Source organism: Kitasatospora sp. NPDC056138 (assembly GCF_042264695.1).
Classification (GTDB): domain Bacteria; phylum Actinomycetota; class Actinomycetes; order Streptomycetales; family Streptomycetaceae; genus Kitasatospora.
This window is the reverse complement of sequence record NZ_JBHJVK010000027.1, coordinates 46,615-102,955: the sequence shown is the minus strand read 5'-3', so window position 1 is coordinate 102,955 and position 56,341 is coordinate 46,615. Positions and strand designations below refer to the sequence as shown.

At 72.2% G+C, this 56,341-nt stretch carries 45 protein-coding genes, 1 tRNA gene and 1 other RNA gene; 25 read left to right on the top strand and 22 right to left on the bottom strand.

Features of this window, described 5'->3' with window-relative positions; genetic code table 11:
* Positions 1-49: 49 nt before the first annotated feature.
* Entirely contained in the window at positions 50-1,129 is a 1,080-nt protein-coding gene (locus ACFC1R_RS18845) for an alpha/beta fold hydrolase (protein WP_375939893.1), read from the bottom strand.
* Positions 1,130-1,237: 108 nt separating this feature from the next.
* Here ACFC1R_RS18845 and ACFC1R_RS18840 point away from each other — a divergent pair, with 108 nt between their 5' ends.
* Positions 1,238-1,957 carry a TetR/AcrR family transcriptional regulator gene (locus tag ACFC1R_RS18840; protein WP_375939891.1) on the top strand — a complete coding sequence of 240 codons (720 nt, stop codon included), beginning with the start codon at positions 1,238-1,240 and terminating at the stop codon, positions 1,955-1,957.
* 126 nt (positions 1,958-2,083) lie between these two features.
* On the opposite strand, the gene ACFC1R_RS18835 is transcribed toward ACFC1R_RS18840, so the two are convergent.
* Positions 2,084-2,695 (bottom strand): LysE/ArgO family amino acid transporter, encoded by a 612-nt coding sequence (locus tag ACFC1R_RS18835; RefSeq protein ID WP_375939889.1) that lies wholly within the window; start codon positions 2,693-2,695, stop codon positions 2,084-2,086.
* Positions 2,696-2,762: 67 nt separating this feature from the next.
* On the opposite strand from ACFC1R_RS18835, the gene ACFC1R_RS18830 reads away from it, so the two are divergent.
* The 3 genes from ACFC1R_RS18830 (at position 2,763) to ACFC1R_RS18820 (ending at position 5,343) form a co-directional block, all read left to right on the top strand.
* Positions 2,763-3,677 carry a LysR family transcriptional regulator ArgP gene (locus tag ACFC1R_RS18830; protein ID WP_375939887.1) on the top strand — a complete coding sequence of 305 codons (915 nt, stop codon included), beginning with the start codon at positions 2,763-2,765 and terminating at the stop codon, positions 3,675-3,677.
* 437 nt (positions 3,678-4,114) lie between these two features.
* Complete coding sequence (locus tag ACFC1R_RS18825) at positions 4,115-4,702, top strand: RNA polymerase sigma factor (RefSeq protein WP_375939885.1); 588 nt, start codon at positions 4,115-4,117, stop codon at positions 4,700-4,702.
* Complete coding sequence (locus tag ACFC1R_RS18820) at positions 4,699-5,343, top strand: hypothetical protein (RefSeq protein ID WP_375939883.1); 645 nt, start codon at positions 4,699-4,701, stop codon at positions 5,341-5,343. The genes ACFC1R_RS18825 and ACFC1R_RS18820 overlap by 4 nt, the downstream gene beginning before the upstream one ends.
* A 608-nt stretch (positions 5,344-5,951) precedes the next feature.
* Here ACFC1R_RS18820 and ACFC1R_RS18815 read toward each other — a convergent pair.
* Entirely contained in the window at positions 5,952-8,846 is a 2,895-nt protein-coding gene (locus tag ACFC1R_RS18815) for a BTAD domain-containing putative transcriptional regulator (protein WP_375939881.1), read from the bottom strand.
* 25 nt (positions 8,847-8,871) lie between these two features.
* Entirely contained in the window at positions 8,872-9,642 is a 771-nt protein-coding gene (locus ACFC1R_RS18810; protein ID WP_375939879.1) for an SDR family oxidoreductase, read from the bottom strand.
* Positions 9,643-10,058: 416 nt separating this feature from the next.
* Here ACFC1R_RS18810 and ACFC1R_RS18805 point away from each other — a divergent pair, with 416 nt between their 5' ends.
* The gene (locus tag ACFC1R_RS18805) at positions 10,059-10,343 is read left to right on the top strand and encodes a hypothetical protein (RefSeq protein WP_375939877.1); all 285 of its coding nucleotides are present in this window, start codon (positions 10,059-10,061) and stop codon (positions 10,341-10,343) included.
* Positions 10,325-10,738, top strand: a complete 414-nt coding sequence (locus ACFC1R_RS18800) for a DNA-binding protein (protein WP_375939875.1) — start codon at positions 10,325-10,327, stop codon at positions 10,736-10,738. Before ACFC1R_RS18805 ends, ACFC1R_RS18800 begins: the two co-directional genes overlap by 19 nt.
* Positions 10,739-11,808: 1,070 nt before the next feature.
* Here ACFC1R_RS18800 and ACFC1R_RS18795 read toward each other — a convergent pair.
* The 3 genes from ACFC1R_RS18795 to ACFC1R_RS18785 all read right to left on the bottom strand — a co-directional run bounded on the left by ACFC1R_RS18795 (position 11,809) and on the right by ACFC1R_RS18785 (position 13,669).
* Positions 11,809-12,642 carry an SDR family NAD(P)-dependent oxidoreductase gene (locus ACFC1R_RS18795; RefSeq protein WP_375939873.1) on the bottom strand — a complete coding sequence of 278 codons (834 nt, stop codon included), beginning with the start codon at positions 12,640-12,642 and terminating at the stop codon, positions 11,809-11,811.
* A 334-nt stretch (positions 12,643-12,976) separates the two neighbouring features.
* Positions 12,977-13,174 carry an SDR family NAD(P)-dependent oxidoreductase gene (locus ACFC1R_RS18790; RefSeq protein WP_375939871.1) on the bottom strand — a complete coding sequence of 66 codons (198 nt, stop codon included), beginning with the start codon at positions 13,172-13,174 and terminating at the stop codon, positions 12,977-12,979.
* Between the two features lie 69 nt (positions 13,175-13,243).
* On the bottom strand, positions 13,244-13,669 hold the full coding sequence (locus tag ACFC1R_RS18785; protein WP_375939869.1) for a carboxymuconolactone decarboxylase family protein: 426 nt from the start codon (positions 13,667-13,669) through the stop codon (positions 13,244-13,246).
* Between the two features lie 114 nt (positions 13,670-13,783).
* Between ACFC1R_RS18785 and ACFC1R_RS18780 the strand changes: the two genes are divergently transcribed.
* A complete protein-coding gene (locus ACFC1R_RS18780; RefSeq protein ID WP_375939867.1) occupies positions 13,784-14,680 on the top strand; it encodes a LysR family transcriptional regulator in 897 nt (298 codons plus the stop codon).
* Positions 14,681-15,031: 351 nt separating this feature from the next.
* Here the strand turns inward: ACFC1R_RS18780 and ACFC1R_RS18775 are convergent.
* Positions 15,032-15,116 (bottom strand) — tRNA-Ser (locus ACFC1R_RS18775).
* A 132-nt stretch (positions 15,117-15,248) separates the two neighbouring features.
* Here ACFC1R_RS18775 and ffs point away from each other — a divergent pair.
* The 10 genes from ffs to ACFC1R_RS18725 all read left to right on the top strand — a co-directional run bounded on the left by ffs (position 15,249) and on the right by ACFC1R_RS18725 (position 25,502).
* Positions 15,249-15,339: signal recognition particle sRNA small type (gene ffs / locus ACFC1R_RS18770), an RNA gene on the top strand.
* 102 nt (positions 15,340-15,441) lie between these two features.
* The gene (locus ACFC1R_RS18765) at positions 15,442-17,643 is read left to right on the top strand and encodes a DNA polymerase III subunit gamma and tau (RefSeq protein ID WP_375939865.1); all 2,202 of its coding nucleotides are present in this window, start codon (positions 15,442-15,444) and stop codon (positions 17,641-17,643) included.
* 74 nt (positions 17,644-17,717) lie between these two features.
* A complete protein-coding gene (locus ACFC1R_RS18760) occupies positions 17,718-18,059 on the top strand; it encodes a YbaB/EbfC family nucleoid-associated protein (protein ID WP_375939863.1) in 342 nt (113 codons plus the stop codon).
* Between the two features lie 171 nt (positions 18,060-18,230).
* Positions 18,231-18,830, top strand: a complete 600-nt coding sequence (recR, locus tag ACFC1R_RS18755; RefSeq protein ID WP_045303709.1) for a recombination mediator RecR — start codon at positions 18,231-18,233, stop codon at positions 18,828-18,830.
* Positions 18,823-19,479, top strand: coding sequence for a DUF5063 domain-containing protein (locus tag ACFC1R_RS18750; protein ID WP_045303708.1), 657 nt, complete (start codon positions 18,823-18,825; stop codon positions 19,477-19,479). The genes recR and ACFC1R_RS18750 overlap by 8 nt, the downstream gene beginning before the upstream one ends.
* Before the next feature lie 364 nt (positions 19,480-19,843).
* Positions 19,844-21,124 (top strand): aspartate kinase, encoded by a 1,281-nt coding sequence (locus ACFC1R_RS18745; RefSeq protein WP_045303707.1) that lies wholly within the window; start codon positions 19,844-19,846, stop codon positions 21,122-21,124.
* Positions 21,121-22,173: an aspartate-semialdehyde dehydrogenase gene (locus ACFC1R_RS18740; protein WP_375939860.1), complete on the top strand. Its 1,053-nt coding sequence runs from the start codon at positions 21,121-21,123 to the stop codon at positions 22,171-22,173. Before ACFC1R_RS18745 ends, ACFC1R_RS18740 begins: the two co-directional genes overlap by 4 nt.
* A gap of 394 nt (positions 22,174-22,567) precedes the next feature.
* Positions 22,568-23,089, top strand: a complete 522-nt coding sequence (locus tag ACFC1R_RS18735; RefSeq protein WP_375939858.1) for a SigE family RNA polymerase sigma factor — start codon at positions 22,568-22,570, stop codon at positions 23,087-23,089.
* Positions 23,090-23,444: 355 nt separating this feature from the next.
* The gene (locus ACFC1R_RS18730; protein WP_375939856.1) at positions 23,445-24,494 is read left to right on the top strand and encodes a hypothetical protein; all 1,050 of its coding nucleotides are present in this window, start codon (positions 23,445-23,447) and stop codon (positions 24,492-24,494) included.
* 192 nt (positions 24,495-24,686) lie between these two features.
* Complete coding sequence (locus ACFC1R_RS18725) at positions 24,687-25,502, top strand: SURF1 family protein (protein WP_375939854.1); 816 nt, start codon at positions 24,687-24,689, stop codon at positions 25,500-25,502.
* A gap of 148 nt (positions 25,503-25,650) precedes the next feature.
* On the opposite strand, the gene ACFC1R_RS18720 is transcribed toward ACFC1R_RS18725, so the two are convergent.
* Positions 25,651-27,585, bottom strand: a complete 1,935-nt coding sequence (locus tag ACFC1R_RS18720; RefSeq protein WP_375939852.1) for a S9 family peptidase — start codon at positions 27,583-27,585, stop codon at positions 25,651-25,653.
* Positions 27,586-27,808: 223 nt separating this feature from the next.
* The gene (locus ACFC1R_RS18715) at positions 27,809-28,171 is read right to left on the bottom strand and encodes a nuclear transport factor 2 family protein (RefSeq protein ID WP_375939850.1); all 363 of its coding nucleotides are present in this window, start codon (positions 28,169-28,171) and stop codon (positions 27,809-27,811) included.
* Positions 28,172-28,357: 186 nt separating this feature from the next.
* On the opposite strand from ACFC1R_RS18715, the gene ACFC1R_RS18710 reads away from it, so the two are divergent.
* On the top strand, positions 28,358-31,321 hold the full coding sequence (locus ACFC1R_RS18710; protein ID WP_375939848.1) for a LuxR C-terminal-related transcriptional regulator: 2,964 nt from the start codon (positions 28,358-28,360) through the stop codon (positions 31,319-31,321).
* A 169-nt stretch (positions 31,322-31,490) separates the two neighbouring features.
* Here the strand turns inward: ACFC1R_RS18710 and ACFC1R_RS18705 are convergent, their stop codons facing one another.
* Positions 31,491-32,333, bottom strand: coding sequence for a CPBP family intramembrane glutamic endopeptidase (locus ACFC1R_RS18705; RefSeq protein WP_375939846.1), 843 nt, complete (start codon positions 32,331-32,333; stop codon positions 31,491-31,493).
* Positions 32,334-32,498: 165 nt separating this feature from the next.
* On the opposite strand from ACFC1R_RS18705, the gene ACFC1R_RS18700 reads away from it, so the two are divergent.
* Together ACFC1R_RS18700 and ACFC1R_RS18695 are read left to right on the top strand one after the other, a co-directional pair.
* Entirely contained in the window at positions 32,499-33,785 is a 1,287-nt protein-coding gene (locus ACFC1R_RS18700; RefSeq protein WP_375939844.1) for a sensor histidine kinase, read from the top strand.
* Positions 33,782-34,519, top strand: coding sequence for a response regulator (locus ACFC1R_RS18695; protein ID WP_375939841.1), 738 nt, complete (start codon positions 33,782-33,784; stop codon positions 34,517-34,519). Before ACFC1R_RS18700 ends, ACFC1R_RS18695 begins: the two co-directional genes overlap by 4 nt.
* Positions 34,520-34,629: 110 nt before the next feature.
* On the opposite strand, the gene ACFC1R_RS18690 is transcribed toward ACFC1R_RS18695, so the two are convergent.
* Positions 34,630-36,168 carry a peptide ligase PGM1-related protein gene (locus tag ACFC1R_RS18690; RefSeq protein WP_375939839.1) on the bottom strand — a complete coding sequence of 513 codons (1,539 nt, stop codon included), beginning with the start codon at positions 36,166-36,168 and terminating at the stop codon, positions 34,630-34,632.
* A 120-nt stretch (positions 36,169-36,288) separates the two neighbouring features.
* Between ACFC1R_RS18690 and ACFC1R_RS18685 the strand changes: the two genes are divergently transcribed.
* The 4 genes from ACFC1R_RS18685 to ACFC1R_RS18670 all read left to right on the top strand — a co-directional run bounded on the left by ACFC1R_RS18685 (position 36,289) and on the right by ACFC1R_RS18670 (position 42,826).
* The gene (locus ACFC1R_RS18685) at positions 36,289-37,545 is read left to right on the top strand and encodes a tryptophan 2,3-dioxygenase family protein (protein WP_375939837.1); all 1,257 of its coding nucleotides are present in this window, start codon (positions 36,289-36,291) and stop codon (positions 37,543-37,545) included.
* 141 nt (positions 37,546-37,686) lie between these two features.
* On the top strand, positions 37,687-37,983 hold the full coding sequence (locus ACFC1R_RS18680; protein WP_375939835.1) for a hypothetical protein: 297 nt from the start codon (positions 37,687-37,689) through the stop codon (positions 37,981-37,983).
* Between the two features lie 171 nt (positions 37,984-38,154).
* The gene (locus tag ACFC1R_RS18675) at positions 38,155-39,231 is read left to right on the top strand and encodes a class I SAM-dependent methyltransferase (RefSeq protein ID WP_375939833.1); all 1,077 of its coding nucleotides are present in this window, start codon (positions 38,155-38,157) and stop codon (positions 39,229-39,231) included.
* Positions 39,232-39,586: 355 nt separating this feature from the next.
* Positions 39,587-42,826: a BTAD domain-containing putative transcriptional regulator gene (locus ACFC1R_RS18670; protein ID WP_375939831.1), complete on the top strand. Its 3,240-nt coding sequence runs from the start codon at positions 39,587-39,589 to the stop codon at positions 42,824-42,826.
* 20 nt (positions 42,827-42,846) lie between these two features.
* On the opposite strand, the gene ACFC1R_RS18665 is transcribed toward ACFC1R_RS18670, so the two are convergent.
* The 6 genes from ACFC1R_RS18665 to ACFC1R_RS18640 form a co-directional block, all read right to left on the bottom strand.
* On the bottom strand, positions 42,847-44,091 hold the full coding sequence (locus ACFC1R_RS18665; protein ID WP_375939829.1) for a cytochrome P450: 1,245 nt from the start codon (positions 44,089-44,091) through the stop codon (positions 42,847-42,849).
* 87 nt (positions 44,092-44,178) lie between these two features.
* Positions 44,179-44,967 carry an ABC transporter permease gene (locus ACFC1R_RS18660; RefSeq protein ID WP_375939826.1) on the bottom strand — a complete coding sequence of 263 codons (789 nt, stop codon included), beginning with the start codon at positions 44,965-44,967 and terminating at the stop codon, positions 44,179-44,181.
* Positions 44,964-45,935: an ATP-binding cassette domain-containing protein gene (locus ACFC1R_RS18655; protein WP_375939824.1), complete on the bottom strand. Its 972-nt coding sequence runs from the start codon at positions 45,933-45,935 to the stop codon at positions 44,964-44,966. The genes ACFC1R_RS18660 and ACFC1R_RS18655 overlap by 4 nt, the downstream gene beginning before the upstream one ends.
* Before the next feature lie 224 nt (positions 45,936-46,159).
* The gene (locus ACFC1R_RS18650) at positions 46,160-47,500 is read right to left on the bottom strand and encodes an MFS transporter (RefSeq protein ID WP_375939822.1); all 1,341 of its coding nucleotides are present in this window, start codon (positions 47,498-47,500) and stop codon (positions 46,160-46,162) included.
* A gap of 9 nt (positions 47,501-47,509) precedes the next feature.
* On the bottom strand, positions 47,510-48,739 hold the full coding sequence (locus ACFC1R_RS18645; RefSeq protein WP_375939820.1) for an acetyl-CoA carboxylase biotin carboxylase subunit family protein: 1,230 nt from the start codon (positions 48,737-48,739) through the stop codon (positions 47,510-47,512).
* 607 nt (positions 48,740-49,346) lie between these two features.
* Complete coding sequence (locus tag ACFC1R_RS18640) at positions 49,347-49,655, bottom strand: hypothetical protein (RefSeq protein ID WP_375939818.1); 309 nt, start codon at positions 49,653-49,655, stop codon at positions 49,347-49,349.
* A 94-nt stretch (positions 49,656-49,749) separates the two neighbouring features.
* Between ACFC1R_RS18640 and ACFC1R_RS18635 the strand changes: the two genes are divergently transcribed.
* Positions 49,750-50,772 carry a LuxR C-terminal-related transcriptional regulator gene (locus ACFC1R_RS18635; protein WP_375939816.1) on the top strand — a complete coding sequence of 341 codons (1,023 nt, stop codon included), beginning with the start codon at positions 49,750-49,752 and terminating at the stop codon, positions 50,770-50,772.
* 116 nt (positions 50,773-50,888) lie between these two features.
* Here ACFC1R_RS18635 and ACFC1R_RS18630 read toward each other — a convergent pair whose 3' ends face one another.
* The 4 genes from ACFC1R_RS18630 to ACFC1R_RS18615 are packed head-to-tail and all read right to left on the bottom strand — an operon-like array spanning position 50,889 to position 56,276.
* Positions 50,889-51,647, bottom strand: a complete 759-nt coding sequence (locus tag ACFC1R_RS18630; RefSeq protein ID WP_375939814.1) for a YbaK/EbsC family protein — start codon at positions 51,645-51,647, stop codon at positions 50,889-50,891.
* The gene (alaS, locus tag ACFC1R_RS18625) at positions 51,644-54,307 is read right to left on the bottom strand and encodes an alanine--tRNA ligase (RefSeq protein WP_375939812.1); all 2,664 of its coding nucleotides are present in this window, start codon (positions 54,305-54,307) and stop codon (positions 51,644-51,646) included. Before alaS ends, ACFC1R_RS18630 begins: the two co-directional genes overlap by 4 nt.
* A 56-nt stretch (positions 54,308-54,363) precedes the next feature.
* Positions 54,364-55,608, bottom strand: coding sequence for a cytochrome P450 (locus ACFC1R_RS18620; protein ID WP_375939810.1), 1,245 nt, complete (start codon positions 55,606-55,608; stop codon positions 54,364-54,366).
* Positions 55,605-56,276 (bottom strand): hypothetical protein, encoded by a 672-nt coding sequence (locus ACFC1R_RS18615; protein WP_375939808.1) that lies wholly within the window; start codon positions 56,274-56,276, stop codon positions 55,605-55,607. The genes ACFC1R_RS18620 and ACFC1R_RS18615 overlap by 4 nt, the downstream gene beginning before the upstream one ends.
* Positions 56,277-56,341 lie beyond the last annotated feature (65 nt).

The following is a 56,341-nucleotide window of genomic DNA, read 5'->3' as shown; positions in this document are numbered from 1 at the left end:
GCACGGTCCTGGCTGCCGAGGCCCGCGTACGAGCGCGGCGCGCGGCACGTCAGCCGGCGACCGGTACACCGGTGATCGCCGGGCGGACCTTGGTGAGCATCAGGTCGAGGAACTGGTCGGGGTGCCGGAAGGACGCGAAGTGGCTGGTGTTCCGGATGAGTGCGAAGTCCTTGACCGGGGCGGTCACGTCGTCGAACAGCCGCTTGGCCGGAGCGGGCGGGTTGAGGACGTCGCCGTCGCCCTGGAAGACGAAGAACGGGAGGTCGAACGCGGTGCCCTCGGCCCACTCGTCGATGGCGAAGGCCTCGAGGGCGAGCGGCTCGGAGAAAGTCATGGCCTTCAGGTAGGAGCGCAGGCCGCGCAGGGTGTGCAGCGGCGAGAACCACAGGGAGCGGATCACCACGGTCTTCATGGTGTCGTAGGACAGTGGGTCGGTGGTGAGGACGAGCTTGTTGAACTCCGAGAACTGCTCGACGGTCCACTGCGACCTGTCGGCGCCCATCGCGGTGACGGCGGCCAGCTCCTTCTGCTTGCCCGCCCGGTGGAGCCGGGCCACCAGGGCGTCGTGGGCGGAGCGCTCGTGCCCGCCGGCGATGACGATCTGGTCGGTGCCGACGTAGGCCGAGAACAGCTCGGGGTGGCTTCGGGCCAGGCGCAGGCCCAGGGCGGTGCCGATGGAGTTGGCGACCAGCAGGAGCTTTTCGACGCCGAGCCGGGCGCGGACGTGCTCGGTGATTTCCAGGGCGTCGCGGTGGAGCCGGTCGAGGCTCAACTCTCCCTGTCCGGCCGGGCCGCCGTGGCCGAAGGTCTTGCCGGTGCCGCGCATGTCCCAGCGCACGATGGTGAAGTGCCGCTCCCAGGCCCGGGTGCGGGGGACGAAGACCAGGTTGGACGCGCCGGGGCCGCCGTGGATCTCCAGGACCACCGGGTTGCGCAGGTCCTCGCCGCGGATGGAGACCCACTGGTCGATGCCGCCGATGCGGACGGATCCGGACTCGTCGATGCCGTTCGGGGTGCTGATGCGCAGCCGCTCGGCGTTGACGGCGCGCTTGGCCCCGCGGTAGCCGAGCAGGCCGACGGCGGGCGCGGCGAGGGCGGCGGCGGAGGCGGTGAGGATGGTGGCGAGCATGGCGGTTTCCCCCAACTGTTTATGACATCAGCAGTTGCGTTTAAGGTATATACAGTTCTTTGGCGGCGTCAACTGTCACCGCCGACCGCCGCCGAGAGGGAGGGCCGCATGGCCAAGGAGAAGGCACGTGACCTGCGCGCGGGCATCGCGTTGCTGTGGGGGGAGCAGGAACAGCCGACCCGGGGTCCCAAGCCGAGCCTGACTCCCCGGCGCATCGCCGAGGCCGCCGTGGCCATCGCCGACGCCGAGGACCTGGCGGCCGTCTCCATGAGCAAGGTCGCCGCGGAGTTCGGGGTGTCGGCGATGGCGCTGTACCGCTATGTGCCCGGCAAGGCCGAGCTGGTCGAGTTGATGGTCGAGTCCGTCCTCACCGAAGTGCCCGACCTGTCAGCGGCGGCCAGTGGCTGGCGGCCGCGGATCGTCGAGTGGGCCCGCCAGTCCGAGCGCATCCACCGCGCCCACCCCTGGCTGCTGGCGGCCACCTCGATGCGCCGCCAGGTCATGGGGCCGAACCAGCTCGGCTGGCTGGACGCGGCGCTCGCGGCCCTGGAGCCCACCGGCCTCACGGCCGGCCAGCAGCACCGGGTCTTCGTTCTCGTTGCCGGCTTCGTGCGCACCCGGGTCCAGCAGCTGCTCGACTTCGACGAGGAGCACAGCCAGGAGTGGAACCGCCTCACCGGCGAACTGCTCGACCGGCACGCCGACCGCTTCCCCGCCCTGACCCGCGCCATCGCCGCCGGCGCCTTCGCCCCCGACCCCGTCGACCCCCTGGAGTTCGGCCTGGACCGCATCCTCGACGGCGTGCAGACCCTCATCGACCTCTCCTGAGGAGGCCGCCTCCCCGGGAGCCCGCCCGGACGAGGGTGAACGAGACCGGAACTGGGGCCAGCCGACTGGTGTGACCAGAGCCGGGCGGGTCCTGCGTGGGCGTGGTGACGCGCAGCAGAGGTCCAGTCAGGCCCCTGCGGCCAGGGACAGGCCGGTGAACAGCATCGTCGTTGCGACCAGGGCGTCCAGGACGCGCCAGGAGGAGGCGCGGCGGAAGAAGCCGGTGAGCAGGCGGGCGCCGAAGCCCAGGGCGGCGAACCAGCACAGGCTGGCCAGTGCGGCGCCGAGCGCGAACTGCCAGCGCAGCGTGCCGTGGGTGGCCGCGACGGCGCCGAGCAGGAGCACCGTGTCGAGGTAGACGTGCGGGTTGAGCCAGGTCATCGCGAGACAGCTGAGTACCGCGCGCCGGCCGGAGCGGACGGCTGGTCCGCTGCCCTCCAGGCGGGAGGCTCGGAAGGCGCGCCGAGCTGCGATCACGGCGTAGCAGAGGAGGAAGGCCGCGCCGACCGCGCGCACCGCCGTCAGTGCCGCCGGCCACGCCGTGATCAGCGCGCCGAGCCCGCCCACGCCGCAGGCGATCAGTGCCGCGTCGGAGGCCGCGCAGATCGCGACCACCGGCAGGACCGCCTCTCGGCGGACGCCTTGGCGCAGGACGAAGGCGTTCTGCGCCCCGATGGCGACGATGAGCGACAGGCCGGTCCCGAATCCGGCCACTGCGGCGGTGAGCGTGCTTCCCATGAGTGCCACCGTAGGCAGCCGGCGCGACACAAGGCCAGCTAAAGATTTTTACGTATCATTAGCAGCCATGAAGGCTGAGCTGCCCCACGACCTGGTCCGGACTCTGCTCGCGGTGGTCGACGAGGGCACCTTCGACGCGGCGGCGGCGGCCTTGCACGTGACGCCCTCGGCGGTGAGCCAGCGGATCAAGGCGCTGGAGCAGCGGACCGGGCGGGTACTGCTGACGCGTTCCCGGCCGGTGAGGCCGACCGAGTCGGGCCAGGTCGTGGTGCGCTTCGCCCGTCAGCTCGCCCGCTTGGAGGACGATGCGCGTGACGCGCTGGGGATGCCCGAGGGCGGGGAGGGCGCCGGGCCGTCGGGCCCCTCCTGGCTGCCGATCGCGGTCAATGCGGACTCGCTGGCGACCTGGTTCGTGCCTGCGCTGGCCTCGCTCGCGCGGGACGCGCGGGTCCACGTCGACCTGCGGCGGGAGGACGAGGCGCACACGACCACGCTGCTGCGCGCCGGTGAGGTGATGGCGGCGGTCACCTCATCGCCCCATCCGGTGGCGGGCTGCTCGGTGCGCCGGCTGGGCGCGATGGTCTACCTCCCGGTGGCCACGCCGCAGTTCGCCGCCCGTTGGCTCGACGGCGACCCGGCCCTGCTGCTTCCGGAGGCGCCGGTGGTCTGCTTCGACCGCCGTGACGAGCTGCAGGACGCCTTCGTCGGTGAACTGGCCGGTGGTCGGGGAGCGAGCCTCCGGCGGCGGCACTACGTCCCCTCCAGTGAAGGCTTCGCCGATGCCGTGACTGCCGGTCTCGGCTGGGGCCTCGTCCCGCGTAGCCAGGCCGAGCCCCGGCTGCACAGCGACGTGCTGGTCCAGTTCCTCCCGGGCAGCACGGTCGAGGTTCCCCTCTACTGGCAGCAGTGGCGCCTCGACTCGCCCGCGCTGGCAGCTGTCGCAACGGCGGTGGCGGCGGAAGCCGAGCGGGCCCTGCGGTAGGTGCGCCAGTCGCAACCCGAACTGCAACCACGAGACGACGAAGGCCCGGACCGCTGATGCTCGGGTTCTGGCGGTCGGGGCCTTCGGCCGGCGGAGGATACGAGATTCGAACTCGTGAGGGGTTGCCCCCGACACGCTTTCCAGTTCTGCCGAACGCCGTACGCCAGGGTTGGCGCCTGTTCCGACCCGCGGTGGAGCGAAGCGCTGGGCAGCGGCTGAACCCGGCCGGACGGGGGCGAACGAGAGCAGGACCGAGACCAGGCGACCAGCTACGGCACCTCGTGGTGGCCGACGGGCCTACGTCGGCCTCGGGGGCCCGTGGAGCAGCCGTCAGCGTCAAGCCGTGGCAGGCCGTCGGAAGAACCGCGTGTAACGCTTCGGAGCGCTGGAGCCAAGTAGGGAGGTAAGGCAGTGCTCGTCGTCCCAAGGAGTCATCCGTGTCAGCGGAGCACCCGATAGCACCACCCTCGCGTGACCCGGCGGCGTTCGCCGTGTTCTACCGGCAGCAGTTCGACACGGTGCTCGGATTTGTCACCCGGCGCACCGACAGCGTTCACCTGGCAGCCGACCTGACGGCCGACATCTTCCTGACGGCGCTGGAGCAGGCCGACAGTTACGATGCCCGCCGCGGCGCGCCCGTCGCCTGGCTCTACGGCATCTCCCGCAACGTCCTGGCCGCGCACTTCCGCGGCAGTGTCCGCGAGCTCAACGCGGTGGCCAGGATCGCCGGTCAGCGGATGCTGGACGATCAGGATGTGTCCGCGATCGAGGAACGCATCGACGCGGCCCGCGAGGCCCGCGGGCTGGCTGTTCAGCACGCCGCCCTGTCCGAGCCGCTGCGCGCGGTGCTGGATCTGGTGGCCGTCGACGGCCTGGCCGTCCGTGAGGCAGCCAAGGCACTGGGCATCAGCGCGGCCACCGCCCGGGTGCGGCTGCACCGGGCCCGCAAGGCGATGCGAGACATCGTCCCGCAGACCAGCACCACCAGCACGTCCGTGAACGCTCTCCTGGAGGCCGCCTCGTGACCACGCCCCTGCACTTCCAGCAGCAGCTCGGCGCCGAACTCGCCGCCCGTGCCGCGAACCTGCCCGCCGCAGGCACCACGGTCCGGGTCCGGCCGCGCCACACCCGCAGGCTGGTGGCGACCGGCTTCGGGCTGGCCGCCGCGGCCACCGCGGTCGTCCTGATGCCGCACACCGGCGCCACCGGCGTGGCCCCCGCGCCGCAGGCCGGCTCCAACGCCTCCCCGGCGGCCGGGGGCGGCTCGGCTGCGGTGCAGCTCAGCACCGCCTCCTACACGGTGACCCCCAACAAGGACGGCACCGTCTCCTTCCAGCTGATCGGCGCTGAGTGGTCCGGGCTGCAGAGCGCCCTGCGCTCGGTGGGCGTGCCCGCGCTGGTCATGACGCCCTCGGCCTCCTGCCACACCCCGGTGGCCACCGACAGCAGCCGGCTGGAGTCGGTGATGTCGCTGGATCCCAAGAACGGCCGCATCGCGATCCTGCACCCCGCCGCCATCCCGCCCGGCGAAAGCCTGCTGCTGCTCGACGTCGCCCCCAAGGGCACGCTCCACCCGAGCACCGTGGGGAGCCTGGAGATCTCGCTGACCAAGCAGACTCCCAACTGCTTCCCCCTCTCCCAGACCAACGGGGTCGGCGAGGGCTGAACCGGCCGGTCGAGGACTCCACGGGCGTCAACGGCACGGGCAGGTGCGCACAGCGGGGCGACCTGAGGGCGCCTGACCTCGGTAGGTGCCGCCGGGCGGACCACGTATCGACATGGGTGCTCGCTACGGCCAGGAGCAACCCGACAGTGAGCCGCTGGGCGGAAGTTGACGGGCATTGACACTCGGGGCTCAGGGACCGCACGACCAGGCCCTCCGTTGGGGCGATGCCGGCCGATCCGCACTGGCAGAGCCACGGCAACTGCAGCCAACCCTGCAACCAAGGAACGACGAAGGCCCCGACCGCAGTGCGGTCGGGGCCTCACGTTTGCCCAGGCGGGCGGAGGCGGAGGATACGAGATTCGAACTCGTGAGGGGGTCTCCCCAACACGCTGTCCGCTTCTTCCGAACGGCGTCCGCTTCTTCCGAACGGCGTCCGCCGGGGTTCGCACCCGTTCTGACCTGGAGCGGAGCGAACCGCCGAGCGACGGCTGCACTTGGCTGGACAGTGGTGGACGAGACCAGGACGGAGACCAGGGCGAGGGTGTCGTGCCCGGCCGCAAGACCGGTGCGTCGAGGCTCGCCATGACGAGGGGACCGCGCGGGCGGGCTTACCGGTGGCTCACCGCCTCGACGACGGTCTCCGGGAGACCCAGCAGGCGAAGCACGGCTGGTGCGGCGGGGCCCATCCTGAGCGCCGCCTCGGCGGCCTCACGGTAGCGGGTCCGGGCTTCGGCGGTGTCGCCGCGGGCCTCGGCGAGCCGGCCGAGGCCCGCGAGTGCGCGAACCCGGGTGCCGAGGCTCTTGACCCAGTGCGGGTCGATCCGTTCCAGGGCCTCCCCGTACAGCCGTCCGGCTTCGGCCGGGTCCGCGTTGAGCAGGGCGATGTCACCGAGCCCCCGCAGGGCCGCCGCCAGACCGGTGGAGCTACCGATGCGGCGGGCGAGCGTGGCGGCCCGGTCGTAGTCGGCACGGGCCGTTGCCGCGTCCTGGCCGATGCGGTGATCGCCCCGGTTGACCAGCAGGTCGGCGCTGTCCTCCAGGGCACCGAGCTGCTCGGTGTGCGTGAGGGCCTCGTCGGTCAGCGCGACGGCCTCCGCGTGGTTGCCGCGCCCGCCCGCGATACCGGCGAGGGCGTCCAGGGCGAGGGCGGTGCCCCAGCGGTCGCCGAGCGCGCGAAACCCTTCGGCGGCCGTGCGGAACGTTCGGGCGGCCAGTGCGGTGTCCTCCTGCCCGAGGGGGCCGAATCCCGAGACGTACTGGGCGGCCGCTCGCGCCCACGGCTCGGAGCAGTCGCGCTGGGAGGAGACGAGGGCGAACGCGTCCTGCGCATCGGCTCCGCCCGCGTTCCGCATCATCCACAGGAGCAGGCTGACGGGGTGGCGGCCCGGCTGCTCGCCCGACCAGGCGGCCGCCAGTGCCTTCCCGGCGGTCGCGCGGTGCCGTTCCCACACCGGTCGCCCGGCCACGCCGGCCGCCGCCAGCAGCACGCACGCCGCGTACTCCTCGCCGAGGTCGGCCGGTGGTGCACCACCCATGGCTTCGACGGCTTCGAGGAGCGCGGCCGCCTGTGGCGCGACCGAGGCGGACACACCCCGGATCCACACGTAGGTCGAGGCCGAGGCGAGCAGCCGGAGTCCCGTCGCCACCTCCGGTTCTTCGACCGCCCGGCGCAGGGCCGCTGAGAAGTTGCTGTGCTCGACCTCGAGGAGCGGCATCCACTCCAGCTGTTCGGACCGCCGCAGATGGGGATCGGCAGTCTGCAGCAGCTCCAGGACCCACCGGGTGTGGGCGTTCTGCACCGACTCGCGCTCGCCCGCCGCGTCGAGCTGTTCGGCGGCGTAGGCGCCGATCGTCCCCAGCATCCGGTAGCGACCGTCCGCGAACTCCAGGAGCGATTTGTCGACCAGCGACTCCAGTGCTGCGACGTCGGTTCCGCATACCTGCCGCGCGGACTCGGCCGTCGCGCCACCGGCGAAGACCGTGAATCGCCGTGCGGCCTGCTGCTCGGCGTCGGAGAGCAGGGCCCAGCTCCACGCGACCACCGAGCGCAGGGTCCGGTGCCGTTCGGCGGCCGCGCGGCTGCCACGGGCCGCGACCTCGAGCACGTCGTCCAGCCGTTTCGCGAGGTCGTCGACGTCCAGGGCCCGGACCCGTGCCGCCACGAGCTCGATGGCCAGCGGCAGGTTGTCGACGGCCGCGCAGATCCGACCGACCACCCGGGGATCGGCGGTGAAGCCGCGTCGCACGGCGCCGGCTCGGTCGGTGAAGAGCCGCACGGCCGAGTCGCCGTCGAGTGGCCGCACCGGCCAGAGGTGCTCGCCGGTGATCCCGAGCGGCTCCCGGCTCGTTGCCAGGACTCGCAGCCGCGGGCAGCGGGCCAGTAGCCGCGCTGCCAGCGCTGCGACGTCGTCGATGACGTGCTCGCAGTTGTCGAGGACGAGCAGCAGCCGCTGGTCCGACAGCGCCGCGGCCAGGCGATCGACCGGCGCCGGCCCGCTGTTCCCCAGGGTGAGGCCGTTCTCACGCAGGCCGAACGCACCCAGCAGTGCCTGCGGCAGTCCGGCGCCGTCGTGCAGCGGCGCCAGTTCCACGAAGCGGACGCCGTCGGCCGCGACAGCCGCGACCTCGACGGCCAGCCGGGTCTTGCCGACACCCCCGGGACCGACCAGGGTGACCAGCCGGGCCGCTCGCAGCAGACCGGCAACCTCAGCCACTTCGTCGGCGCGGCCGACGAACGCCGTCAGCTGGGCGGGCGGCGCGGCTGGCGCGGCCGACGGGTCCGCGCCCAGCAATTCCCGGTGCAGTGCCACGAGTTCGGCGGACGGATCAGCGCCCAGCTGGTCGGCCAGGTGCCGGCGGGTCTCCTCGAACACCGCCAAGGCGGCAGCCTGCGCGCCCTCGGCGGACAGCGCCCGCATCAGGAGCCCCGCCAGTCGTTCCCGGAGCGGATGGCGGCCGACCAGCTCGCGCAGCTCGGGCACGACGGAGCGGGGGGCGCCGGTTCGGCAGTCGCCCTCGATCCGGTCTTCGAGCGCCCCGAGCCGTTGCTCCTCCAGTCGTACGGCGGCGGGCCGGGCGGTCTCGGCCTCGGTGAGGCTCGCCAGTGCCGACCCCCGCCACAGTCCCAGCGCCTCACGCAGTCGTACGACCGCCCGTTCGGCGTCGCCCGCCCGCAGGGCGGCCCGCCCTTCCCCGGCGAGCCTCTCGAACCGGCAGGCGTCCACGTCGTCCGGCGCAACCATGATCCGGTAGCCCGCTCCGGCCTGTTCGATCGCGGCTTTGGAGCCGAGTGCCTTGCGCAGCCTGGACACCTGGGACTGCAGCGCGTGCGCCGACAGCGACCCGGCCGGATCGATGGCGTCGGACAGCCGGTCCGCCGACACCACCTCGCCCGGGCACACCAGTAGTTGGGTCAGCAGCGCCCGCCGGGCTGGTCCGCCCAGCGGGACCTCGACACCGTCCTCGTGCCAGACCCGGGTCTCGCCCAGGATTCCGAACAGCATGCCGGCGATTATCCACCGGCGTCGATCATGCGTGGGCGATCGGGCCGAGAAACGTCCCGCCCGAGACGTCGATGGTCTGGCCGGTCACCCACCGGCCCTGCGGACCCGCCAAGAAGCCGATGACGTCAGCGACGTCCTCGGGCTCACCGAGCCGCCCCAGTGCGGTGATCGCTTCGAGACCGGCGACCACCTCGGGGATCGCGGTGTAGCCGGCGGTCATGTCGGTCCGCACCGCACCGGGTGCGACGGTGTTCACCGTGATGCCGCGCCGGCCGAGCTCGTTGGCCAGCGACGGGGCCATCGACTCCAACGCCGCCTTGCTGACGGTGTAGCCGATCTGGGTGGAGACGGCGAACCGGCTGGCCGTCGAGCCCACGTTGATGATCCGGCCGCCGTCATTGAGCAGCGGCAGCGCGCGCTGGACGACGAAGAACGGCGTGCTGACGTTGATGGAGAGCAGCCGATTGAACTCCTCCACGGTCACCTGCGCGATCGGATTGCCCGAGCTGATGCCCGCGTTGTTGACGAGCACGTCCAGCCCGTGTCCCGCCAGCCCTGCGACCAGGCCCTCGAACAGCCGGTCCACGGCGCCGTCCTCGCCGAACCGGGCCTGTACGGCGAATGCCCGTCCGCCCGCCTCCCCGATCTTCGCGACGGTCTCCTCGGCCGCGGCACCGTTGCCGCCGTAGTGGACGGCGACCAGCGCACCCTCGGCGGCGAGCCGCAGCGCGACCGCCCGGCCGATCCCGCGCGATCCGCCCGTCACCAGCGCCGTCTTGCCGTTCAGCGTGCCCATGCTCTGCTCCTCGCCCACTGGGCCGGCCCTCTGCGGGTCCGGCGATGGAGCAACAGTGGCGCCGCCGCCTCACCGCACGCTCACCGCGCGCTCACCGCCTGCCCGGGCCCTTGAAACGCCGAAGGCCCCGACCGCCAGCTCGGGTTCTAGCGGTCGGGGCCTTTCAGGTCGCCCTTGCGGGCGGAAGGCGGAGGATACGAGATCCGAACTCGTGAGGGGTTGCCCCCAACACGCTTTCCAACTGTTCGTCTGGGCGTCCGGGGACGGCCGTAGGCGTTCTGACCTGCGGCGGAGCGGCCCGCTCGCCATGCTCCGAACGGCGCTGAACGGGGATGAATGCAGCCAGAACCGCAATCGGGGCAAGTGCCCGTCGAGATCAGGGCCCGCTATTCCTACTTCTTTGATAATCTCGGTCCATGACTGAGATCCCTTACAGCATCGGCGAGGGGCCGGCCACGAGGGTCAGCCTCTCCCTGCCTGAAGGTACGGCCGACGCGATCCGCCAACGAGTAGGCAAGCGCGAGTTCTCGGCGTTCATTGCCGCGGCCGTCGAGCGGGAGCTGCGTGGTCAGATCCTGGATGAGTACCTGGCTGACTATGAGCGGCGGAAAGGGCCGATCTCGTCGGCTGAGCAGGATCGGGCTCGTCAGGTCTTCGACGAGGTGTTCGCCGAGGAGGGCGGATGGCCCGTCGCAAGCTGAGCCACGAGGGCACCTTGGTGCTCGACTCCGAGGGTCTCTCCAAGCTGCTCAACGACCACGAGCCCGCCGTCGCGCTGGTCGCGGAGGCCCGGAAACGAGGCATGGAGGTAGTGATCAGCGCCATGACCATCATCGAAGCCGTGCACAGCCGCACCGACCAGGCCCGTCTCCGATGGATTCTGTCCGGGTTGCGGATCGTGCAGGTGGGTGATGAGGAGGCCCGAGCGGCGTCTGCGATGCTGATCGCAGCAGGTCTCCACGGCCACAAGTACGCGATCGACGCGGCAGTGGCTGAGGTGGCTCTGCGGCAGCAGCGGCCGGTCGTCCTGCTGACCTCGGACATCGACGACATGGCCAAACTCTGCGGTGATCGCGCGCGGCTCGTGGCTGTCTGACTACATCGACCTTGGGCCCTCTGGCCGACTTCGTGAGTGCGGGCTGGGGGTGCTGGTCGAGCTGTCGGTGAATCACGACGGGTAGGTCTTCGAACTTCGGTTCGGGCAAATGAGACATCCGTGGTACAGACTTCGGCTGTGCAAGGCCGGAGGATGTTGACGTGGAAGCAGTGTCAGTCCCTGCTGAGGCCAGCCAGGTGGAGACTTATTGCTAACTGGAGTGCCATGGCTCTCTGGGCCATTGCATTCCTGGGTCTCCTGCTGGGGCGAGTGCGCGCGCTTTTGGAGAGGGCCGCTGATGTGGTGCGCGCCTGGCGTGAGCTTCGCCGGGCTCTGCGATCACGGACGCGAAGTATGGTCTCACCAGCGCATCCCCAACTGGGCCGAGCCCTGTGGCTGCTGGCTCATGTGAGCCTGAGGCGGCAGGCCATCTGCCGGCGGAGGATACGAGATTCGAACTCGTGAGGGGTTGCCCACAACACGCTTTCCAACTGTTCGTCCGACTGTCCGGGGATGTCCGTAGGGGTCCTGACCAGCGGCGGAGCGGCACATCGGCCAGGCTCTGAACGGCACTGGACGGGGTGAATGCAACCAAAACTGCAACCAGAGCGTGCCGAGTTCTGCCCGTTCAGGAGCCGCCCATGACGCCGCCGGGCCTCCAGGCAGCTGGAGGCACTGATGACCGGCAGCGAGTTGGAGGCGCCGACGCAGTGCGAGTGACGCTGCACGACGTCGGCAAGAAGATCGGTGGCCTGCTCTGGGGACAGCGGCCTGTTGACGATCCGGAGGATCCTGGCGAGTTGCCAGCGGCCCGCGTCAGTCAGCACTGAACTGGCTCGGCAGGGGGAGAGTATCGGGTCGCAGCTTCTCTTGCGGCCAGGGCCGCGCTTCCCCGCTCTTCCCGAACATGCCTGCCGGGGCCTGCCCGGCTACGGCAACCGGCCGTCGGCTGACGCCGGGTGGGCGTCTCGGCGACGGGGCACGATGACGCCCAATGGGTGATGCTTGCGAAGTCCTGGGGGTCCCGTCATGCTCGGGGCCCCGGTACCACCGGGAGGCCGAGTGGTGTGTCAGGTGATGTCGGCGTGGTCGATGAGCTTCAGGCTGCGCTGCCAGAGTTCGTCTCGGGCGTGGGTGTCGTACGCCTGGGCGTGGGCCTGGGCCTCGCGGCTTCGGTCGAAGAACCGGCCGGTGGTGGTGGCGAGGGCGGGATCGGTGACAAGCCGGTAAGTGGCGGCGACGCCTTCCTCGATGCTGTCGATCTGGTAGCCGACCTCCTGCAGGACCATCTTGGTCGGCATGTAGGTCGCGGGGTGGAGGCTGTTGACCGTGATCTCAGTGGCGGGGACGCGGCCGGCCAGTTCGAAGCCAGAGGCGATCTGGGCGAGTTTGCTCTGGCAGTAGGCGCGCGTGCCGCTGTAGTCGCGTTCGAGCATGAGGTCGTCGAAGTCGATGGGCTCCTGCCCGATGGAGGCGACGTTGACGATGCGGGCCGGGGCGGATGCGCGCAGCAACGGCAAGAGTTCGAGGGTGAGCAGGAATCCGGCGAGGTAGTTGACGGCGAACCTGAGTTCGTGGCCGTCGGCGCTGGTGCGTCGGGTACGGCCGTCAGGTTCGCCGCCGCCGATGCCAGCGTTGCTGACCAGCACGTCCAGATGGTCGGTGGCGGCGTGGACATCGGCTGCCAGGGCGCGGACCTGCGCGAGCTCGGCCAGATCGGCCAGGAGAGTGCGTGGCCGGTCCACGCCGTGGATGTCACGGATCTCGGCAGCGGTCCGGTCGAGTTTCGCCTGATCGCGGCCGTGCAGGATCAATGTGGCGCCGTCGGCGGCGAGCCGGTGCGCGAGGGCGCGGCCGAGGCCGTCGGTGGCACCGGTGATGAAGATTATTGGTGGGCGGGTCACGTGGGCTCCTTGTGGTCTGGCACGGGTAGGGCTGAGTCGGGCCGCAGTTTGGCGAGCGTGGTGACAAGCTCCTCGACGAGTTGGTCGTCGAGGGGTTTGAGGCGGCGAGCAGGCGGCACCAGACGGTGACGAACACGATGTCGGTGATGGTGGCGGGTGCGGGCCCCGCGGAAGGTCTCCGCCTGATCGCCCGTCCGGGCGACGGCCGGGGACTGCGTGACGGTCGCGCGACCGCGCCCTGGGCGGCCCCCGATGGCACTGGACGACACCTGGCCATGGGCCTGGAGCCGAGCCTGGCTGTCCAGTGCGGTCGAGAGGCCGTTTGCAGGCTCGCTCAGCCCAGGGACACGAGGCGTGCCCCGCCGTCAGCGCAGTGACCGATCAGTGCCGGGTCGGTGGCGGCGACGGCGTCCAGGCGCTCCTTGCCGCGGCCGACGATATGGACGGTCGCGCCGAGGGCGTGCAGCCGGCGCGCGGTGGCCAGTCCGATGCCGGACGTTCCGCCGACGACCAGCGCAGTCTTCTCACTCAATTTCGGGCTCCTCATTCGTGTGGATGGAGACGCCGAGGGGATGTCTCGAGACTCGGAACTGGCGCTGCGTCAGGCGATGTTGGAGACGGGGAGCAGGCCGCGCTCCCCGAACACCTTCTTCGCCACCAGCGTCGCGTTGATCGCGCGCGGCATTCCGCAGTACACCGCCGAGTGCAACAGCGCCTCCGAGATCTCCACCGGCGTCAGGCCCACGTTCAACGCGGCGTTGATGTGCACCTCCAGCTCGATCTCGCATCCGCCCAGCGCCGTCAGCACGCCCAGGGTCACCAGCTGACGCTCGCGCGCCACGAGTTCGGGGCGCGCGTACATGTCGCCGAACGCCCAGGCCACCACCTGGTGCCCCAGTTCCGGCGAGACGTCTGCCAGCGTGTCGACGATCCGCTGACCGGCCTCGCGGTCGATCCGACGCAGGACCTCCATGCCGTCGGTGTAGCGGTCGGCGCGGTGGTGGGTGGTCGCGTGCGCGGTGATCATCTCGGGCTCCCCCGGGTGGTTGGGTTCGGCTGATGCACCAAGGTTCTCCCGGCGGGCGCACAGTGGTGCCCGATAGGCTTTGAAAGGTATCGGTCTCATGCCTGGGAGGCATTGATGGTGGATCTCCGGCTTCTCGGCTACGTCGTCGCCGTCGCCGAGGAGGGCAGCGTCAGCGGTGCCGCGCGCCGCCTCGGCCTCACCCAGCCCACCCTCAGCCGCCAGCTGGGGGGCCTCGAACGGCGGCTGGGCGTCGAGCTGTTCGAGCGCGATGGCCGCCGCCTCGCGCCCACGGCCGCAGGAGCCGCGCTCGTGCGCCGGTCGACCGCCCTGCTGGCGGAGGCCGAGGCCGCCGTCGAGGACGTCCGGCTAGCGGCCGATGGCCGCAGTGGACACCTCACCGTGGCCTTCGCCGGTTCGGGCATCAACGGCCCCCTGGGCGCGGCGCTGGGCCGCCTACGCCGCGAACTGCCCCGGGTGGCCCTGCGCCTGGAGGAGAGCTTCAGCGACACCGAGATGTCCGAGGGAGTCCTGGACGGCCGCTTCGACATCGCGGTCCAGCGACTGCCCCTGCGCGACGCTCGCCTGACGGCCGAGGAATGGTGGCACGAACCCCTTGCGTTCTTCCTGCCCGACGGCCATCCACTCGCGCACGGCCTTGGCCCGGCTCCCCTGGAGGACCTGGGGCGCATTCCGCTCGTGCTGTGGCCCCGGGAGGTCTCACCGCAGTCCTACGACGAGATCCGCGCGCTGTGCGCGCAGGCGGGCGTCGTGCCCCGGGCCGGTGCGGAGGGACGCAGCGTCCAGACGGTCCTGGCCCTGGTCGCCGCCGGATTCGGTGGCGCGGTCATGTCACAGTCGCACCGAGCCCTGCGCCGCGTCGGTGTCGTCCCACGCGACCTGGCCGGGACCCGTACCACCCTCCACCTCGTCCGGCGCGCCGCCGACCACAACCCGCTCGTCGAGCGCTTCCGCGACGTGCTGGCCGACGTCGCCGCCGGGCGCGGGGCGTGACCGCGGCTACGGCGAGGAGAGCGCCGCGGCATCCGGAGCCGCGGCGGCTTGCGCCTGCGCGCCCGGGGACGGGCTGCCTGACGTCGGGGTCTGCGTGCGCCGAAATCCGCCGGGGCAGCCCGTCCGACGCCTGCGTCCTGTACGTCGCCCTCATCCAGGTCGGCAGGATCTCGCCGTCCACACGACAGCGCCCCGTCAAAACTTAGGAGTGCGCCTTATCGGCGGCGACCGTGCCGGGCCGGGCGGACCGGTGCACGGCTCCTCAATCCCTGGGACTTCCAGCCGTAGCTGGTCGGACCGCGAAAACGACGAAGGCCCGGGCCGCGTGATGCGGTCCGGGCCTTCTGCCGGCGGAGGATACGAGATTCGAACTCGTGAGGGGTTGCCCCCAACACGCTTTCCAAGCGTGCGCCCTAGGCCTCTAGGCGAATCCTCCGTGGGAGAGCTTAGTACATGTTGAGGGGTGCTCGCGACCCGCTGTCTCGCAGGTGGTCGCGGGTGGCTGCCTGCGGATCGGAGATGGGGGTGGAGTGCGGGATACGGGGCCGGGATCCGCTACTCTTGGGGCAGCCCCTCGTGTGGCGTTATCTCTCTGAACCCCCCCAGGGCCGGAAGGCAGCAAGGGTAGGAGGGCTCTGGCGGGTGCACGGGGGGTCCTTGCGTTTCCAGGGGGTCCGGGAGCCAGGGGAACCGGGGAGAAGTGCGGGACCGGGTTCGGTGGGGCGACGCGTTTGTCCTCGCGTCCCGATATCGTCGGTGGCGTGTCCCTAGCCCTGTACCGCCGCTACCGCCCCGAGACCTTCGCGGAGGTCATCGGGCAGGAGCACGTGACCGCTCCGCTCCAGCAGGCCCTGCGCAACAACAGGGTCAACCACGCGTACCTCTTCAGTGGCCCGCGCGGCTGCGGCAAGACGACGAGTGCCCGAATCCTGGCCCGCTGCCTCAACTGTGAGCAGGGCCCGACGCCGACGCCGTGCGGTGAGTGCCAGTCCTGCCGGGACCTGGCGACGGGTGGGCCCGGTTCGATCGACGTGATCGAGATCGACGCCGCCTCGCACGGTGGTGTGGACGACGCGCGCGAGCTGCGCGAGCGGGCGTTCTTCGCACCGGTGCACAGCCGGTACAAGATCTTCATCCTGGACGAGGCGCACATGGTGACCTCGGCCGGCTTCAACGCGCTGCTGAAGGTGGTGGAGGAGCCGCCGGAGCACCTCAAGTTCATCTTCGCGACCACCGAGCCGGAGAAGGTGATCGGGACGATCCGGTCCCGTACGCACCACTACCCGTTCCGGCTGGTGCCGCCCGGCACGCTGCGGGACTACCTGGCGGAGGTCTGCGGCCGGGAGGGCATCCAGGTCGAGGACTCCGTCTTCCCGCTGGTGGTGCGGGCCGGCGCCGGGTCGGTGCGTGACTCGATGTCGGTCATGGACCAGCTGCTCGCGGGTGCGGGCGAGGCCGGTGTGACGTACCAGATGGCGACTGCGCTGCTCGGGTACACGGACTCGGCGCTGCTGGACGAGGTGGTCGACGCCTTCGCCGCGCACGACGGGGCCACGGTCTTCCAGGTCATCGACCGGGTGGTCGAGGGCGGGCACGACCCGCGGCGTTTCGTGACGGACCTGCTGGAGCGGCTGCGCGATCTGGTGATCCTCGCCACAGTGCCGGACGCCGGGGAGAAGGGGCTGATCGACGCTCCGGCCGACCGGGTCGCGGTGATGCAGGCGCAGGCCGACCGGTTCGGGGCGGCCGAGCTGAGCCGGGCCGCCGACATCGTCAACACCGGATTGACCGAGATGCGGGGGAACGCGGCGCCCCGGCTGCAGCTGGAGCTGATCTGCGCCCGGGTGATGCTGCCCGGTGCGTACGACGACGAGCTGTCGCTGCAGGCGCGGCTGGACAAGCTGGAGCGGCGGGCCGCAGCCGGAGCACTGGCCGCACCGATCGCCCCGGCGGCGTCGATGGCGGCCGTGGCCCCGCCCGGCGGCTTCGCCGCAGCTCCGGCCGCCGCGGTCCCTCCGGGTGCACCGGGTGCGCCGGCGGTGCCGGTGGCGGCACCCGCACCGCAGCAGCCCGCAGCCGCAGCCGCCCCGGCGCCCGCTCCTGTGCAGGCGCCCGCGCCCGCGCAGGCGGGTCCCGCGCCCGGCGCGTGGCCGATCGCGCGCAGCTTCTCCCCCGGCGGGGGAGCGCCCGAGCCTGCTCCCGCGCCCCCGGTGTCCACGCCCACGCCTGCGCCCGCACCGGCGTACGCCCAGGCCCAGCCCGCCCCGGTCGCGCCCGCGCCCGCAGCGCAGCCGTCCGGGGCCCAGCCGTCCGCCGCCGCGCAGCAGGGTGCCGGGCAGGTCCGCCAGCTCTGGCCGCAGATCCTGGACGCGGTGAAGAACCGCCGCCGGTTCACCTGGATCCTGCTGAGCCAGAACGGCCAGGTCGCGGGTTTCGACGGCAGCGTGCTCCAGGTCTCGTTCATCAACGCCGGCGCCCGGGACAGTTTCGTCAGCAGCAACAGCGACGACGTGCTGCGCCAGGCCCTGGCCGACTCCCTCGGCGTGGACTGGCGGATCGAGTGCATCGTCGATCCGTCCGGTGGCAGCAGCGGAGGCGGCGGCGGAGCCGGGTACGCGCCGCCGGCTCCGCAGGCGGGCGGCGGTGGCTGGGGCGGCGGTGCGCCGCAGGCTTCCAGGCCGGCCGCACCGATGGCGCCGCAGGCCTCGGCCCCGGCCCAGGCACCCGTCCAGCCCGCGCCGGGCCCGGTGCCGCCGCCGGCCGCCGCGTTCGCCGCGCAGCCGGTGCAGCAGCAGCCGTCCGTGGCGCCGCCGCAGGCACCACCCGCCCCGATGGTCGCCCCCGAGGACGACATCCCCGAGGACGACGACCCGGAACTCAAGGAGGACGCGTACTCCGGCCAGGAGCTGATCATCCGCGAGCTCGGGGCGACGGTCCTGGAGGAGATCCACCACAACAAGTGACCGGAGACCCCTACGCGTCGGATGGCGGCGCGTAGGCTCGGACCGACGTTTCCGTGCACAGGCAGGAGTGAGCCGTGTTCCCTGGTGGTGGCCAGCCCAATATGCAGCAGCTGCTCAAGCAGGCGCAGAAGATGCAGGAGGAGCTCGGCAAGGCGCAGCGGGAGCTGGCCGAGACGAAGGTGAGCGGTACGGCGGGCGGCGGCCTGGTCGAGGCGACGGTGACGGGTGCCGGTGAGCTGGTGGCGCTGACCATCGCGCCCGCCGCGGTCGACCCCGAGGACACCGAGACGCTGGCCGACCTCGTGCTGGCGGCCGTCCGGGACGCCAACGCGGCGGCCCAGAAGCTCCAGGCGGACCGGATGGGTCCACTGACCCAGGGCCTCGGCGGCGGTGGCATCCCCGGCCTGCCGTTCTAGGCGGCCGCGGGCCCTCGTCGGCCCGGGTGCTCGTGGCCGACTGGTAGCAGAACCGCAGCCACGCTGTGTGATTTATGGGTAAGTCGGGCGTCGGACGGTGTGTCCGGCGCCCGATCCGTTGGATGATGGCACCGCAAGAGCAGGCACGAGAGCACGACGGAAGGCGCGAAGTTGTACGAGGGCGTGGTTCAGGACCTGATCGACGAACTGGGCAGGCTGCCCGGCGTCGGGCCCAAGAGCGCGCAGCGGATCGCCTTCCACGTCCTGCAGGCCGACCCGACGGACGTCCGCCGCCTGGCGCACGCGCTGCTGGAGGTCAAGGAGAAGGTCCGGTTCTGCGCGGTCTGCGGCAACGTCGCGGAGTCCGAGCAGTGCCGGGTCTGCCTGGACCCGCGGCGCGACCTGGCGGTGATCTGCGTGGTCGAGGAGCCCAAGGACGTCGTCGCCATCGAGCGCACCCGGGAGTTCCGCGGCCGCTACCACGTGCTGGGCGGAGCGATCAGCCCGATCGAAGGCGTCGGCCCGGACGACCTGCGGATCCGCGAGCTGCTCGGGCGGCTCGCCGACGGCACGGTCACCGAGCTGATCCTGGCGACCGACCCCAATCTGGAGGGGGAGGCAACCGCCACCTACCTGGCCCGGCTCTGCAAGCCGATGGGTCTGAAGGTGACCCGACTGGCGAGCGGCCTGCCCGTCGGCGGGGATTTGGAGTACGCCGACGAGGTCACCCTCGGCCGGGCCTTCGAAGGGAGACGACTGCTCGATGTCTGACCACACCCGCGCAGATGCGCACTCGCACACCCAGGCCGAGGCGCCGGACGACTTCGCGGTGCAGATCGCGGACTCGGTCGAGAGCTTCGTACTCGCCGTGACGGAGGTCGCCAAGGGGGACGAGCCCGGCAGCGCGATCTCGCTGCTCCTGCTGGAGGTCTCCCAGCTGCTGCTGGCGGGTGGCCGGCTCGGTGCGATCGAGGACGTCCTCCCGGAGGACCGGTTCGAGCCGGACGCCGGGCCCGAGCCGGACGGCGTCGAGCTGCGCGAGCGACTGGCCGAGCTGCTGGCACCGATCGACGTCTACCACGAGGTCTTCGACCCGTACGGTCCGCCCACGCGTCCGAACGCCTTCCGGATCTCGGACGACCTGGCCGGGGTGGTGAGCGAGCTGGAGCACGGGCTGACCCACTACCGCGAGGGCCGGGTCAGCGAGGCGCTGTGGTGGTGGCAGTTCTCGTACCTGTCCAACTGGGGTTCGACCTGCTCGGCGGTGCTGCGGGCGCTGCAGTCGCTGGTCGCGCACGTCCGGCTGGACAGCCCGATCGGCGCGGCGGTGGACGGTGCCGACACCGACGACGACGGGCTGACGGACGAGCAGCTGGAGCAGCAGGCCGGCGATCTGATGGCCGCCGAGCTGGGCCTCTGAGCCGGCTGCCGGGACCGGTCCCCGGGGCCGCCCCGGCACTGGTCCCCGGGCCGGGGTCCGGGAACGGTCGCCGAGTTCCCGAGGGGCGCGGCGGACCCGGACGACGGGCTCCGGAGCGACTGTGACGAAGAATTCACTCGTCGTCCGGCCGGGGAAATTCGGGGCCGATCGGCCGTGGATCCGGCAATTCTTGTCGGCCGCCGGGAGCGGGCCCGAAGACCTGTCGAAAGCCCCTGACCATCAGTCGATACCGGTGTCTCATCATATGGAATGCGGCTGAGGTGCCGAAACCGCTGGATAGACTGGCTCGGACCGCAGAAGGGGCCACCCAGTCCCCCTGAACGACACAAGTCGAGGAGCGCACGTGGGCCTTGTCGTGCAGAAGTACGGCGGCTCATCCGTTGCGGATGCCGAGGGCATCAAGCGCGTAGCCCGCCGAATCGTTGACGCCAGGAAGGCCGGCCATGAGGTCGTCGTCGTGGTGTCCGCGATGGGCGACACGACGGACGAGCTCATCGAACTCGCGGAACAGGTAACCCCGATTCCGTCCGGCCGCGAGTTCGACATGCTGCTGACCGCTGGAGAGCGGATCTCCATGGCACTGCTGGCCATGGCGATCAAGACGCTGGGCTTCGACGCCCAGTCCTTCACGGGCAGCCAGGCCGGTGTCATCACGGACTCCACGCACAACAAGGCGCGCATCATCGATGTCACGCCGGGCCGGATCCGTGCCGCCCTGGACGAGGGCAACGTCGCGATCGTGGCGGGCTTCCAGGGTGTCTCCCAGGTCAGCAAGGACATCACCACCCTCGGCCGGGGTGGCTCGGACACCACGGCGGTCGCCCTCGCGGCGGCCCTGAACGCCGAGGTCTGCGAGATCTACACCGATGTGGACGGCGTGTTCACCGCCGATCCGCGGGTGGTGAAGAAGGCCCGCAAGATCGACTGGATCGGGTTCGAGGACATGCTGGAGCTGGCCTCGTCCGGCTCCAAGGTGCTGCTCGACCGGTGTGTCGAGTACGCCCGGCGCTATAACATCCCGATTCACGTACGCTCGTCCTTCTCCGGACTTCCGGGGACGATTGTGAGCGGAAGCAACCCGACCAAGCCCGAAGGGGGCGAAATGGAGCAGGCGATCATCTCCGGAGTCGCCCATGACACGTCCGAGGCCAAGGTCACGGTCGTGGGTGTGCCGGACAAGCCGGGCGAGGCGGCCCGCATCTTCCGCGCCATCGCGGATGCCGAGGTCAACATCGACATGGTGGTGCAGAACGTCTCCGCCGCGTCCACCGGCCTCACCGACATCTCCTTCACCTGCCCGAAGTCCGAGGGCCAGAAGGCGATCGACGCGCTCAACCGGGTCCGCGAGGGCATCGGCTTCGAGTCGCTCCGCTACGACGACGCGATCGGCAAGATCTCGCTGGTCGGCGCGGGCATGCGCTCCAACCCCGGTGTCACCGCGACCTTCTTCGAGGCGCTCTCCGAGGCCGGGGTCAACATCGAGCTGATCTCCACCTCCGAGATCCGCATCTCGGTGGTCACCCGCGCCGACGACGTGAACGAGGCCGTCCGGGCCGTGCACAGCGCCTTCGGTCTGGACAGCAGCACCGACGAGGCCGTGGTCTACGGCGGGACCGGTCGATGAGTCGTAAGCCCAACCTCGCGGTCGTCGGCGCCACCGGCGCCGTCGGGACCGTGATGTTGGGCCTCCTCTCCGCGCGGGAGGACGTCTGGGGCGAGATACGGCTGATCGCTTCGCCGCGATCGGCCGGCCGCCGACTGACCGTGCGCGGTGAGGAGGTCGAGGTCGTCACCCTCTGCGAGGAGGCGTTCGACGGCATCGACGTGGCGATGTTCGACGTCCCCGACGCGGTCTCCGCCCAGTGGGCGCCGATCGCGGCGGCCAAGGGCGTCGTCGTGGTGGACAACTCCGGTGCGTTCCGGATGGACGAGGACGTCCCGCTGGTCGTCCCCGAGGTGAACGCGGTGGCGGCCAGGCTCCGCCCGCGCGGCATCATCGCCAACCCGAACTGCACCACGCTCACCATGATGTGCGGCCTCGCCGCACTGCACGCCGAGTACGGGCTCGCGGAGCTGGTGGTGGCCTCGTACCAGGCCGCCTCCGGTGCCGGACAGCCCGGCGTGGACGCGTTGCGCGACCAGCTCAAGCAGGTCGCGGGCACCGGCGTCGGCGAGCAGACCGGTGACCTGCGCGCCGTGATCACCGACAACGGCCCGTTCCCGGCGCCGCTGGTGCTGAACGCGGTGCCGTGGGCGGGCTCGCCGATGGAGGGCGGCTGGTCCTCCGAGGAGCTCAAGGTCCGCAACGAGTCCCGCAAGATCCTCGGCCTGCCGGACCTCAAGGTCTCCGCGACCTGCGTCCGGATCCCGGTGGTCACCACGCACTCGCTGGCCGTGCACGCGGTCTTCGAGCGGGAGGTCAGCCAGGAGCACGCGCAGGACATCCTGCGGGAGGCGCCGGGCGTGGTCCTGTACGACAACCCGGCGGCCGGTGAGTTCCCGACCCCCAACGACGTGGTGGGCACGGACCCCACCTGGGTCGGGCGGGTCCGGCGATCGCTGGACGACCCCAACGCGCTGGACCTCTTCCTCTGCGGGGACAACCTGCGCAAGGGGGCCGCGCTGAACACCGCTCAGATCGCGGAGCTGGTCGCGGCCGAGTTCGGCGCCTGAGGGACCTGCTCGGGGCTCCGGGGTTCCGGGGTTCGGGGCCCGCCGTCGGCCCCGTCGTCGGCACTGCCGCTGCTTCGATCGCTGTGACCGCTGTCCGGAAACGGACGGTCCGGATCCCCCTCCAGGGCGCTGGAGGGGGATTCTGCGTGTGCGGGAGAATATGCCTTCGGCCGGGCAACCATGACAGGGGAGCGAGTGTCCAACAGGCGTGGCGAACGTAATGGGGGCGGTCTCCGTGGTGCCCATGGCACCCGTGATGGTGGTGCCGGCGGCACCCGTGGTGCCCTTGGCGCCCCTGGTGCCGGTGGGGTCCGTGCCGGTGGGGTCCGTGCCGGTGGGGTCCGTCCCGGTGGTGGCGCTGCCGCCCCGAGCAGGGCTGCTGGTCGATAGCCGCATGGGCACGGCCGCAGAGGACGCGGCAGGAGCCAGCGTCGATCACCTCACCGAGACCTACCAGGCGCACTACCGTTCCCTGTTGCGCCTGGCCGCCCTGCTCCTTGACGACCTGTCGACCTGCGAGGACGTCGTCCAGGAGGCGTTCATCCGGGTGCACGCCGCCCGTCGCCGGGTCCGCGAACCCGAGAAGACCCTCGCCTACCTCCGGCAGACCGTCGTCAACCTCTCCCGTTCGACGCTGCGTCGGCGCATCCTCGGCCTGCGGCTGCTGCCCAAGCCGATGCCTGACATGGCCAGTGCAGAAGAAGGCGCTTACGATGCGCTGGAGCGCGACCAGCTGAAGACCGCGCTACGGGGGTTGCAACGCCGTCAGCGGGAGGTGCTCGTCCTGCGCTACTACGCGGACATGACGGAGGTGCAGGTCGCCGACGCGCTGGGGATCTCCCTCGGCTCGGTGAAGGCGTACGGATCGCGCGGCCTGGCCGCCCTGCGAGTCCTGATGGAGGCCGAGGATGACTGACGAGAGGATGACCGGCGGCGAGCAGGACCCGCAGAGCCCGCAGGGGGCGGGCGAGCCGGAGGGGCTGCGGCTGGTTGAGCGGGAGTCAGCGCAGCCGGAGCCCTGCTGCGAGCCGCCGGTGACCGGTGCTCGGCGGGCGCCGGGTGGAGGGGGAACCGAGTCCTTCGGCCTCGGCGGGTCCGGTTCGCCGGACGGCGGGTCCGGGCAGGGCGGGTCCGGGCAGGGCGGGTCCGGTTCGGCGCAGGGCGGGTCCGGTTCGGCGGAGGGCGGGTCCGGTTCGGGGCACGGTGCGGTCGGATCGACGCGGGGTGCGGTCGGCCCGGGGCGGATTTCGGCCGAATCGGACGAGGAGTTGATGGAACGACGGCTCCGCGAGCTGCTCCACCAGTCCGTCACCGAGGTCCAGCCGGATCCGGCCGCGCTGCTGCGCATCCGGCAGGCGGTCCCGCGCCGACGCGCCCGGCACCGCAACGTCTGGACCGGTACGGTGGCCGCCGCGCTGCTCGTCGTCGCCGCCGTGCCGACCATCAAGGGCGTCCAGCACTTCGACCTCTCCGACGGCCCCGCCACCGGCCGCACCCTCGCGGACACCGACGGGCGTAGCCCGGCCTCACCGTCCGAGGACAGCACGGCGGGCCGTTCCCACCTGCCGAGGCCGACCGGCTCGGCCGACCAGTCGGGCACGGCGTCGCCCGGGGCCGAGGCCAGCTCCGAGGCCGCCAGCCCCACCGCCGGGGTGGACGGCAGCCCGGCCGGTACCGTGCCGCTCCCCGCCTGCGTACGGGCCGACCTCGGTGCGGGCAGCTCCTACCTCGCCGCCGCAGACTCGAACGGAAAGGTGTACGGCTGGTTCACCGTGCTCAACACCTCCGGGCGGAGCTGTGAGCTGACCGGCCCCGGGACGGTGGCGGTCAGCTCGGTGCAGGGCGCCGACCCGGCGAAGGTCAAGGTCGTCGACCACCTGGCCGGTGACCCGGCGGTCGGGCTGCCCGACCCGGTCCCGGCGTCCGGACCGTTGGTGCTGCCGCCGAAGGCGGGGTACCAGGTCCGGTTCGGCTGGGTGCCGGACACGCCGTGCCCGAACACCGGGGGAGGCAGCAGCCCGGCCGCACCCGCCCCGCAGACCGCCGCCGCTGCCCCAGCAGCCGCACCCGCTGCCGATGCCTCACCCGGAGCGCCGTCCTCCCCCGGCACCGGGCCGAGCCCGAGCAGTTCCCCGCCGCCCAGCACGCCCGCGAGCATCACACTGGAGCACACCCCGCAGTCCGGCGGTCCCGCTGCTGCGACCGCCCAGGTCAGCGGCGCCTGCGCCGGTACGGTCTACCGCTCCGCCCCCGAGGCGGTTCCGGCAGCGACCCCGGCGCCGCCCTCCGGCACTCCGACCGTGGTGGCCAACGGGAAGTAGGCGGCCGGCGGGGTCGGCGGGCCGGACGGGTCGGCGATCCGGCGGGATGAGGGGCGGGCCGCGGTCCGTCGTTCCGCCGGCAGTGCGGCGTCCGCGCGGTGCAGTGGTCGCGATGCTCACGGTGGGCGTCGAGCCGGGCGCGGCGACCCCCGGGGGAACCGGTGGGTGTGAGGAATGGTTACCGTGGTGGGCGTGTACCGGTTTCTCCTGACTTCGCGCTGGCTGGGCGGCACCGTGGTGGCCCTGCTGGCCATCGCGGTCTGCCTCTGGCTCGGCTCCTGGCAGCTCGGGCGCTTCGAGGACCGGGCCTCCTCCCACACGAACACCGGCAGCTCGGCGAAGGCCCCGGAGGCGGCTGTCCCGCTGGCCTCCGTGCTGAAGGGTGGTGCGGCCGAGGTCGGTACCGACACGGTCGGCCGCGAGGTCACCGTCACCGGCAGCTACGACTCCGCGCACCAACTGCTGGTACCCGACCGCACGGTGGACGGCCGGAACGGCTACTACGTGCTCACCCCGCTGCGCACCGCCGACGGGCCGGCCGCGGCCGTCGTCCGCGGCTGGGTGCCCGGGGCGCCGGAGGCGGCGGGCGCGGGAGGCGCGGGGAGCGGTGCGGCGGCCCGGGTGCCCGCCGCGCCGTCCGGTCAGGTGACCGTGAGCGGTCGGCTCCAGGCGCCGGAGAGCAGCGGCAGCGGCGGCGCGGTGGCCGGCGGACTGCCCACCGGCCAGCTGGGCACGATCAGCCCGGCGACTCTGGTCAACGTGCTGCCGTACCGCACGTATGACGGCTGGGTGGCCGCCGACGCCGCGTCGGACGGGCTCACCGCCGTTCCCACCGTGCAGCCGCAGGGCGGGAACGGGCTCAGCCTGCGGGCCTTCCAGAACCTCGGCTACACGTTGGAGTGGTTCGTCTTCGCGGGGTTCGTCGTCTTCATGTGGTTCCGCCTGGTGCGCCGGGAGGCGGAGATGCTCCAGGACCGGGCCCTCGGCCTCGACCCGGTCCTGGACTGAGCGGTTTCCGGGGAGGACCCGGTCTTTCCCCGGGGGGGCTTGAGCGGTGCCCGGGACCGCCGGGAGTTTTCCGGGAGTGCTGTTCCTGGCCGGGGGTGTCCGGCGGGCGTCCCCCGGGCCGGCGGACGCCCGGGGGACCGAACAGGGGCTACCGGCCCGAACCGTCCTGGCCGGGCAGGTGCCGCCGGACGAAGTCGATCTCCAGCCGGAGCTGCTTGATCCGCTCCTCGACCACCAGCGAGCCGTGCCCGGCGTCGTAGCGGTAGACCTCGTGCACCTTGCCGAGAGCCTCCAGCCGCTCGACGTAGTTCTCGATCTGGCGGATCGGGCAGCGCGGGTCGTTGAGCCCGGCGCTGATGTACACGGGTGCCTTGACCTGCTCGACGTACGTCAGCGGGGAGGAGGCGTGCCAGCGGTCCGGGACCTCTTCCGGGGTGCCGCCGAAGAGCGTCCGGTCCATTGACTTGAGCGCCTCCATCTCGTCGGCGTAGGCGACCAGGTAATCGGCGACCGGGACGACGGCCAGGCCGAGCGCCCAGCTGTCCGGCTGGGTGCCGAGCCCGAGCAGGGTCAGGTAGCCGCCCCAGGAGCCGCCGGAGAGCACCAGCTTCGACGGGTCGGCGAGTCCGGACTCCACGGCCCAGTCGCGGACGGCGCCGATGTCCTCCAGCTCGATCAGGCCGACCCGCTCGCGCAGTGCGTCCGTCCAGGCCTGGCCGTAGCCGGTGGAGCCGCGGTAGTTGACCCGGACGACCGCGAAGCCGTGGTCCAGCCAGGCGGCCGGGCCGGCGGCGAAGGAGTCGCTGTCGTGGTGGGTCGGGCCGCCGTGGACCTCGAAGACGGTCGGGAACGGGCCCTCCCCCTCCGGCCGCTGGACCAGTGCGTGCACCCGGCCGCCGGGCCCCTCGACCCAGACGTCCTCGACCGGGACCGACCTCGGCGGTACCGGTCCGGCCGCGCGCAGCACCACCGTCCCGGCGGTGGATCGCACGGCGGACGGCTCGGCGGCGGAGGACCAGAGGAACTCCACCGTCCCGTCCGGCCGGGCCGTCGCGCCGGACACCGTGCCACGCGGGGTGTCCAGGCGGACCAGCTCGCCCTTCTCCAGGTCGTACGAGAACAGCTCGCTGCGCGCCTCGTACTCGTGCTCGACCAGCAGCGCGCGGGCCTCCGGACGCCACTGTGCGGAGAGGTCGCCGGGGAACTCGCGGCCCCGGTCGTCGCGGAGCAGCAGTTCGGTCTCCGTGCCGGTGGCGACGTCCCAGATCATCGGCTCCCAGCGGCCCCGCCGCTGGTGGGCGACGAGCAGCCGGGTGTCGCCGTCGACCGGAGCGAAGCCCAGGCAGGCCAGCCCGCAAGGATTCTGACGACCGGTCACCTCGTCCAGCTCGGCGACGGTGGAGCCGTCGGAGACGCGGACCACCCGGATCGCGGAGTGCATCGCGTCACCGTGTTCGGTGTGGTCGATGGCCAACAGCGCGGAGTCGTACGAGAGATCACCGACGCCGCCGTACTCGGCGTGGTGGTAGAGCGTCTCGACCGTGGTGCTGCCGGGGCGGCGCAGGTGGAGGGTGGTGCCGTCGTCGTCGGTGGAGGTACCGACCACCACCGTGCCGTCGCGGCCGATCGCCAGGCCCGCCGAGTACGCGGCGGGCACGCCCGGGACGGCCTCCTCGTCGCGGCCGGCCGCGCCTTCGGCCCTCCCGGTGTGCTCGGCGGGTCGGGTGTTCCGGGCGTTCCGGGTGTGCTCGGCGGACTCGGTGCCGTCGGTCGGGTGCGCGACCGGACCGGCGGCGAAGGGCTGGCGACGCCAGATGCCGAACTCGTCACCGTCGGTGTCGTCGAACCACCAGATCCACTCGCCGTCCGGGCTCAGCTCGGCGTCCGTGGTCCCGTTCGGGCGGTCGGTGACCTGCCGGTGCCCGCCGGTCGACCGGTCCCAGGCGTAGACCTCGTAGGTGCCGGTGGCGTTGGACACGTACAGGGCCCGCTCGGGGGCGTCCTCGGCCCACTCCGGCAGCGTGACCCGCGCTGCCCGGAATCGCTGCTCCCATGCCGGTACCGCGCTCTGCTGCTCACTCATCCCCCCATCCAACCCGATGCGGGGCGTCGGCGGAATGCCGCGGCTCGACTCCCGGTGCTCCGCGGGTTCCGTCCCGGCTGCCGCCCCGCCGGAGGTCCGACAGGGCGGTGGCCCGGGCAGCAGGCGCGCGGTGCGGGGGTGGGGAAGGCGGGAGAGGAAGGTGGGGGGAGGCGGGGGATGCCGGAGCTGCGGGGCCGGTCCGGGGTGCGCGGCGCGGAGTCGGTCAGGCGGCCGGGACCTTGTCGAGGAAGCCGAGGACCGAGGCGAGCCGACCGTCCTCGTCCACGGCGACGACGTCGAAGCCGACCACCAGGGCCTCGCCCCCGGCCGGGCCGAGGTCCCAGGTGAAACGGGCCAGGTGGTGGTGGGCGTCCACCGGACCGAGGGTGAAGACCAGCCCCGGGAACTGTGCCTGGGCCGCACCGATGGTCGCGTCGATCGCCTCCCGCCCCTGGGCGTCCACCAGCGGGTCGGTGTAGCGGCCGCCCTCGGCCCACAGCTCGTCGATGAGCTTGCGGCGGGCGGGCTGGTCGTTCTCGTTCCAGACGGCGATGTAGCGCTCGGCAACCTGCTGGAGGTCGGTCATGTCCCTGCTCCTTCGGAGAGTTCGTCCGTGTCTTCGAGGTGTTCTGGTTGGTGCTTCTGTTGGTGCTTCCGGCGGTGCGTTCCGTCGATGGCACGAAGGTACGGCGGGGCGGGGTGGTGGCGAATCAGTCAGCCATAGGTCACTGCGGCGGCCGGTACCGGCAGGGGCGTGGGTAGGGTGCACGTCATGCTGTACGGGAGGGTGGAGGAGCAGGCGGCCATCGACCGACTGCTCGACGAGGCGAGGGTGGGCCGCAGCGGGGTCCTGGTGCTGCGGGGTGAACCGGGCATCGGCAAGAGCGCGTTGCTGGACTACGCGGAACGTGCGGCGCTGGCGGGTGCGGCAGCGGGCGCGAGTACGGGTACGGGTACGGGTACGAGTGCAGGGTCTGCTGCGGCGGCGGTCGAGTCGGTGTCGTTCCGGGTGATCCGGGCCGCCGGGGTCGAGTACGAGGCGGATCTGCCGTTTGCCGGGCTCAGTCTTCTCCTGGCGCCGGGGCTCGACCGGCTCGCGGCGCTCACCGCGCCGCAACGCCGTTCGCTGGAAGCGGCGTTCGGGTTGGTCGACGATGGGGGCGAGGCTGTGGTCGCCCCCGCCGCAGCTCCGCCCGGGCCGGCCGTCCGTACGGTCGACCGGCTCCTCGCCGGTCTCGCCACCCTCGCCCTGCTCGCCGAACTCGCCACGGACGGGCCGCTGTTGTGTCTGGTCGACGACGCCCAGTGGCTGGACCGCGCCTCGGCCGAGGCGCTGCTGCTCGCCGCCCGACGTCTGCGGACCGAAGGCGTCGTCCTGCTCTTCGCTGCCCGCGACGGTGAAGGCTCCTTCCCTACAACCGGGTTGCCCGAGCTTCCGCTCGCCGCGCTGTCCCCCTCCGCCGCATCGGCGCTGCTCGCCGCGCTGCCGACGAGCCTGATCGCGGGTGCGGGTGCGGGTGCGGGTGCGGGTGCCGGTGCTGTGGATGTCGGTGCTGTGGGGGAGGGCGGGGAGAGCAGGGAGGCCGTCCGGATCGCGGCCGTGCACCGGCGCGTCCTTGCCGAGGCGCGTGGCAATCCGCTGGCGCTCACCGAGCTGCCCGCCGCGCTCGCCGGTGAACAGTCCGGTGCAGTCGGTGTGGTGCCGCTCACCAGTCGTCTCCAACTCGCCTTCCACGGGCAGGTGTCCAGGCTTCCCGCCGCCGCCCAGACGCTGCTGCTGGTCGCCGCCGCCGAGGAGGCCGGGGACCTGCGTGTCGTGCTGTCGGCCGCAGCCGCGCTCGGCGCCGGCCCCGACAGCCTCCCCCCGGCCGAGCAGCGAGGGCTGATCCGGCTCTCGGCCGAGGAACGGCTTGCATTCCGGCATCCGTTGATCCGCGCCGCGATTCTGCAACGTGCCCCGCTGATGCAGCGGTTGGCCGCGCACCGGGCCGTCGGCGAGGCCCTGGGCGAGGGCGATCGCCGGACCTGGCACCTCGCGCTCGCCGCCACGGGACCCGATGCCGACCTGGCCGACGCGCTGGAGCGCACGGCCGTACGGTCCGGCGCCCGGGGCGGCCCGAGTGGCGCGGCCTCGGCGTACGAGCGGGCCGCCCGGCTGACGCCGGACAGGTTCGGGGCCACCCGTCGTCTCGTGCTGGCTGCCGAATCCGCCACCGATGCAGGCGAGTTGGACCGGGCTACGGCGCTGGCCGAGCGTGCGCTGGCCCGAGTGGACGACCTCCCCCACCTCGCCGGCCAAGGGCGGCCTCTTGCGGTGGCGCTCCTGGAGCACGTCCGGGCGACCGCGAAGTTCTGGCGCGGCGCCTACCCGGCCGCCTATGAGCTCCTGATGGGGGCCGCCACCTCCGAGATCGACGCACCGCACGCCGCCCGGATGCTGTTCCAGGCGTTCCACGCGGCCTGGTACCTGGGGGAGGAGCAGCTGGGTGCCGTACTCGACCGTCTGGCGGCGCTGGAGCTGCCGCCCGGGGACCCGGTCGGGCCGGTGGCCCACTACCTGCTCGCCGCCGCGCTGCCGGTGATCGGCAGGCCGGCCCCGGATCTCCCGCCGGTCGGTGAGACCGTGGCCGCAGCCCGTGGCGCGGGCGCCGACACCGTCCGGGACCTGGTGCAGGTCTGCGGAGCCACCCTGATCCTCGGGCGGGACGCGGAGACGTACCGACTCGCCGCCGATCTGGTGGCCGAGGCCCGGGCCGAGGGGGCGATAGGCCAGCTGCCGACCCTGCTGTACTTCCTCGCGGAGGCCGAGCTCTTCCACGGCCGCCACCGGGATGCCGAGGTCGCCGCCACCGAGGCGCTGGAGCTGGCGATCGACACGGCTCAGCGCCAGTGGGTGAGCCAACTGCGGAGCCTGCTGTCCTACTTGGCGGCGCTCACCGGTGCCGAAGGGGCCTGCACCGAGCTGGCTGCGGCCGCACTGGACGGCCCCGGCGCCGCACCGGCGGCCGGACACCCCTGGGCGCAGTGGGCACTTGGGTTGCTCGACCTGGGGCAGGGGCGGGCCGGGTTGGCCGCCGACCGGTTGCAGCGGCTCACCGGCGGGCAGTGCCGACACCATGTCTCGGCCACCCGGGCGGTACCCGATCTGGTCGAGGCGGCCGTCCGACTGGGCGAGCCGGAGCGGGCGACCGAGTCGTACGAGCGCTTCGCGCGCTGGGCGGCCGTCGCCGGACAGCCCTGGACGTCGGCGCTGCTGCTGCGCTGCCAGGCGCTGCTCGGGCCACAGGAGCTGGCGGAGTCGGCGTACCGGGCCGCCCTCGATCTGCACCAGCAGGACCACCGCCCGTTCGAACAGGCGCGGACCGCTCTGCTGTTCGGTGAGTGGCTGCGCCGGGAACGGCGGCGGACCGATGCCCGGTCCCAACTCGCCACGGCGTTGGAGACCTTCGAGCGGCTCGGCGCCACCCCCTGGGCGGACCGCGCCCGCACGGAGCTGACCGCCACCGGGTCCGCCGCACCCGCCGGGCCGGTCGCCGGGCCACTTGCCGCCCTCACCCCGCAGGAGTTGCAGATCGTCCGCCTCGCTGCGCAGGGCCTCACCAACCGGGACATTGCCGCTCAGCTCTTCCTCAGCCCGCGCACGGTCGGTCACCACCTCTACAAGGCGTACCCGAAGCTCGGGGTCGCCTCGCGCTCCGAACTCGGCGACCTGGCAGGCGTCGTGGCGGAGAGGTGAGCCGACCGGGGCCGACTCCGACGATGCCGGCGGCGCCGTAGCGGTGGTGTCGTCGGACGTGCTCCGGTTGGAGTCGGGCGCGCTGAGCAGGCCCCGGCACGGCGCTGCCCGGACCGCGCACGCCGTGCCGCGTTCGGCACCTACCGCCGCCTGATCTCCGAACCGTCCGTCAGCGGCTGATCGCCACATCGGCGAGCCGGCCGGGTCGGCTCCGCCGGCCGCTGCGGAGGAGCCAGACGACCGTCAGCGCCATGCCGGGTATCGGAAGCAGGGTGAGGGCCAGCGCATCGAGCCCGCTTCCTCCCAGCAGCAGCCCGACGAGGAGGGACAGGACCATATTGTTCCCGGCGTGCGCAAGGCTCGCGGGCCAGATGCTCCGGCTGCGGGTCCGCAGCCAGGCCAGGAGGAATTCCTGGAACAGCATGGAGGTCGTCCAGGCGGCCAAACCAACTGCCGGATGCGGGAATTCGATGTATCCGAGAAATGCCAGCGGATAGTGCCAGACCGCCCAGATGAGGCCGGTGACCATCATGGACAGGGTCGGCCGACCGGGTAGCACCCGTGGGCGCAGATAGCCGGTCCACCCGAATTCCTCGCCCCAGTACAGCGGAGTGAGAACCACCGGTACCGCCATCAGCAGGAGCAGGAACGCCCAGCCGGGCAGACCGGGGACGAGTGTCGAGAGCGGGGAGAAGTCGGGTCGCCAGAGCCCCAGCAGGGCGGCCAGGCCGCAGGTGGCGCCGGTGAGCAGCAGCGGGCCCAGCCAGGCGCCCAGGTAGCAGCGCCAGGCGGACTTCAGGTGCAGGGCCAGGCCGGCGTCACCGAAGCCCTCCCGGGTGACCCATCGCCGCACGATCACTGCGGCCGCTGCGGGCATGAACGCGAAGGGAAGCTGCGTGAGAGGATTCACCAACGACATGCCCAGGCCGAACCGGGCCGCGAGCATCCACCCCCAGGCGCCCGCAAAGCTGATGGCCAGAAATGTCGCCGTTCCCCTGCTTCTGGTGCTCACTGCCTTCTCCCATCGGACTTCTGAACGATGGTCAAACGATCGCGGGCCCGGTGCCGCCTGCGCATCCCCGGGGTGAGGGAACCTTCCCTCCCTCGATTTCGGGAGGGAAAACCTGGCTCTTTCGGGGGAGGTGGGCCCTGCGAGACCGCTGCGATACTGACCGCCATGCACAGGACGATTCAGCCGCTCTGCCGCAGAAGTACCTACTCGGGTGCGGTATTCGCGTTCACCGGTGCCGCCATGAACGTGTTCCTCCTCCCCTTCGCTCTCGTGCCCGTAGGGCTGTGGGAAGTGCCCTCGGCATCACTGCGCACGGCACTCTTCGCGGCTGCGATGGTCGCTTTGATCGTTCTCCTCGGGCTCCCGAGGGCCACCCGGCTCATCTCGGTCTCCCTGGCCAACCGTCTCCTGGGGGCGGAGTTGCCGGAGCCCGCGAAGCACCCGCTGTCCCGGTGGTCGACCCGGTTGCGCACCTCTGTCTGGCTCCAACTGCACGTCGGGCTCGGCGGCCTGTCGACCGGGCTGGTCCTGCTGCTCCTGATGGCGGGCCTGGTGCTGCCCGCGACATGGCTCTCCGGCGGTGACCGGATCGCGTGCTTCGGTCTGTCCGTCGACATCGTGCCGGGCTGGCGCGGCGCCTGGGTGTGGCCGGCGGCGGCCGCCGCCCTGGTCGTGTCCGTCCAGACCTGCGCCGCCGCAACGGCCTTCCTGCGAGTGATGGCCCAGCGCCTGCTGGGGCACTCTGCCGCAGAACGTCTGGCCGAGCTGGAGGAGAGGCAGCTCATACTGGCGCAACGCAACCGGCTGGCCCAGGAGTTGCACGACTCCATCGGCCACACGCTGACCGCCTCCACCATCCAGGCGGCAGTGGCCGGAGAGCTGCTCGAAGCGGATCCGGACGCGGCCCGTCGCGCGCTGCGAAGCATCGAGGAGTCCTCGCGCAGTGCACTGGACGACCTCGACCACGTCCTCGGCACACTTCGTGAGGAGGCGTCAGCCACTGCCCCCGAGCGCACCCTTGCCAATGTGAACGACCTGTTCGAGCGGATCCGGCAGGCGGGTACCGAGCTGCAGGTCGACATCGTCGGCGACCTCACCCACGTGCCGACCACGGTCTCCCGGGAGGCGTACCGGATCGTCCAGGAGGGGCTGACCAATGCGATGCGGCACGGCGACCAGGCGGTGCCGGTCGCGGTGACAGTCAGCGCCGATATTGCGTGGCTGGAGATCGTGGTCGTCAACGCGATCAGTGGCAGACACTCCGCCGCCACCCGAACGGGGGGCGGACGCGGCCTCGTCGGAGTCACCGAACGGGTCCGACTGCTACGTGGAGAGGTCGTGGCCGGTCCGGCGGCCACCGATCCGGACCGACCGGAGACGACCATGCCGCGCCTCGTCGGTGGCGGCTGCTGGAAGTTGGTCGTACGAGTCCCGCTACGGTTGGCCGCATGACGGCCGACCCGGTCGCCGCGTCGACCGCCGAGCGGTCAGTCTCCCTGCTCATCGCTGACGACGAGGAGGTGACCCGTAGCGGTCTGCGCACCCTGCTGTCGGTCCAGCCGGGCCTGACGGTCGTCGGCGAGGCGACGGACGGTGCCGAGGTGCTGGGCCAGGTGCGCAGCCTTCGACCCGATGTCGTCCTGATGGACGTCCGCATGCCCGAGGTGAACGGGATCGAGGCCACCAGGCTGCTGCTGTCCGAACTGTCGGCTCCTCCGAAGGTGGTGGTGATCACGACGTTCGAGAACGACGACTACGTCTATGACGCGCTCCGGGTGGGGGCCAGTGGATTCGTCCTCAAACGGTCGCCGATCCAGCAGATAGCCCAGGCCGTGAGGACGGTGGCCACCGGGGACTCCCTTCTCTTCCCCGACGCCGTACGGAGACTGGTCGCGGCACGGCCCGTGGGACCGAAGGCCGTCTCCCCAGCCGCATTCGGACTCACCGGTCGGGAGAGCGAGATCCTGCGTCTGATGGCCGGCGGTCTGTCCAATCCGGACATCGCGGCCCAACTGGTCGTCAGCCTGGAGACGGTCAAGACCCACGTGGGCAACGTACTGATCAAGTTGCAGGCCCAGAACCGGACTCACGCGGTGATCCTGGCCTACGAATCGGGCTTCGTGGTGCCGGGCGCACAGCACGGCACCACCGCCGGTCTCCGATCCCAGGCAGCCGCCGGTCGCTAAGCACCCGAGCGTCGATGGAGCGTGGCGCATTGAGCAGTCGGATCGCAACCGGATCGCACTCGGGTGCCGCCCCGCACAGGCTTGGTCTCTGCCGACAGCCTGCCTCGGTCTCAGGCGGGGCCGAGCGCGGCATCGAGTGCCGCGTGCAGGGATCGTTCGAGTTCGGTCGCGCGCCCGAGGTCGGCTGCGATCGCTGTGTAGTGCCAACCGGTGTCGGGGACAAGGGACTCGACGGTCAGCACCACGCCTTCGCCCCGCTGGTGGGAGTAGGCCAGTGCCGTCCCCTGCAGCAGTGCCTGTACGGCCGTCAGGTCGGTGGCGTGCGGGCCGGTCCGGGTATCGGCCAGCCAGGCGCGGTCGGTCCGGCCGCTCATCGCCGCCAGTCGTCGCACCATGGCCTGCCGGGTACTGGTGGCGGTGCGGCGGACGTTGCTCTCCACCGCATAGACCGCCGAGTCCTCGGTGACCCCGGCGTCGATGCTGAACCGGCCCCGGTAGCCGCACTCGGCGAGATGGCCGCCGAGCGCCAGCCCGGCGCTCTCCAGCTCCCGGTGCACCCCGGCGCCGCGTCCATATCCGCCTTCGCGCCCGTCCGCTCCCCCGCACCCGGTTTCGCCCCCGTTTTCGCCCCCGCGCCCACGCCCGCGTTCCTGTTCGGGCAGGGGCGAGGCGAAGCCGTGGTAGCTGCAGTTCCGGGTCCGCATCTCTCCGCAGTAGACGACGGCGGCGCCCGTCGGGCCCACTTCCATCTGCACGCTGACGTCGCGGACGAACGGGACGTACTCCTCCACCACCCACCCTTCGGGCTGGTTCCGCAGGGCGTCCTGATGCTGCGCCAGGTCCGGCAGGTCCGCGCGGGTGAGGATCCGAAGGCCGTCGCCCCCGGCCGCCCTGGCGGGCTTCACCAGGACCTGTCGGTACCGTTCCAGCAGTTCGCGGGTGCCGACGACGACGTCGGGCCAGTCCCGGCACGCGCGGCCCGCCGGTACCCGGATGTGCAGTTTCTGCGCGGTCTCCCGGAAGCCGCTCTTGGTGTTGAGCCGGTCGACTGCCTCAAGTGCGCTCTCGGGTACGGCTTCAGGACCGGTGCCCCCGCTTCCCGGGTGCCGGTTCCCGTACCCGGACACCGGTACGCCGAGTTCGGCGGCGAGCCGGACCGTCGACCGGTCCAGCACGATGGGCAGCAGCTCGATGCCGGGGCGCTCGGCGACCAGGGCGCGCAGCCGGCCGGTCAGCCCGGGAGTCTGTTCGACCGTCTCGGCCAGCGGCAGCGTCGGATCGGGTTCGGTGGTGACCACGGCGACCGACTCGGGCGCCATGCCCAGCAAGCCGCCGACGTAGCGCCGGAATTCCCGGCTCACCGGGAACTGCGCCACCAGAATGTCGCCCGGACGTGCAAGCCACACCTTCCGGGAGGACTGCACCATCCCGTGCAGGTTCAGTTCGGCGGGCTCCCGGCCGCAGACCACGTCGGAGACGAAGTTCGCGAAGAGCAGCAACGGCCCGCGCTCCCCGCTGCCCCCGCGGCTCCCGCCGTACCGGCCGCTCCCGTCGGCCGTATCTCCTACGGCGGCCTCGTCGGCTACGTCATTCCTGTCGGTGCTGCCGTTCCAGTCGGCACTGCCGGCACTCTCGGCCCTGTCGCGCATGCGCGCAGCCAAGCACGGTGGGCGGCTTCCGTTCGGTCGGCCACTCGGCGCCGCCCCGGACGTCACCCTTTCGTACCGCCCGGCGCGCTGACCGTCCGAGCTGCCGGGAGTCTGAGCCCGATGACACGTGACACTCCGGTCGACGGTGCTCTTGCGGCTGTGAACGGCTGGCTCCGCGACGCCGAGCCCGAGCTGTTCCCGTTCGACGCCGCCCTGCGCGCGATCCAGACCACGGGCAAGCACTTCCTCCCGGGGTCGCTGTCGGCCGTGCTGGACCGGGCCCGCGTGGTCTGCCCGGACGGCGCGGCAGTGCTCCGGGCGTTCCTCGACTGTGCGCTGGACAAGAAGGACGGCCGCTACGGCTACCGCAGCTACCTGTGCCTGCCGCTGCTGGAGGATCTCGTCCGTCCGCCCCGGCCCCGGATCGCCGTCACCGAACTGGTCGGCCTGCTGGTCGCCGACGCGCTGCGGTACGAGCTCGCCGCAGACCGTGACGGCCCGGCCACTCTGCCCGAGGAACGTCCGGATGCCGCCGTGCGGCACAAGCGGCTCCGGTACGGTCTGCGGCTGCTGAACGGGTACGCGCCGGCCGGGACCGAAGACCTGGACGTCGACCGGCTCAGCCACGCGGACGGGCCGGATGTCCCGGAGCTGGAGAAGGCGCTCGAATCGCTGGCGCCGTCGGTGGACCCGGTGGTGGCCCAGCGGATCGAGCTCAGCATGCAGCCGGTCTACGTGCTGCACGACGAGTACCTGTTCCTCCGGGTCCTGCAGAGTTACGAGACGGTGTTCACCGCCCTGGTGAGCGGCACCAGGGAAGCCCGCGATCTGCTCCGGCGCGGGCACCCGGAAGGCGCCGTCGCGGCGCTGACCGGGGCTGCCGAGCAACTGGACCGGGCGAGTCTGCTGTTCAGTCTGCTGGCCACCATGAGCATCGGTGCGTTCCGCCGGTTCAGGGAGTACACCGAGGGGTCGAGCGCCATCCAGTCCGAGCAGTACAAGCGCTTCGAGTGCCTCTGCGGGAGCCCCCGCGAGGACCGCCGGCTCTCACCCGCCTTCGACAGCGTGCCCTCGGTCGCCGAGCAGGCTGCTGCCGACCCGGACAGCATCACGCTCGCCTATCTCTCCGCTCGCGAGTCGCGGGCCTGCACACCGCGCCAGTGGGCGGCCCTCGATGCCGCTCTGGCGCGTCTGGAACACAGCCACCAGCACTGGAAGGCCACGCACCACTCGCTGGCCGCCCGGATGATCGGGGACGCTCCGGGATCGGGTTACACGGTCGGGGTGCCGTACCTCGACGACTGTCTCGGCAACCGGCTGTTCTGGCGCCTCGGTGAGCAGTACCTGCCCATGTCCAAGGAGCCCGGTCAGCCGTAGCCGGGCAGCGGCACCCGGGGCAGCGGCACTCGGGGGCGGCGGGGGGCACGGAAGGGGGTGGGGGCCATGGGTCCGTCCGGGTGGTGGCCGACCGGTGGCGGCGGGATGCTGGGCACATCTCCACCGAAGAGGGTGAGCACGATGACATTTCTCCAGCTCATCGAGTACGAGACCACGCAGAAGGCCCGGGTGGACCATCTGATGGACGAGTGGTTGGAGGCCACCGAGGGCAAGCGCACCGCAACCCACGAGATGCTCGGTCAGGACCGTGACAAGCCGTCGCACTTCGTGAACATCGTCGAGTTCCCCAGCTACGAGAAGGCCATGGCCAACAGCGGCCTCCCGGAGACCCAGCACATCGCCGAGGAGCTGCGCGGCCTCTGCGTCGGCGAGCCGCGCTTCGTGAACCTGGACATCGTCCGGGACGAGAGCTGGTAGGAGGCGCGGTGGGATAGGACGCGCGGCGGGAACAGCCGAGCAGCAGCGGCCGCCGCCGGCCAGTGGTCGAAGCCGAGCAGCGGCCGCAGTCGGCGACGGGTCGGCCCGGACGGTGGGCACGCAGGCCGAGGCGGCGCAGGCGGAGGACAGGCAGGAAGAGGGAGTCGTCCGATGGCTGTGGACCCGGGCGCGCTGGACGAGGGTGCGCTCGACGAGCTGATGGCGAGGGTGGTCACGGATCTCGGGGCGGTCGCGCTGGCGCCGCTGCTGACGATCGGGGAGCGGCTCGGGCTGTTCCGGGCGATGGCCGACGGCGAGCCCGTCACCTCGGCGGAGCTCGGGAAACGTACCGCGACGGTCGAACGCAACGTCCGCGAGTGGCTGTCGGCGATGGCCGCCAGCGGGTACGTGACGTACACCGGTGAAGGGCGCTTCCGGCTCTCTCCCGAGCAGGTTGCGGCCTTCGCGGACGAGGACAGCCCGGTCTGCGTACTGGGCGGATTCCAGGCCTTCGCGGCGGCTGCTCGGCCGGAGGCCCGGGACCGGCTCGAACGCGCCTTCCTGAGCGGTCACGGGGTGGGTTGGCACGAGCACCACCAGGACCTGTTCGCGGGCACGGCCCGGTTCTTCCGCCCCGGCTACGCGCTGCACCTGGTGGCCGAGTGGCTGCCCGCCCTGGACGGCGTGGTGGACAGGCTCAAGGCCGGCGGGAAGGCCGCCGACGTCGGCTGCGGTCTCGGGCACTCGACCCTGCTGATGGCGAACGCGTTCCCGGCCTCGCGGTTCAGCGGCTTCGACTACCACGTGTCGTCGATCGAGACGGCCCGCGGGCTGGCCGCCGAGGGCGGTCTGGGGGAGCGGGTGACGTTCGAGGTCGCGGGTGGCAAGGACTTCGGCGGCGGCCCGTACGACCTGGTGGCGTACTTCGACTGCCTGCACGACATGGGGGACCCGGTCGGCGTGCTGGCGCACACCCGCGAGCAACTGGCCCCGGACGGTGCCGTGATGCTGGTCGAACCGTTCTCCCAGGACGACGTCGCGGAGAACCTCAACCCGCTCGGCCGGGCCTTCTACGCCGCGTCCTCGCTGATCTGCGTCCCCGCCTCGCAGTCCCAGGAGGTCGGCCGGGCGATGGGTGCGCAGGCCGGCGAGGCGCGGACCAGGGAGGTGGCGGACGAGGCCGGCTTCGGGCGGTTCCGGCGGGCGGCGGAGACGCCGTTCAACATCATCTACGAGGCGAGGAGCTGAGCGCCGGGCAGCCTGTTGTCGGCGGTGGGGCGGCGGGTCCGGGCGGAGCGCCCGAGCCCGCTGTCGTCGTTCGTCCGGAGCTGGTGCTGCCGGAAAGCCGTTCCGGGTACCGCCGCAAGGCCGTTCCGGTGGCTGCGCCCGGTCGCGTCGTCCGGGGCGACTGCCCGGGGCGAGAGTCCGGGGGCCCGGCCGGAGGGTGTCCGCCCGGGCCGGCTCGTCGGTCTGGTGCATCGTCGGATTTCCCGGGTTCGCGGCGGTGCCGGACGGATTGAGTGGGTGTCAGGGGAGGTCCGGGGCGGCCGTGACGGTGGCAGTGGCCTGTGGCCGGCCGGGTGCCGGTGGTTAACCTGCTCCGGTGACCATCGAGCTGACCACCCTGTCGACGGTGTCCTACCGGGGGCAGGAGATCACCGCCCCCCGCCTGCGCGGGCTGCTCGCACTGCTCTGCGGCGAGCTGCGCACAGGGTGCAGCACCGGGCGGCTGGTCGACGGGCTGTGGCCGGACGAGCAGCCGGAGAACCCGGCCAAGGCGCTGCAGATCCTGGTCTCGCGGGCCCGGACGCGGCTGGGCCCCGGGGTCATCGTCAGCACGTCCACCGGGTACCGGCTCGCGCTCGGCGAGGAGCGGGTCGACGCCTCCGCCGTCCTGCTGCACGCCGCCGCGAGCGCGGAGAAGTCACGGGCTGGGGACCACGCGGGGGCGCTGGCCGAGGCCGAGGCGGGGCTCGAACTCTGGGCGGGTGACGGCGCCGGAGCCGAGGACGTGGTGCTCGACGACCCGGTGTCCGTGCTGCGGGCCGAGCGGGCGACGACGTACCGGTCACTGGTGCGGGCCCGTGCGCTCGGCCTGGCCAGGACCGGTCGCCGGGCGGAGGCCGTCGCACCGCTGGCCGAACTGGTGCGGGCGCTGCCGCGGGACGAGGAACTGCTGCTCGAACTGGTCCGCTGCGAGGCTGCCGCCGCAGGGGCGTCCACCGCTCTCGCGACGTACGACCGCTACCGCCGGGCGCTGCGCGACGAGCTCGGCACCGACCCGGGGCCCGCGCTGCGGGCCCTGCACCAGGAGCTGCTGCGGGGCGAGGCACCCGTGGTGCGGCACGGGGTGCCGCACGAGCCCAATCCGCTGCTCGGGCGCGACGGCGACATCGCCGCGGTGGAACGTCTGCTGCGGACCTCCCGGGTCACCTCGATCGTGGGCCCCGGCGGGCTCGGCAAGACCCGGCTCGCCGGTGCCGTCAGCCTGAACGCGGAGCAGCGGGTGGTGCACCTGGTCGCGCTCGCCGGTGTCACCGGCGACGAGGACGTGGTGGGCGAGGTCGCCTCGGCCCTCGGCGTCGCCGAGGGCCGGAGGACCCCGGTGGGCGGCTTCGGCCCCCCGACGGACGTCCTGACCGGCATCGTGGGCGCCCTCGGCCCCGGGCCCGCCCTGCTGGTACTGGACAACTGCGAGCAGGTGATCCGCGGTGCCGCCGAACTGGTGCGGGCCCTGGTGGCGATGACCCGGGATCTGCGGGTGCTGGTCACCAGCCGGGCGCCGCTGGGCCTCTCCTCCGAATCGGTCTACCTGCTGCCGGAGTTGGATCCGGCGACCACCGTCCAGCTGTTCGAGCAGCGCGCCCGGGCCGCCCGCTCCGACGTCGAGCTGCCGGCCGGCCAGGTTGCGGAGCTCTGCCGTCGGCTGGACGGGCTGCCACTGGCGACGGAGCTGGCGGCGGCCCGGGTGCGGGTCCTGTCGGTCGCCGAGATCTCCAGGCGGCTGGAGGACCGGTTCGCGCTGCTGCGGGGCGGTGCGCGGGACGCGCCGCAGCGCCACCGCACCCTGCACGCCGTCGTCGACTGGAGCTGGAACCTGCTCGAACCGGCCGGGCAGGCGGCCCTGCGCGCCCTCTCGGTCTTCCCCGGCGGTTTCACGGCGGACGCGGCCGAGCACGTGCTCGGCGGCCACGAACTGTTCGCCGGCCCCCCGGCGTCCGGGGGCGGACACCCGCACGGTGGCGAGGACGTCCTGGAGGTCCTGGAGGACCTGGTCGACCAGTCGCTCCTCAAGGCGGCCGACACCGCGTCCGGCACCCGCTTCCGGATGCTCGAGACCGTACGGGAGTTCAGCGCGGTCCACCGGGACGGCGCCGGTGAGAGCGAACGCGTGACGGAGCGGTTCACTGCCTGGGCCCGCGAGTTCGGCATCGCGTACCACGACGCACCGTTCGGGCCCGACGCCTTCGCCTCCTGGCAGTCGATCAGGGCCGAACAGGACAACCTCGTCCGGGCACTGCGGCTCGGGCTGGCCCGCGACGACGGCCCCACGGTCGCGGCGACCGCCGCCGTGCTCGGCACCCTGTGGACCACCGAGGCCAACTACACCCGGGTGATCGCCCTGGCCGAGGACACCGCCCGACTGCTCTCGCACTTCCGGCCGGAGCCCGGGTACGTCGAGGTGGTCCGCACCACGGCGACCCTGGTCACCGCCAACGTCCTGCTCGGGGTGGGCAGCGGGGCGCTGCGTTTCCTGGTCGCCCTGCGCCGGCTGCCGCCGGCTCCGCCGGGCACCCTGGTCGGGGCGATCGCGACCGTCCTGTGCGCCGCGCCGGAGGTGTTCGGGCCGGACCGCACACTGCTGAACGCGCTGTGCGACAGCGACGACCCGCTTCTCGCGGGCGTCGCCGAGGGCGTTGCCAGCTACGTGTGGGAGGGCGAGTACGAACCGGACCGGGCGATGGCCTCGGCCCGCAGACTGCTCGGCGCCCTTGAGGGGCGGCCCATCCCGTGGCTGCAGATCATGGCCCTGTCCCGGATCAGTGAACTGTGCCTGCAGGCCGAGCGGGGCGCGGAGGCGATACGCCACATGACGAGGGCCATGCAGGTCCTCGACGAGCTCGGCGAGTGGAACGACATGATCGGCCTGCGCTGGGGGATGGTGCTCGCGCACCTGCAGACCGGCGCCCTCGACGACGCGGAGCACTGGCTGGAGCAGGCCGTGCTGAACCGGCCGGAGGAAGCGCCGGACCTCCTGACCCCCGATCTCGGGGCGCGGGCCGAGATCGCCCTCGCGAGGGGTGAGACGGAGCGGGGCCTGAGCCTGTGGCGTCGGGCCGCGGACCGTCTGGAGCGCACCGGGGAACCCGTCTTCGGCGCCGAACTCGACCTGGAACCCTGGGTCCTGGAGATCCAGGCGGTCACCGTTGCCGCCCACGCGCGACACGGCCGGTCGGACCTCGTCGAGCAGCTCGCCGGAGTGCTTCCGGCCCGCCTGACGACCCTGCTGTCCCGGGCCGAGGCCCAGCCGCAGCGGGCCCTGGTGGACTTCCCGGTCTGCGGTGCGCTGCTGCTCGCCCTCGGCCTGGCCGACCTCGACCGGGGCGGTCGCACCGGTGACGCGCACCTGCTCGGGACCGGGGTACGGCTGATCGCCCTGGCCGAGCGCTTCCGCTGCCTGCGGAGCTTCCAGCCGACCATGTCCTCCGCCGGCGCCCGGAGCGCGGCCCAGAACGCCGACCGGGCGGCCTACGACGACGTGGTGTCGACGTACGCCGCCCTGGGGCGGGACGGTCTCGGGGCGGCCGCTCTGGCGCTGGTGCGGGAGCGGGAGGGGTCCTGACGGTGCATCCGGCGGCGGCGTCAGAACCGCACCGGCAGCCGCAGCAGGTGGAACCCGTCCGCCGGCCAGTGTCCGAACTCCAGCTCGTCCCGGCCCACGGCGAGCGCGGTGTCCGGCCGCCTGACGAGCACCTGGTCGAGGACCACCGAGGTGACCAGCCGGCCGAGGGCCGCGCCCAGGCAGTAGTGGGCGCCGTGGCCGAAGGCGAGGTGGCCGTCGCCACGGCCGAACTCCCGGGTGATGTCGAGCCGTTCCGGGGCGTGGCCGTACTCCTGGGGGTCGTGGTTCGCGGCGAGCAGCGCCACCGTCACCGTCTCGCCCTTCCGCAGCGCGGTCCCGGCGAACTCGAAGTCCTCGGTGGCGTACAGCGAGGCGCCGATCCGCACGAGGGTGACGTGGCGGAGCAGTTCCGGTACGGCCCGCTCCAGCAGCCCGGGTTCGGCGCGCAGCCGGGCCAGCTCCTCCGGGTGGTCGAACAGGGCCAGCACCGCGTGGGCGAGGAAGAGGGCGGGCGGGGTGATCCCGGTGTTGACCAGCAGGAGGACCACCGAGACCAGCTCGTCCTCGGTCAGCGGGGGCTCCTCGGCTCCGCCCCGGACCAGTGCGGAGACGAGGTCCTCGGTGGGCTCGGCCCGGCGCCGCGCGATCAACTCCTTGACGTACTCCACGATGCCGATGAGCCCGTCGGTCGTCCTGCCGCCGTCGCCGTACGCGAAGTCGCGTATCCACGCGCACACCCGGGGCCGGTCGGCCTCGTCGACGCCGACGAGTTCGCAGACGACCGAGGTGGTCAGCGGATAGGCGAACTCGCCCAGCAGGTCGGCCGCTTCGCCGGCCGCGGCGAGTCCGCGGACCAGCTCCCCGGCGGACCGCTCCACGAACGACCGGAGGGCGGCGATGCGCCGGGCGGTGAACGCCCGGGTGAGCGGGGCGCGGCGACGGGCGTGTTCCGCGCCGTCGAACAGCGCCAGATGGCCGGTCAGGTACTTCGCGTACTCGGCCGGGAATCCCTCGAAGGCGGCCGCCGCGAGCTCGGCCTGCGGGTCGGGCCCCCCGGCCCCGCCGGGAACCTTGGAGCGGTCCCTGATCAGGCGCGGCTCGGTCAGCGCGGCCCTGACGTCGGCGTAGCGGGTGACCAGCCTCACCGGGGTCCGCAGCTCCGGAAGCACCACACGGGGGAGTTCGGCCCGGGTGCGGAAGCCGGCGTACGCGCCGACCGGGTTCTCGACGAGCTCGGGGGTCAGCTGGACGGTGTTCTCGGACACGGCGGTTCCTGCTCTCCGGTGGCGGGACTGCTCGGGACTGACGGGGCGGGACTGGCGGGACTGCTCGGGACTGGCGGGGGCTCGGGACTAGCGGGGGTCACGGCCGAACTGCTTCCTCGACCACACGAAGCCGAGGACGGCGATCCCGGCGCACCAGGCCACGGACAGCCACCCGTTGTTGCCGATCGCCGTGCCGGTGAGCAGTCCGCGCAGGGTCTCGATGACGGTGGTGAACGGCTGGTACTCGGCGAACCAGCGGATCCAGCCGGGCATCGAGGCCACCGGCACGAAGGCGCTGCTGATGAAGGGCAGCAGGAACGACAGCGGCAGCACCGCGTTGCTGGCCGCCTCGGGGGCCGGGCTCGCCAGGCCGAGGCCGACCGCGAGCCAGGTGAGCGCGGTGCACACCAGGGCGAGGAGTCCGGCCGCGGCCAGCCACTCGACGGGCCCGGCGGCGGAGCGGAAGCCGATGGCGAGGGCGACACCGGTCACCAGGACCAGGCTGGCCATCGTCTGGATGACACTGCCGACCACGTGGCCGACCAGCACCGAGGAGCGGGAGACGGCCATGGTGCGGAAGCGGGCGACGATGCCCTCGGACATGTCGGTGCAAACGGCCACCGCGGTCGGCATCGCCCCCGAGCCCACGGTCATCAGCAGGATTCCGGGGACCACGTAGGCGATGTACGCGGCGCGGTCGCCGCCGCCGCCGAGCCCGGTGCTCAGCGCGGTGCCGAAGACGTACACGAAGAGGAGCAGCATGATGATCGGCATGCCCACGACGCCGATCGTCATGGACGGGTAGCGCCTGGCGTGCAGCAGGTTGCGGCGCAGCATGGTCGCGGAGTCGCGCAGGGCATAGGACAGGGAGCTCATCGGGCTTGCACCTTCTCGTTGCCGGGGCGGCCGGTGACCGCGAAGAAGACGTCGTCCAGGTCGGGGGTGTGCACGGTCAGCGCGTCGGCCTCGACCGCCGCGTCGTCGAGACGGTCGAGCAGGGAGCGCAGGGCGCGCACGCTGCCGTCGTTGGGAACCTGCAGGGAGAGCGCCTCGTCGTCCGGGATCCCGGTGCCCAGCGCCCTGGTGGCCGCCGCGAGTACGGTCGCGTCCGCGAACTGCAGCCGGACGTGCCCGCCGGGGACCAGGCGCTTGAGTTCGGCCGGGGTGCCCTGGGCGACCAGCTTTCCCTGGTTGAGGACCGCGATGCGGTCGGCGAGCTGGTCGGCCTCCTCCAGGTACTGCGTGGTCAGGAAGACGGTCACGCCCCCGGCCACCAGGTCGCGGACGGCCTCCCACATGCTGTGGCGGCTGCGCGGGTCGAGGCCGGTCGTCGGCTCGTCGAGGAAGATCACGCTCGGCGCGCCGACCAGCGTCATCGCGATGTCCAGACGGCGGCGCATTCCGCCGGAGTAGGTGGAGGCCGGCTTCCCGGCAACGTCGGCCAGATCGAACCGCTCCAGCAGCTCGACGGTGATCCGTCGGCCCTCCCGGCGGCCCAGGTGGTGCAGGTCCGCCATGAGGGTCATGTTCTCCTCGCCGGTGATCATGTTGTCCACGGCGGAGAACTGCCCGGTGACGCCGATCGCGCCGCGCACCGCGTCGGGGCTCTCGGCCAGGTCGTGTCCGGCGACGCTGGCCCGTCCGCCGTCGGGGGTGACCAGGGTGGAGAGGATCTGGACGGTGGTGGTCTTGCCCGCGCCGTTGGGCCCGAGCAGGGAGAAGACCGTGCCCCGGGGGACCTGGAGATCGATGCCGTCGAGGACCGTCTTGTCGCCGTAGGCCTTGCGCAGTCCGCGGGCCGCGATGGCCGGCCCGTCCGGTGCGGTGCGGTGGTGTGAGGTCATGCCGCAGAGCTTGTCGGCGCCGGGCTTCAGCGCGGTTTCAACCCGGTTTCACGGTGGGCCGCGGACGGATACCCGGACCGGCCCGATGCCCGATGCCCGATGCCCGGCGCCACGGCGGGCCGGCGAGCGGGCCGGCCCCGCGCACCCCGAGATGCCGTCAGGGCCGGTGCCCCGTGAAGGACACCGGCCCTGACGGCGCTACCGGTTCGGGCCGGCCGGGGGCGCTAGGCACCGGCTCCGACGGGTTCCTCGGCAGGCTCCTCGGAGCCCTGCACAGCGGTGCCCTGTTCGGTGGCACCCTCCTCGGTGACAGCCTGTTCGGTGGCAGCCCGATCGGTGGCAGCCCGATCGGTGGTGGGGAACGCGAGCACCTGGGACAGCAGCGCCACCACGACGCCCATGGCCAGCCCGATCCCCACGAAGAGCATGGTCATCCCGTTGCCGACGAACAGACCGGCGAGGGCCGGCCCCAGGGTGAAGCCGGCGGACACCGCGATGCCGTAGAGCGCGTTGACCCGCCCGCGGTTGGCATGGGTGGCGGCGGCGTTGACCAGCGTGGGCACCACCGCGGAGTAGAAGGCCGCGCCGACGGACGCGATGGCCGCGCCGACGCACGCCAGCGCGATCACCAGGGTCTCCGAGTGGAGGCGGGGCGCCAGCAGGAGGAGCGCCCAGAACACCGACCAGGACAGGGCCGCGATGGCCAGCGAGATCCGGGGCGGCAGGCGCTTGATCACGGAGAGCAGGGTGACCTGGGCGAGGACGGCGATCACCGTGTCGACGAAGAAGACCTTGGCCAGGTCGGCTGCGTGCAGGTCCGAGATGGTCACCAGCACCGCCGGGACGCCCGACTCCAGCTGCGAGTAGCCCAGGGTGAAGAGCAGGAAGGCGACGAGCAGGGCCGCGAGCAGCGGCCGGTTGCCCAGCGCACTGCGGTAGGAGGCACGGGGGCCGTCCTTGTCCCGGTCGCCGCCGCCCGGCTGCGGCAGCCGCTTCGAGACGGTGACCATCAGCCATCCGGCCACCACGAAGGTGAGTCCGTTGATCAGGTAGAGCGTGCGGAACGTCCACAGGTCACTGGTGGCGACCACGCTTCCCGCCACGATCCCGCCGATGCCCAGACCGGCGTTGGAGATCCCGAAGTTGAGCCCGAACACGACCGGGCGCTGGTCCGGTTCCACCGCTTCCGCCAGCAGGGCCTGCCAGACGGAGTTGCCGCCCACGCCCAGGCCGAACACCGCCGCGGCCAGCAGTGCCTGCCACGGTGCGGAGACCAGCGCGTACAGGCAGGTGCCCGCCGCGGCCACGACCATGGCGGAGAGGATGGTCCAGAATCGGCCGACCACGTCCAGGGCCCAGCCGGCGACCAGACCGCCGAGGAAGGCCGTGACCGAGGTGAGCGCCACCGCTTCGGTGGCCACGGAGACGTCGAACCCGTGCGCCTGGACGAGGTAGACCACCAGGAGCGGCAGTACCAGGCCGGAGCCGAGTGAGTTGACACCGCTGGCGAACAGCAGCTGCCGGGCCGCCGACGGCAGCTCCCGGAAATCCTTGATGACTGTCATGCCGGGCGCCTATTCGACCGGGGTGGTCTCGTAGACCAGCGCGGATTCCAGCTCGACGGCCCGTGCGACGAACTCGTCCTCGCTGTCGGCACCGATGACCAGGAGCAGCGCGGCCGTCACCGAACTGACCTGGATCGTCTCGCCGACCCGGCGGAGCCGTTCCACCTCGAGGACGCAGGGGAACGCACCGATCGCCTCGTCGCTCGGTTCCCGGGTGATGCGCCCCGCCGACTCGGGGGTCAGCAGCAGCCAGCCGACGTAGCGGAACGGGGGCTCGTGCAGGGCCACCGAATCCCGCCGACGGTGGGTGAGGGACTCCGCCCAGATCTCGCGCAGGTCGGCGCCGAGCGGCCGGAACGCCTGGGTGACACCGCCACCGCCGGGGCGGGTGGCGAGCTCGGAGAACCACAGGGTGCCGTCGGCGGACCGGAACAGCTCGGTGTGCGTGATGCCGTCGGTGATCTCCAGTGCCTCGTTGACGCGGTGGTGCAACTCCTCGACGGCGGCGTAGAGTTCACCCTCCTCGGCACGCGGCAGCAGGATCGCGCCGTTCAGGTGACCGGGCTTGTCGACCTCGATCCGAGGCCGCAGGTAGCGGCTCACCCCGATCTCCCACAGCTCGCCGTCGACCCACACGGCGTCGACGTGGAACTCGTCGCCGCGGATCAGCTGCTCGGCCATCAGGGTGCCGGCGTCCGAGTTCTCCGCCAGCCAGAGCGCCAGTTCCTCGGCCGTGTCCACCCGTGCCGTACTGGTGGTGCCCATGCCCGCGACCGGCTTGACCACGGCCGGGAACCCGATCTCCTGCGCGACGTGCCGGGTGGCCGTCCCGGGGTCACCGGAGGGGACCGTGGTGAAACGGGCCGCGCGCACCCCGGCCGAGGCCACCGCGCTCTTCATCGCGCGCTTGTCCCTGACCCGGACGCTCTGGACGATCGTCGGCTGTTCGAGGCCCAGCAGGGTGGCGAGGTACGCCGCACCGAACTGGCCGCGCTCGCAGGTGCTGACAACCTTGTCGAAGACCGTGCCCTCCAGCTGCAGGCTGGTGGCGAGCGTCGCGAGCTCGTCCATCGCCTCGAAACTGCCGATCGTGATGAGCCGCTCCAGGCGCTCGGCGACCGCGGGGTCGATGTGGCGGTTCGCAGCCTCCCATTCATCGAGGAGCAGGACGACCTTCGCCCCTGTTGCCAGGAGCGCCTCGACGGAACCCGCTTCCCAGCGACATACGAGAAACCGCATGAAAGGAACCTCTCTTCAGATCTTTCGGATCGAACACCCGCAAGTTCTTCGGCCGTCCGGCGGGTGGCTGCCGGTCAAGAATTCAGTGGAACTCGACTTGATAATTTCTGCTGCCCGACCAGGATCGCGTAGCGCTCTCCGAACACCAAGGCCGGAATCTGGCAGTTTGCGGACTGGCACTTTGTTGTCACAGCTCGTGGCCGGGGTGATTTCGAGGCCGGATTGATCCCGGGGTCGGGGTCCGGAGCGTCGGTCCGCTGCCGGTCGGGCGCGCCCGCGCGATCCGGCGGGAGCGCGGCATCCGTCGGGGTGCGCACGCGGACTCGGCGGCGCTCATCGCGGAAGGTGACGTCGCGGCTCCGTCGAGTCGGTGGACGTGGTCATCGGGTGCCGGTCGGGCGGAGGTTTGGTGGGCGGTGTGCCCCCACCGTCCGACGAGCCGCCGCGCGAGCCCGGGCGAAGCGGAAACGCGGCTCGCCGGGTCAGGTGCCGAACCCGGGTCCGTAGCGTCCGCGTGGCCGCCGACCTGCGTCGATGGTCAAACTCGGACATAACCCGAATCCGTCGCGGCAGGCCGTATGGCTATCGCCGATCCTCGGGTGTCCGGCTATAGTCCAGGGGGGTGAATCTCTTGTGGATGACAGTAAACGCGCCAGGTGACTTCGGAGCCCGAGCTCTCGATCAGGATCGTCCGGCACATCAGCCGGGCCTGCCGCAGGGCTTCTCGGGAATCAGTTGAACTGAAAAACAGGACGGCATCGAAGCCGCCTGGCACGGGGGAAGTGTAGGAATGTTCGAGGTTCCCTTCCTGAACCTCGAAATTCTTTATCGCTGACATCACCGCATGTATGTCGTGTGGGCTCGCCTCCGCATCGCTCGCGGCGGCGCGCCTGGCCATCAGGGCGACTGCGTACATGAGAGAAGCATCCCGCATGAAAGGCCGTGAAAGGCTGCCATCTAGTGGCAGGAAGCAGACTGGCAGGAAGGTGCCGGTGAGGAGAAGTGTGCCGGTGAGCAGTAATCACACCAGCGAAAACGAAGTGAAGTCCTCGCTCGCGTGCCTGGGCGTTAATCCTCATGCGGAAATGGTCTACCGGGCGATGCTCGGTCATCCGCGCTGGAGTGTTCGCGGACTCGCGGAGGAACTCCGGATCGAGGAGGACGAAGTCAGATCCGGTCTGGACGAGTTGGCGAGGACCGCACTCGTCAGGGCGTCGTGGGACGCGCCCGAGCTGGTCACCGCGGTGAAGCCGAGCATCGGCCTGGCGGCCCTGATAGCCGCCCAGCAGAAGGACCTGCTGGAGCGCCAGCGAAAGCTGGACGAGGGCCGCTCCATCATGGCCGACCTGATGGTCGAGTACGACAGCGCCCAGGGAACCCAGCAGAGCGGCGGAATCGAATACCTGCCGGGCCTGGATTCGGTCAGGACACGAATCGAGGAACTCTCCCGCGACGTCCAGACCGAAGTTCTGGCCCTCATTCCCCGGGCCGCGCTCTCCGTCGAGGGGATGGAGGCCAGCAAGGCGCTGGACGAGGAGATCCTGGCCCGCGGGGTGACCGTCCGCACGGTCTACCTGGACAGCGTCCGGAACCACTCGACCACACGGCAGTACGCGCGCTGGTTGACCGGCCTCGGCGGCGCGGTCAGGACCGTCCCCGCACTGCCGATGCGCATCATCGTGATCGACCGCAAGGTCGCCGTCCTGCCGATCGATCCCGAGGAGTCCAGCAAGGGCGCCCTGCTGCTGCGGGAGCCCAGCGTCATCGCCGCGATCCTGGTGCTCTTCGAGAAGATCTGGGAGACGGCCTGCCCGCTGGGGACCTCGGACCAGCGCGACGACCAGGGGCTCAGCGCGCAGGAGCGGGAACTGCTGCGGCTGCTCGCCTCCGGCATGACGGACGAGGTGGCGGGCCGTCACCTGGGGCTCTCACTGCGCAGCGTGCGCAGGCTCATGTCCGACATGATGGCCAGGCTGGAGGCCCGCAGCCGGTTCGAGGCCGGGGTGCGGGCGGCCGAGCGCGGCTGGATCTAGCCCGGCCCGACCGGCCCGCACGGTCGACCGGCACGACCGGCACGACCGGCACGACCGGCCGGCCCGTGAGGGGTGTGCGGCTGCTGCCCGGCCCGCGCGGGCCGGGCAGCCCCGGGTCACCGCTCCGCGATGGAGGCCACGGTGGGCCGGGCCAGCGCCAGGTAGTCGGACACGGCGAGCGCCACGGACATGTCGAGCCGGCCGGTGTTGAAGAAGATCTCGTCGTGGCCGGTCAGCCCCTCGTCGACCAGCACCTCAAGCCCGGGCGAGCAGAGCACGAACGGTGCGATCGAGCCGCTGACACTGCCCGTCATCCGCTCGGCCACGTCCCGCACGGCGAACGAGGCCTCGGTACCGCCGAGCAGGTCGGCCACGGCGGCCAGGTCGACCCGGCGGTCGCCCGGCACGACGGCGAGGACGTACCGCCGCCGGCGCTTGCCGAGTGCGACCCGCAGCACGATCGACTTCGCGGCCTGTGCGAGCGGGTGCCCGCGCAGGCTGCTGGCCCGGTCGGTGCGCCCCTCCGGCGCGTGCGGAATGAAACGGTGCCGCGCTCCGGCGGCCCGGAACAGTGCGGCGAGCGTGGCGTGCACGTCGGTGCCGGCTCCGGGGTCCTGCGGGCGCGCCGGGGCACGGACCGCGGCAACCGGGCCCTCGCACCGCTGAGTCCGGGGCCGGGCCGGCCCCCGGGTGGTGGCGCCCGGCCCGGACGCCACCAGCGTCGAAGCGGCCGCCGTCAGCACCGCCGTTCCCGCCCCCGCGACCGCGGCGGCCGTACCGGCGGTGAGCACCGCCGTTCCGGTGCCGCCGCGGCTGCCCGGACGGACGGCACCCGCGCCGGTCCGCGTCGGTGCGAGGGTCCCGGCGGGCCTCACTGGAATCTCCGGCCGAGGATCCCGGCCGCCGCGGCACGGGCCACCAGCAGGGCGTCGGCGAGCTTCCCGGCGTGGCGGCCGCCCGCGTTGGCCAGCGCCCCCTTGCCGCCCGCGCCGCCGCCGATCACCGCGGCCGCCTCGGTCAGGACGTGCTGGGCCTCAACGCCGCTGTCCCGCAGCAGACCGCCCACGGCCGCCGCCAGCATGGCCTTGTCCCCGTCGGTGGTTCCCAGGACCACGACACCCACCCCGCCGGCCACCCGCTGGGCGACCGTCGAAGCCAACTGGCGCAGTTCCTGGGCCGTGACGTCCTCCACCCGGCCGGTGATCAGCACACCGCCCGGCACCACCTCGGCCTTCTCGGCCAGCGTCGCGGCCTTGGCGGCCAGTTCGCTCCCGCGCAGCCGCTCCACCTCGCCCTGGGCGCGGGCCAGCAGGTCGAGCCGCTTGCGGAGCGAGCCCACCGCGTCCTCGGGGCGGCTGCCCAGCAGGCACGCCAGCTCGCGCAGCAGCCGCCGCTCGCGGTTGGCCGACAGCAGCGCCTCCCGGCCGGTGTAGGCCTCGATCCGGCGCAGGTTGGCGCCCACCGAGGACTCCCCGGTGATGCGCACCGCGCCCACCTGGGACCCGTGCACGACATGGGTGCCACCGCACAGCTCGCGCGAGAAGTCGCCGATGTCGACGATGCGCACCTTCTCCTCGTACTTCTCCCCGAACAGCGCCAGCGCGCCCGCCCGTTCGGCCTCCGCGCGGTCCGCGTGCCACACCCGGACCTCGGGGTCGGCCAGCAGGTGGCCGTTGACCCGCTCCTCGATCTCCTCCAACTGCCCTTCCGACAGCGCCGAGAAGTGCACGAAGTCGAAGCGCAGCCGGCCGTCGTCCACCAGCGAGCCGTGCTGTGCCGCGTGCCGGCCCAGCTGTTCGCGCACCACCGCGTGCAGCACGTGGGTGGCCGAGTGCGAGCGGGCCACGGCCGCCCGGCGGACGCCGTCCACCTCGGCCTGGGCGGTGTCCCCGGCCCGCACCTCGCCCGAGACCACGCGGGCGGTGTGCACGTGGAAACCGGGCAGGCCCCGACGGGTGTCGGTGATCTCCAGGACGGCGCCGCCCGCCGTGCGCAGCGAGCCGGTGTCGCCCACCTGGCCGCCGCCCTCGGCGTAGAACGGCGTGCGCCCGAGCACGAGTTCGACCTCGGCGCCCTCGCCGGCCGCCTCGATCTGCTGCCCGCCGTCGAGCAGTCCGAGGACCGTGGTCTCGGCGGTGAGGCGCTCGTACCCGACGAAGTCCGTCCGTCCGTGCCGGGCCGACAGCTCCCGGTAGGCGTCCATCCGGCGCAGCGCGGCCGCGGTCCTGGTCTTTCCGCCGCTCTTGGCGCGCTGCTGCTGTGCGGCGAGCAGGGCGGCGAACCGGTCCTCGTCGACCGCGAGGCCCGCGTCGTGCGCCGCCTCCAGGGTCAGTTCGACCGGGAAGCCGAAGGTGTCGTGCAGTTCGAAGGCGGTCTCGCCGGACAGCGTGCCGGTCTTCTCCTCCTCGGCCCGCCGGACGGCGGCGTCCAGGAGTTTGGCGCCCTGGCGCAGGGTGCGGCCGAAGGACTCCTCCTCGGCGCGGACGACCTGCTCGATCAGCCCGGCCTGTTCGGTCAGTTCGGGCCAGGCCGGGCCGAGGTTGGCGACGACACTGCCGGTCACGGCGGGCAGCAGCGGGCCGTCGATGCCCAGCAGCCGTCCGTGCCGGACCGCGCGGCGCATCAGGCGGCGCAGGATGTAGCCGCGCCCCTCGTTGGAGGGCAGCACTCCGTCGGCGATCAGGAAGGCCATCGCGCGGGCGTGCTCGGTGACCACCTGGAAGGACACCTTCTCCGCACCGCTGCCCGGGTACGCGCGGGACGCCAGTTCCTGCACGGTGTGCAGGGTCGGCGCCAGCAGGTCGGTCTGGCAGACGTTGTCCACGCCCTGGAGGATCACCGCGAGCCGCTCCAAGCCCATCCCGGTGTCGATGCCCTTCATCGGCAGCTCGCCGAGGATCGGGTAGTCCGTCTTCCCGTCGCCCTCGCCCCGCCCGAACTGCATGAAGACCAGGTTCCAGATCTCCATGTAGCGCTCGTCGTTGACGGCCGGGCCGCCCTCGGCGCCGAACTCCGGCCCCCGGTCGTAGTAGAGCTCCGAGTTGGGTCCGCACGGGCCGGGCACGCCCATCGACCAGAAGTTGTCCTCCTTGCCGAGTCGCTGGATGCGCGAGGAGGGGATGCCGATCCGCTCCCAGCAGCGGATCGACTCGTCGTCGTCCAGGTAGACGGTGGCCCACAGCCGCTCGGGGTCGAGTCCGTACCCCTTGGTGACCAGCTCGTACGCGTACGCGATGGTGTCGGCCTTGAAGTAGTCGCCGAAGGAGAAGTTGCCGAGCATCTCGAAGAACGTGCCGTGCCGGCTGGTGCGTCCGACGTTCTCGATGTCGGAGGTGCGGGCGCACTTCTGCACCGAGACCGCGCGCGGGAACGGCGCCGGGGTCTCACCGAGGTAGTACGGCTTGAACTGGTTCATCCCCGCGTTGGCGAGCAGCAGCGTCGGGTCGTCGGGGACCAGCGGACTGGAGCGGACGAGCTGGTGGTCACGGCCGGTGAAGAAGTCGAGGAAGGTGGAGCGGATCTGCTGGGAGTGCACGGGGTCACCTCGGTGAAAGCGATTTGCGAAGCAAGTACGGTCGGGCTGGCGGGAGTTCAGACAAGGCAGGGGATCGCGGAGACGGAGGTGACGCCGAAGGCCGGCTCGCGGACGAACGGCGTCGAACCGGGGCGAAGGCCCGGATGGCGGCGGTCCAGGGCCCGGAACAGCACCTCGATCTCCATCCGGGCGAGCGCGGCGCCGAGGCAGAAGTGCCCGCCGCGCCCGAACGCGACGTGCCGGCCCCCGGTGCGGCGGATGTCGAACCGGTCGGGGTCGGTGAACACCTCCGGGTCCCGGTTGGCCGCCGCGAGCACCAGGACGACCCGCTGGCCCTTGGTGATGTGGTGCCCGTGGTAGGTGAAGTCCCGCAGGGCGGTGCGCGGGGCGAAGTGGAAGGGCGAGGCGTGCCGCACGGCCTCCTCCACGGCCGCGGCGTACGGGACCACCCCGTCCCGCAGCGCGGCGTGCTGGGCCGGGTCGGCGAGCAGCCGGCTCATGCCGACCGCGATCGCGGTGCTCACCGGTTCGGCGCCGCCGGTCAGCAACTGCGCGAACAGCGCGGTGACTTCCTCGTCGTCCAGCGATCCGTCCGCGTACAGGGAACCGAGCAGTGCGGCCATCGGTCCCGCGCCGCGCGGCAGTACGGTCCCGGTGACGTACCGGGTCAGGTCCCGGACCGCCGATCCCGCGGCCAGTGCGACGTCCTTCGCCAGCACGGGCATGCTCAGGTAACCGATGAGCGCGTCCGACCAGCGCAGGACGTCCTCCTGCTCCTCGTCGAGGATGCCGAGGAAGGCGCAGACGGCGGTCAGCGCGTAGGGGCGGGCCACCTGCCGGAACAGGTCCTGCTCGCCCGGGGACAGCGCGCCGACGGCCGCCTCGGCGTGTGCCCTGATGGTCTCGGTGAACGGCTCCAGGCTGCGCGGGGTGAAGGCGCGCTGGAGGGCCTTCCTGGCCTTGAGCTGGTACGGCGGGTCCGCGAAGACCAGCCACTTGCCGAGGAAGCGCTCGACCGGCGCGAAGGCCGCCCGCATGTCCTCGGTCATCCCGGCCAGCATCTCGGTCTTGTCCCTGGCGCCCAGGGCGGACTCCATGAGCAGCGCCTCGACGTCGGCGTGCCGGGTGACGTACCAGCTGCGGGTCGGCTCGTTCCAGTGCACCGGTTCGTACGCCCGCAGCCGGGCGAAGAAGGGTGCCGGGTCGAGCGCCACCTCGGGGTGCAGGATCTCTGCCGGGTCCACGGCGGTGTGCCGGAGCAGCCCGGCGGGTGCGGGTACGGGTGCGGCTTGCGGGGTCATGTGCTGCTCTTCCGGGGCGGGTTGGCGTTCGGGCGGCCCTGCGCGGGCTGCTGCGCGAGTTCGCGGGCGGGCCGCTGCGCGGTCTCCTGGACGGGCTGCTGCGCGAGTTCGCGGGCGGTGCGCAGCAGGGTGTCGCCGAAGTCCCGGAGCGCGCTCCTGCCGAGTGCGGCCGGGTGCGAGGTGAGGACCAGGTCCAGCCGGCCGTCGGGCCGGCACGGGTCCAGCACCTCGACGGTCAGCTCGCTGTCGTTGGTGTGGCGCGGCAGGTGGGCGGGGACGAGTTCGGCGTCGCCGAGCCGCAGCGTGCGCGAGGCGCAGATCGGCCGGTCGGTGAAGACGGACCGGATCCCGTGCGGGCTCCGGGGCGCGGACCACTGCCGCAGCAGGGCGAAGTCCGCCGCCCGCAGGACGTCCGGGTACGACGCCGAGGGGTCGGCGCCGGCCGAGGTGCGGATGCGTACCGGGAGGACGTGCGCGAGGTGGGCCACCACGGACCACTGCCAGGGCTCGGCCCGGCCGGGCACCCGCAGCCCGACGCGGAAGTCCCGCTGTCCGGTGTAGCGGGCCAGGGCCAGCCCGTACACCGCGAAGAGCGCGAGCGCGGGGGTGGCGGTCTCCGTCCCGGCGCGCCGCACGAGCGCGTCGACCACCTGCCGCTCGACGGACACCCGCAGCCGTGGGGGGGGGGGGGGGGCCGCGGGCCCCGCGCCGCCCCGGCCCGCCTCGCCAGCGG

Bases quoted from the DNA above. Each gene is read 5' to 3' on its own strand.
- ACFC1R_RS18845 (WP_375939893.1), bottom strand. From the start codon at position 1,129: ATGCTCGCCACCATCCTCACCGCCTCCGCCGCCGCCCTCGCCGCGCCC.
- ACFC1R_RS18840 (WP_375939891.1), top strand. From the start codon at position 1,238: ATGGCCAAGGAGAAGGCACGTGACCTGCGCGCGGGCATCGCGTTGCTG.
- ACFC1R_RS18835 (WP_375939889.1), bottom strand. From the start codon at position 2,695: ATGGGAAGCACGCTCACCGCCGCAGTGGCCGGATTCGGGACCGGCCTG.
- ACFC1R_RS18830 (WP_375939887.1), top strand. From the start codon at position 2,763: ATGAAGGCTGAGCTGCCCCACGACCTGGTCCGGACTCTGCTCGCGGTG.
- ACFC1R_RS18815 (WP_375939881.1), bottom strand. From the start codon at position 8,846: ATGCTGTTCGGAATCCTGGGCGAGACCCGGGTCTGGCACGAGGACGGT.
- ACFC1R_RS18810 (WP_375939879.1), bottom strand. From the start codon at position 9,642: ATGGGCACGCTGAACGGCAAGACGGCGCTGGTGACGGGCGGATCGCGC.
- ACFC1R_RS18805 (WP_375939877.1), top strand. From the start codon at position 10,059: ATGACTGAGATCCCTTACAGCATCGGCGAGGGGCCGGCCACGAGGGTC.
- ACFC1R_RS18800 (WP_375939875.1), top strand. From the start codon at position 10,325: ATGGCCCGTCGCAAGCTGAGCCACGAGGGCACCTTGGTGCTCGACTCC.
- ACFC1R_RS18785 (WP_375939869.1), bottom strand. From the start codon at position 13,669: ATGATCACCGCGCACGCGACCACCCACCACCGCGCCGACCGCTACACC.
- ACFC1R_RS18780 (WP_375939867.1), top strand. From the start codon at position 13,784: ATGGTGGATCTCCGGCTTCTCGGCTACGTCGTCGCCGTCGCCGAGGAG.
- ACFC1R_RS18750 (WP_045303708.1), top strand. From the start codon at position 18,823: ATGTCTGACCACACCCGCGCAGATGCGCACTCGCACACCCAGGCCGAG.
- ACFC1R_RS18740 (WP_375939860.1), top strand. From the start codon at position 21,121: ATGAGTCGTAAGCCCAACCTCGCGGTCGTCGGCGCCACCGGCGCCGTC.
- ACFC1R_RS18735 (WP_375939858.1), top strand. From the start codon at position 22,568: ATGGGCACGGCCGCAGAGGACGCGGCAGGAGCCAGCGTCGATCACCTC.
- ACFC1R_RS18730 (WP_375939856.1), top strand. From the start codon at position 23,445: ATGGAACGACGGCTCCGCGAGCTGCTCCACCAGTCCGTCACCGAGGTC.
- ACFC1R_RS18720 (WP_375939852.1), bottom strand. From the start codon at position 27,585: ATGAGTGAGCAGCAGAGCGCGGTACCGGCATGGGAGCAGCGATTCCGG.
- ACFC1R_RS18715 (WP_375939850.1), bottom strand. From the start codon at position 28,171: ATGACCGACCTCCAGCAGGTTGCCGAGCGCTACATCGCCGTCTGGAAC.
- ACFC1R_RS18710 (WP_375939848.1), top strand. From the start codon at position 28,358: ATGCTGTACGGGAGGGTGGAGGAGCAGGCGGCCATCGACCGACTGCTC.
- ACFC1R_RS18700 (WP_375939844.1), top strand. From the start codon at position 32,499: ATGCACAGGACGATTCAGCCGCTCTGCCGCAGAAGTACCTACTCGGGT.
- ACFC1R_RS18695 (WP_375939841.1), top strand. From the start codon at position 33,782: ATGACGGCCGACCCGGTCGCCGCGTCGACCGCCGAGCGGTCAGTCTCC.
- ACFC1R_RS18690 (WP_375939839.1), bottom strand. From the start codon at position 36,168: ATGCGCGACAGGGCCGAGAGTGCCGGCAGTGCCGACTGGAACGGCAGC.
- ACFC1R_RS18685 (WP_375939837.1), top strand. From the start codon at position 36,289: ATGACACGTGACACTCCGGTCGACGGTGCTCTTGCGGCTGTGAACGGC.
- ACFC1R_RS18680 (WP_375939835.1), top strand. From the start codon at position 37,687: ATGACATTTCTCCAGCTCATCGAGTACGAGACCACGCAGAAGGCCCGG.
- ACFC1R_RS18675 (WP_375939833.1), top strand. From the start codon at position 38,155: ATGGCTGTGGACCCGGGCGCGCTGGACGAGGGTGCGCTCGACGAGCTG.
- ACFC1R_RS18660 (WP_375939826.1), bottom strand. From the start codon at position 44,967: ATGAGCTCCCTGTCCTATGCCCTGCGCGACTCCGCGACCATGCTGCGC.
- ACFC1R_RS18655 (WP_375939824.1), bottom strand. From the start codon at position 45,935: ATGACCTCACACCACCGCACCGCACCGGACGGGCCGGCCATCGCGGCC.
- ACFC1R_RS18650 (WP_375939822.1), bottom strand. From the start codon at position 47,500: ATGACAGTCATCAAGGATTTCCGGGAGCTGCCGTCGGCGGCCCGGCAG.
- ACFC1R_RS18645 (WP_375939820.1), bottom strand. From the start codon at position 48,739: ATGCGGTTTCTCGTATGTCGCTGGGAAGCGGGTTCCGTCGAGGCGCTC.
- ACFC1R_RS18640 (WP_375939818.1), bottom strand. From the start codon at position 49,655: ATGTACGCAGTCGCCCTGATGGCCAGGCGCGCCGCCGCGAGCGATGCG.
- ACFC1R_RS18620 (WP_375939810.1), bottom strand. From the start codon at position 55,608: ATGACCCCGCAAGCCGCACCCGTACCCGCACCCGCCGGGCTGCTCCGG.